Raw genomic sequence first — 57,671 nt, 5'->3', positions numbered from 1 at the left:
AGATGAACCAGCCTGGGCTTGTTGAAGCTCGGGGCATACCGTCGTGCGTCGAATTTAGGAGATTTTTATATGAGCTTATGGCTAGACATGTTGGGCACTGAGATTCGTTTTGTTTCAACTCCCAGTTTCGGTGATATTCGAATTGCAGAAGCCGGCAAGGAAAATAAAGAGGTTATTCTTTTTCAGCATGGGATAAATGGTCACCTCGAAGCATATGCAAAAAACATCATCGCTTTGTCCGAGGACTTTCATGTCATAGCTTTTGATTATGTTGGTCACGGTTTGTCTACCAAGAAAGAAATGGAATATTCGCCAATCGTTCTGGCAGATCAGCTGAAGGAACTGATGGACGCTTTGGGCATTGAGAAGGCGCATTTGTCAGGGGAGTCTTTGGGAGGCTGGACCTCAGCCCACTTCGCGGCAAAGTATCCGGATCGGGTTGATCGTTTAATGCTCAATACTGCCGCAGGTTTGCCAATTGCGACAGAAAAAGGAAGAAATGATCTTGAAAAGCTTATTGAGCTAAACAAAAGAAATACAAATAGTGTTCCAAATTATCAGTCTGTTGAAGCTCGGATGCATTGGCTGATGCATGAAAGTAACCATCATTTGATCAATGAGGAACTGGTTAATCTAAGACTCGGAATTTATCTAAAACCAGAAACAGTTAAGGTTGCACCGCTAATCACAAAAATCATTGAAAAGCATGATGATTTTTTGATTCCGCTGGACCGAATAACGTGCCAAACGCTTTTTCTCTGGACTGAAGACAACCCTATTCATGATATTGAAACCGCGCGTTCTGCCTCAGAGAAGATTCAGGGAAGCCACGTTTATTTGATGAAGTCAAAGTCTGCTCATTGGCCGCAGTATGAAGCGCCAGAAGAGTTCAATGAGGTAACAACGAATTTCTTCAAGTTTGGAAAAGTAGGGTAGGTAGAGGCGCAAATATGAATTCAAGTGCCAATAATTGTGAGCAAATTGCAAAAGAGCTGTTTTCTGCTTACCAGGGCTCCATGCCGATTGACAGTATTACAGACCGATATCCAGAGCTAACCGTCCAAGATGCTTATCAAATACAGAAACTGTTTGTTGGTAAGAGGTTAGCCCTGGGTGAACAAGTTATTGGCAAGAAAATAGGTGTTACCAGTCAGGCTGTCATGGACATGTTGGGTGTGAACCAACCCGATTTCGGTCAGCTGACGGACCGGATGGTGATCAACCAGGGCGAGTCAATTGCCATGAAATCCATGATCCAACCCAAAGCGGAGGGTGAGATTGCCTTTGTCCTGAAACAGGACCTGAGTGGCCCCGGTGTCACTGTGGCTGATGTGCTCAGGGCCACCGAAGGCGTAATGGCGTGTTTCGAGATTGTCGATTCACGAATTCGCGACTGGAAGATCCGGATTCAGGACACAGTGGCTGACAACGCCTCCTGTGGTGTCTTTGTGCTGGGTGACCGTTTGGTCGACCACCGAAACCTTGAGCTGTCCACGACTGGCATGGTGCTTGAGAAAAACGGTCAGGTAGTGGGTACCGGCGCTGGAGCAGCAACCATGGGGTCACCGGCCATCGCCGTCGCCTGGCTTGCCAATACCTTGGGTGAGCTTGGCATGTCGCTCAAAGCCGGAGAAGTGATTCTGTCCGGAGCCCTGTCCGCCATGGTGCCCGTGACTGCCGGTGACAATTTGCGGATGACGCTGGCGGGCATTGGCAGCTGCTCCGTGCGATTCGACTGATATAAGCAACAGGAAAGAGTCATGAGCAAGAAACTGAAAGCAGCCATCATCGGCTCGGGCAACATCGGCACCGACCTGATGATCAAGATCCTGCGCAACGGCCAGCACATCGAGATGGGCGCCATGGTCGGTATCGACCCGGAATCCGACGGCCTGGCCCGCGCCCAGCGCATGGGCGTGGCCACCACCCACGAGGGCGTGGACGGCCTGGTGAAGATGCCGGAATTCGCCGACATCGACATCGTCTTTGACGCCACCTCCGCCAAGGCGCACATGCACAACGAAGTGTTCCTGCGCGGTCACAAGGAAAACATCAAGATCGTCGACCTGACCCCGGCGGCCATCGGCCCCTACTGCGTGCCGGTGGTGAACCTGGAGCAGAACCTGTCTGAAGGCAACGTCAACATGGTCACCTGCGGTGGCCAGGCCACCATCCCCATGGTGGCGGCGGTCTCCCGCGTGGCCAAGGTGCACTACGCCGAGATCGTGGCGTCTATCTCTTCGAAGTCCGCCGGTCCGGGCACCCGCGCCAACATCGACGAGTTCACCGAAACCACCTCCAAGGCCATCGAAGTGGTCGGCGGTGCCCAGAAAGGCAAGGCCATCATCATCCTGAACCCGGCCGAGCCGCCCCTGCTGATGCGCGACACCGTGTACGTGCTTTCCGACGCCGCCGATCAGGCGGAAGTAGAAGCGTCCGTAGAAGAAATGGTGAAAGCCGTGTCCTCCTACGTACCGGGCTATCGCCTCAAACAGAAAGTCCAGTTCGATGTGATTCCGGAAGACCAGCCCATGAACGTCCCGGGTCTCGGCCGCTTCAGCGGCCTGAAGACCTCCATCTTCCTGGAAGTGGAGGGCGCCGCCCATTACCTGCCGGCCTACGCCGGCAACCTGGACATCATGACCTCCGCCGCGCTGGGCACCGCCGAGCGCATCGCCGAATCGCTGGTCAAGTGAGGAGACTGACTCATGACTTATAACCCCGGCAAGAAACTGTACATCTCCGACGTGACCCTGCGCGACGGCAGCCACGCCATCCGCCACCAGTACTCCATCAAGAACGTGCAGGACATCGCACGGGCGCTGGACAAGGCGAAAGTCGATTCCATCGAAGTGGCCCACGGCGACGGCCTGCAGGGCTCGAGCTTCAACTACGGCTTCGGCGCCCACACCGACCTGGAGTGGATCGAGGCGGTGGCCGAAGTGATCGAGCACGCCAAGATCGCCACCCTGCTGCTGCCCGGCATCGGTACCGTCCATGACCTGGACAACGCCTACAACGCCGGTGCCCGCATTGTTCGCGTGGCCACCCACTGCACCGAGGCGGATGTCTCCAGGCAGCACATCGAGCACGCCCGCAAGCTGGGCATGGACACCGTCGGCTTTCTGATGATGAGCCACATGCAGACCCCGCAAGGCCTGGCCGAGCAAGCCAAACTGATGGAAGACTACGGCGCCACCTGCCTCTATGTGGTCGATTCCGGCGGTGCCATGAACATGAACGACATCCGGGACCGCTTCCGGGCCCTGAAAGACGTTCTCAAACCGGAAACCGAAACCGGCATTCACGCCCACCACAACCTGGCCCTGGGTGTGGCCAACTCCATGGTCGCGGTCGAGGAAGGTTGTGACCGGGTCGATGCCTCCCTGTCCGGCATGGGCGCCGGCGCCGGCAACGCGCCGCTGGAAGTGTGCATCGCCGCCTTCGACAAGATGGGCTGGGAGCATGGCACCGATCTGTACGCCCTGATGGACGCTGCCGATGACGTGGTGCGTCCGCTGCAGGACCGCCCGGTTCGTGTCGACCGCGAGACCCTGGCCCTGGGCTATGCCGGAGTTTACTCCAGCTTCCTGCGTCACTCCGAGGTGGCGGCGCAGAAGTATGGCCTCAAGACCGTGGACATTCTGGTAGAGCTTGGCCGTCGCCGCATGGTGGGTGGCCAGGAAGACATGATCGTGGATGTGGCGCTGGATCTCCTGAAGTGAGCTGAATAGGAAAGATTTGTCATGAACAAAAACAATACGTTTCTGGAAGCAAGAAATTTTCTGATCTCACAAAGAATTAATTACGAAGATGCCGTTGATCAATTTAAATGGCCACAGCTTAGCGAATTTAACTGGGCTTTAGATTATTTCGATTATATTGCCAGCGGCAACCATAATCCGGCGCTCCACATCATAAATGATGAAGGAGATGACGACGTTTACAGCTTCGACCAGATTTCACGGCGCTCGAATCAGGTAGCCAATTTCCTTGAAGCCCAGGGAGTCTGCAAGGGCGACAGAGTCTTGCTTATGCTCGGGAACGAAGTAGCCCTGTGGGAAGTTATGTTAGCGTCCATTAAAATTGGCGCAGTAATAATTCCGACTTCAGAACTGTTGGTGGAAGAAGATCTTTTAGATCGAATTCACCGTGGAGGTGCGAAATTTCTGATTACAAACTCCAACCACCTTAATAAATTTGAGCGCTTCTTGGATGGAATGACCTCTGCGATTTGTGTCGATCTAGATTCTAATCTGGATGATTGGATTTCGTATAAATCAGCAAGTGCATTCAAAGAAGACTTTAAACCAAGAGAGAAGACTTTAGCGCACGATCCACTTTTACTCTATTTCACATCAGGGACAACCTCTAAGCCCAAGCTGGTTCTTCATTCGCATCAAAGTTACCCGGTAGGAAGTTTGACCACCATGTACTGGATTGGGCTAAAGCCTAATGACGTACATATGAACATATCGTCGCCGGGATGGGCAAAACATGCCTGGAGCTGTTTCTTTGCTCCATGGAACGCGGAAGCATGTATATTTATATATAACTCCAGTCGTTTTAATGCTAAGTCGCTTTTGAGTGTATTAACGAGCTATCCCGTTAATACTTTATGTGCACCAGCGACTGTCTGGCGGATGTTGGTCCAGGAAGATCTAAGTGCTGTTAAGTCTCGACTTGAATTGAGGGAGTTGGTTGGAGCTGGCGAGCCTTTGAATCCTGAGGTAATTCAAAAAATTCAAAAGGCATGGGGAATTATAGTAAGAGATGGGTATGGGCAGTCAGAAACCACAGCTCTCATTGGTAATACTCCGGGGCAACGCGTTAAGCCAGGGAAAATGGGGCGTCCTTTGCCTGGATATGAGGTTGTTCTTTTGGACGATCGAGGGATTCCTGCCCAGGAAGGTGAGGTCGCTCTCAAAATAGACAATAAGCCAACCGGCTTAATGTTGTGTTATGAGGACAGCGAAGAAAAAACCAATGAGGTCATGGCTGAGGGTTTTTATCGCACGGGCGATACCGCTTCTAGGGATTCGGAAGGATACATCACCTTTATTGGCAGGGCAGATGATGTTTTCAAGTCATCAGACTACAGAATAAGTCCGTTCGAGCTTGAAAGTATTTTGATGCAACATCCTGCCGTTGTAGAGGTCGCTGTCATTCCAGTTGATGATCCGGTTCGGTTGTATTTGCCAAAAGCATATTTGGTTCTGTCGGAAACTGCATCAGAAAAAGAGGAAGATGTCGTAAAAGATATTTTTAATTTCATATCCGTAAATATGGCCCCCTATAAAAGAGTGCGATTTATTCAGATTATTGATGAATTCCCTAAAACCATATCAGGAAAGATAAGGAGGGTAGACTTAAGGAAATTCGAGAATAAGGATGAAAGTTTGAGCTTGAATGTTAGTAGAGAGTATGGCGAGAAAGATTTCATCTAGGTGAATTAATATTCTTTAGATAAAAAATCCCGACAAAATTCCAAGCGGCTATGGGGTTTCTTTTAACAAGGACGTTTTACAAGAATAATTTCATATTTAATGGTGACGATTAAATGTTTCGGTCTGATTGTTAAGTCTTCGGTTTGATGGTTGGTTTTCTTTATATTTTAAAGGATATACATTTTTGCGGTTGTCTCTGCATTTTGCCCAGATTTTCTGGGATTTTTTTTGTTTTCGACGAAGTGATCGAAGAACGAACTGTTTGCAGGTGTTTCTATATTCTCTACAGACGAGGAAATCATGACTCTATTGAGTTGGTCAATTTTTCGCACAGTCCTGCGTTCTAGTCAGGTTTTTTGAATTTTTTATTTCGCTTTCCAGGTGATTTTTCACTGATAATAAGTCTTCACTTATTTGATGTGCTCAATTATATTTTGAGCTTTTAGGTGTTTGAGTTGTAGTTTTTTCACTGTAAACGTGGTGTGAGACGCTGGGGAAGTAACCCTGATCAGGAAGCCGTGCCATGAAGCGATCTTCTCACACCAAAGAGCAAATGGCCTTCACCCTGCAACAGGCCGAACTGGCTACGTCGGTCACGGAAGTCTTTCCCAAGGTGAGGGCCGGGCGCCACATTTTTCATCTATGGACTACCTCCCTATTGCATGTACCTTAAGCAATTGGAGGAGGAAAATCAGCGACTGAAGAAGCTGGTGGCCGATTTAAGCCTGAACAAGGCCATGCTTCAGTACATGGTTGCACAAGCTCTGAGATCACCTCTTCGAGGCCAGTTGGTGGCTGACCTGCAGAAACTATACGGAATAAGAGCAGGCCAGGGGTGTACGGTCTTGCAGTTTTTCAGGCGTCCTGTCGGTATCAATCGGCGACAAGGGACTCGCCGGCAGTGTCGACGAGAACCCGTGAGATCGCCGATACGAGCCTCCACTGCTTCTATCGAGGTGTTCATGTTCAAGTTTAAAGGGAAAGCTGGCGTGACAACCACAAACGGGTCTACCGACTTTAATCGTGGCCAAGTACTGTGACTTCGCCTCAAGTGTCCCAATTGCAGAAATGGGGCCAAGTACCGTCAGCCGCTTCAGTAGGCAAACCATCCCAATCACATCTGAGATATGAATTTTGTCTCAGATGCTCTATTCGATGGCCGGCGACTGCGCCTAATGACGATCATTGACCTGTTTACCGAGAATGCCTTTGTATCGTGGTCAGACAAAGTCTGAAGGGGCATGATGTTCAGTAAGTCCTGAATGCCACTGCTCGTTTTCGAGTAACCCCAAGGTCTTCAAACCGGACAAGGGTTTCGATTTTGCCGGCACGGTCCTGGACCGCCGGGCGTATGACCGGAAGGTTGAAATGGACTTCTCGCAGCCAGGCAACCCCACCGACAACGCGACGGTGGAGTTCTTCACTGGGCGACTGAGGCAGGAGTGGCTGAACGAAAACTGTTTCTCGCAATTGGCAGGCCAGGGAGAAAATCGAAGCGTGGAGGTCGTTCGATAACCATGTTCGCCCCCATTCCGCATTGCAGTAGTCCAGGCCCTCCGGCTACGCCATGAAATATGCGGTTTCTGGGTGAAAACAGCAACAACCGGAGTCGGATTTTTCCGACTCTGGCTTGCCCCTAATATGTTATTAGGGGCAAGCCCTCCGCCACGCTCCTCAAAGAAAACTCCTAGAACGCCTTAGTATAGGCGAAGGAAGCGGCGATTTGTGAATGCGCGACTTCGATGGGAGTGTCGGTTAACGGAAGGCTGTCGTTGGCGACCTTTTCCCGAAACCCGTATGCCAGTGCGAAATCGATTCTATCGTTGGCGCCAAAGGCATACGAGACGCCGCCTGTGACGTTGGTGGTTGGCGTAGAGGGTATGATTGGCAAGACCCCAGTGCTGGGAGTTGCTTGGTCCGCATAGTGGATGCCTGCGCGGAACGCCCAGTTTGTGCTGTAGCGATATTGCGCTCCAACAGAGAACACGTTGGTGTCCCGATAATTGAAAGGCAATATGAGGCTGAGGCTATCACCTGAATCTTGTTGCTTGAACCCAACGCGAATGTCTTTCATGACGTCACTCCAGTATACGCGCTTATAGTCGATCGAAACGACGAAGTCATCCGCAAACCAGTGACTTAAACCGGCTACCAGGTGAGCGGGCATTTCGAAGTTGCGCAACGTTACGCTGCCATCGAGGGGAATATTACCGGCGAGAGCGCTCACTGCTGTTAGATTGGCATCACCTGAGACATCGCCGACGTTCGTTTTGAAGTTATATGCCAGTCCAAATCGTGTTTGGGGGGACAATTGATAGGTCAGTCCGAGTCTGCCGCCTATTCCCCAAGCATCCACACCACCGCCGGCGGCACGCCCATTGTCCACAGACAGATAACCCGCAGATAGTTCTGGGACGCTCATTAGTGTCGGAACTAACGAACCTGACAGCCGCCCTTGGGCTGCTAAACTACCGATTTGTGATGTATCTAGCAGCAGGCCTAGGTTCACCGATGTCCATACGGCATCCAAAGAAGCACCGACAGCAAGTTTTTCGTTTACCTGATAGGCTGCAGAGAGTGGTACTCGCAAGACGAGCAGTCGAGAGAAGCTGTCGAGTCCCGTGTCGATGCCGTTGGTAGAGGTTCGGGAGAGAAAACTGCTATCGCCGAACTGAGTTCCGACACCGTCAGATGCAAAAGCCCCCACACCTAACGAAAATCGTTCACCACGCCAGACATAGGAAAGTTCTGGGCCGAAGTACGGCCCATTGTTTCGGCCACGGCTATGAGAGCGTGCTTTCTCGCCGGTTAGGGTATTACTGACCTCTAGATCGGCAGAAATGATATCTATACCGAGACCCAGATGGGCTCCCTTCCGAATCAGAGTAAGGGTCGCCGGGTTTAACATCATTCCCTGTGCACCAATATCATAGGCTGCGCCGCTCCCACCCATGCCGAGGGACACCGGGCCGTAACCGATGAGGTTGAAGGCATCGGTTGCATATGCACCGCTACTCCAAAGGCAGGCCTGAAGGGCTAGAAAACTACTTACGCTATAGCTGTATATTGTTTTATTCATAAGCTATTCCTTTTCATCTTGTTTTTGTAAAGAAAAAACCTACAGATCTCGGCCATCTGTGAACTTGTCATAGAAGATCTTCTCAAGAGGTATGCCCAACTCCAGGAGTCGAGTGATGGCGGCATCGATCATCGGTGGGGGCCCACATAGGTAACCTTCTGCGCTATCGCAAAATTCAGCGGGGATATGATCAGTCACCAAGCCTCGCGCGCCCGTCCAATCGCTAACTTCCGGTTCTTGGGACAACACAGGGATGAATCGGAACTCGCCCCGCCAGTTGGCAGCAATATTGGCAATCGAATCGAGCTGATACAGATCACCTTGCGTTCGTGCGCCGAAGAGCAAGGTGCAGTCACGCTGTATTCGATTTCCCCTAATGTGCTCAAGAATACTGATCAATGGCGCAAGACCACTGCCTCCGGCGATGCACACCATCGGCGCATCTCCGCCCCGCAGGTAAAATGTGCCATGGGGGGCTTCCATCTCCAGCGGTTTACCATCCAGCTCAGCGCTGAACAGAGCCCCGGTGAATTCGCCTCCCGGTACCTTGCGGATATAGAATTCAATGCTGCTTCGGCCATTGCGCTGTGGCGCGTTGGCAAACGAATAACATCGGAAGCGTTCAGAGCCTGGGATGCGAAGCTTCGCATACTGTCCGGCCAAGTAGTGGACCGGACGGTCAGCTTGAACGGTAACTTTGAGAATGTCGTGGGTGAGAGGCTCTGTCGCAACAATTCTTGCCTCGAACTGTTCAGCCGGCGGCAGGGTAGCCGACTGAACATCAAGCTCGACCACGGTGAGTTCGTCACGCGGGAATGCTTGGCAGGCCAGTATATAACCTGCATCCAGTTCGGCCTTTGACAAAGTGTAGCCAAATGGTGTTGCTTCCCGAACTCGGCCCTGCTTAAGGCGAGTTTTGCATGAGGCGCAGGTGCCAACCGTGCAGTCATGTGGATAGGGGATATCATTAGCCAGGGCAGCTTCCAATAACGTTTGTCCTGGCGCCATCGTAATTGTCACGTCTTGAGGCAGGATCCTTAGTTGTTTGGGTGCGCCTTTGCCAAAAATAGACTGAATGAAACTTCTCATTTGAGCTCCTCCTCACACTGGGCGGTAAAAGGCCGGCTTAGTCAGAATGATCACGACGAGAGTGGAAGCGACCATAATTACTGAGCTAGACATCCGATCGATAATCTATGACGATCGGTAAACGTTCTTGGGGCATTGTCTGTTGTCTGAGATGGTTAGGGTTTGACTGGGTGCGTGTATCGTCGCGATATAGTACAAGCCTGTGGCCTTGCTAGTCCGCGCATCCGTCTGCCAACACCGTCGAGTAGCTACAGTGGGGCCAACGAACAGGTTGGCACTCCAGCGTTTATATCAGTCTGAGCAACAACCCATCACCACCCAGCGAAGGGATCAAAAGAATTTGTCTATCGTTCCCAATCCCGCTCTCTGAAGGCCCCGCTCCGGGGGCCTTCTCTGGGATCATGGTTGTCTTCCGAGGCGCTCCGCCTAGCCATGAGTCAATGTGGTGTTATCAGGTCGGTGATTGTCACGGTTTCCACAATCTTCCACCCAATCTTCCCAGCCAGCTCTGCGGTTTTGCTCCATGGCCATCTTGCGTTCAGCAGCCGAGGCGAATTCCCTGTCCCAACGTTTCAAGGCTGGCTTAATGGTTCTGTGCCATAAAGGCGGAACAAAGCCTTGCAGGAAGCATGAGATGATGCTGGGGATAACGATTGCGTCTCTGTCGGGCTCCAGTTTGTAGTAAGGAATATAGGAATTGAGGTGGTGATCGGCGTGGTTGGTAATTTCAAATGCATACAGCCGAGACAACGTTCCAAAGTGGTTCCAGACGTGATGTTTCTCGATTGGCGTCCCAGATACGCGCACTTGGCCGTAATGTTGGTAATAGTTCATCGCCTCGACCCAGAAGCGGGCAATGACCATCGGAATCACGCATAAGCCGACTGCGGCCCACCCACCAATGAAGTAGATGATTCCGAGGAAAACCACGATCGCTAGCAGAGCACGCCATAGTGAATGCCGGATCGAGTAACGTCCGTAGCCTCGCCGCTCAAGGTTGTCGGCGTCCAACTTCAATTCCCAACGGAAGGACTCCAGCGCTGCTCTTGGCGTAAACGTGTAAATGCTTGTACCCCGAGGTGCGGTATCAACATCCTCCTTTGTTCCGACATCACGGTGATGCCCGACGACGTGAACTTCCATGCGCATAGTGTCGAGAAAGACTATTTGCGCGTAGCGACCTACGAATCGGGCTAGGCGTCCCCTGGAATGGTAAAGTTCGTGGGTCGCCGGAACGCCGGGAACTACCGACAGCCAGGCTAAGCCCGCCACACCAGCTACAATCTGAAGGGGGGTAAGGTCGTTATGCTGCACCGACCATGCAAATGCGAAATACATGATCGGTAGAAGGAGAGTGGAGATCCACACTGGAAGGTAGGCCCAGAAATGGCTCTCCATTTTTCGCTTTTTCAGATCTAAAGGAAGCAGCATATCGGCCAGTGCAATCGTCGGAAAGGCTGCGATTGCAATCCACATATAGTTGCCCCCCCAGTAAAACCCCAGGATAGCCAGAACCTGTACGAGTGGGGCAAAGTAGTATTTAATATATTCCCACATGATCGTTCTCCTTGAGGGATCGGATCCCTCTGATTTGTTTTTTAAGATTGTTGTTAGTCATCCAGCAGTGCACAGACGGTTTTGGTCTCGGTATAAGCAAGCAAGCCTTCCTCCGAGATCTCCCGCCCCCAGCCCGACTGTTTGAATCCGCCGAAAGGTGCCGCCGGATCAATTACCCCATGGCAGTTGATCCACACTGAGCCAGCTTGGAGGCGGTGCGCGACGCGGTGCGCTTTCTTGATATCCCGCGTCCAGATGTTGGCGGCAAGTCCATAAGAGGTATCGTTTGCCATATGGATTACCTCGGCTTCATCCTTGAAAGGGATAATGCTGATCACGGGTCCGAAAATTTCCTCCTGAGCGATACGCATTGAAGGGTCGACGTCGGCAAAGATGGTGGGCTGCATGAAGTAGCCCTTTTCACCAAGTGTCTTGCCACCGCTGACCAGTCGGGCACCTTGTTCGATCCCAGACTGAACGTAATCCATCACTCGCTCTTGTTGTCTTCGTGACACTAATGGGCCCAGCATGGTGTCTGGATCCAATCCGTTGCCGACTTTGAATTGCCCTGCGGCGGCTGAAACGGCTTCGACAACCTGGTCATATACACTGGCTTGGACGAATAGTCGGCTGGCGGCAAAGCAGACTTGTCCGGAGTTGAAGAAAACGGCGAGGGCTGCGCCCAAACCTGCCTGATCCAGGTCCGCGTCGGCAAAGACAATTCCCGGTGATTTGCCCCCCAACTCCAAAGTAACGCGCTTCATGTTGCCCAGTGCATACTCGACAATCTTCTTGCCGACTACCGTAGAACCGGTGAAGGTAATTTTGTCCACGTCAGGGTGACGCGCCAGCGCCTGGCCAGCCTCGTGCCCATATCCATTAACGATATTGAGTGCGCCTTCCGGCAGCCCGGCTTCCAAGCACAGTTCAGCAAGCCGGAGCGTACTCAGTGGGGTGAGCTCTGAAGGCTTGAGTACCACTGTGCATCCGGCAGCCAGTGCAGACGCAATTTTCCAAGAGCCCAGTGCGAGTGGATAATTCCATGGCGAGATAGCTCCCACGACACCAATTGGTTCACGGCGAGTGTAAGCATGATATTCACGGCCATCGAAAGAGATTGGGGGGGTTGTACCACCTAACTTGGAACACCACCCTCCCATATAACGAAAAACATCGACAGTAGAGGGCAGGTCGATGACCTTGGCGAATTCAATTGCCTTGCCAGCATCCAGCGACTCGAGATACGCCAATTCATCAGCATTTTCTTCCACTTTCCGGGCGATATTCTCAAGAATTCGGCCACGGTCGATCGGACGGATCTTTCGCCAAGCAGGCGACTGGAAAGTGGTACGGGCAACCCGTACCGCCTCGTCAATATCCTCCTGAACCCCCTGCGGTACATGGGTTATGATGCCTTCTGTTGCGGGGTTTTCGACGGCGATGGTCTTGCCAGAGACAGCGTCCTTCCATTGGCCACCGATAAGGTTTTGATTGCGGAACGTCGCATGGTTCGCATCGAAATTCGAGCTAGCGCTCATAAGCTGACTCCCTGATTGCAGCTAGTGAAGGGTTTTGCGGCGAGAGGTGATTAGAGGCTCATGTAAATGCCGCCATCCACAATAATGTTCTGCCCGTTCACATAAGAGGCTTCATCACTGGCTAGCCAGAGTGCCACACCCGCGATATCGGCAGGGACTTGCGATCGGTCGATAGCCCGCATTGAGGCGGAAACACCTTCGAACTGCTCATGCTGTTGAGCATTGGCGATAGCATTTTCTGAATGGGTGTAGCCGGGAGAGATGGAGTTGACTAAGATCCCGGACTTGGTCGCCGCGAACTCACGAGCCATAGCGCGTGTCATCGCTGCAACTGCGCCCTTGCTGGAAACATAATGCAGCATGAAGGGGGCCCCGATGTGGGCAATTACCGAGGCGATATTAATGATCTTCCCACCGCCGCCTTCGCGCATGGCGTCTGACACTGAGCTGGTACACAGCCATGGACCCTTAACGTTGACGCTATAGAGGCTGTCCCAGTCCTCAACAGAGATTGACTCCATCGGGGCATGATTGAGACCCGTGAAGATCCCAGCATTATTGACCAATAAATCAATCTTTCCAAAGCGCTCCAGCGCAGTCCTGGCCATCTGTCGAGTGCTTTCGGGATCTGACACGTCGGTGCAAACACCCACCGCTACTTCATCGCCCAGTTCTGACGCAGCCGCTTCGGCCCCTTTTACATCAGCAATGACAACTTTCGCGCCTTCTGCAAGGTAAGAGCGCGCAATAGCATTACCGATACCGGTTGCCGCGCCAGTGATGATCGCGACCTTGTTTTTTAGTCTCATTTTCGTCTCCTGTGATTGTTTTTGTGCCTGCTGCGGAGATAAATACAGACAGGTTGGTTTGTTTGTTGGGTGGATTAATGATCAGCGAAAGTAATGCTCGTGTCAATAGTTTTTGCAACGGGCCGCCAAGTCACTGAACAGGCAAAATACCCCCGTTGCTGCGCAAGTGGCAGGCCAGGGATACAGGCAAATAAGCGAAACGCGGCACCCTGCGATTACAGCGCACACTCTTCGATTGAAATCACTGTTCAGTTTGTCTTTGCAGGACGGGGTAGTTCTCAGCTGGAATAAATCTCAAACCTATATCACCTCTGTGAACCGAGGCACGGACAGTGCCTTCCCTCCCAATTCACAGAGGTAATTTCCGATGTCTGAACAATGCCCCAACTGCCTGTCCCGCCGGATTGGCAAGAACAACTACGGCAAGAAAACCGCTGGTGTAGTCGGTGCGTCTGCCGGCACCTATGGCGGCTATGCCGCTGCCACGGCCGGTGCTCAAGCGGGCGCTGCTCTGGGAATCGTTGCCGGCCCTGTCGGTGCGACCGTGGGCGGTATCGGCGGTGCCGTCATTGGTGCGCTACTGGGCGGTGCCACTGGCGCTTCCGCTGGCGTGATTCTCGGCGATGTCCTGGATGACCGTGTGCTGGATAACCTTCGCTGCCTTGATTGCGGCTATTCCTTCAGTACCGATCCCGACTCAAGCAACGATATCCGCTAATCCCCCTCTCAAATTCCATAGGAGAACGACCATGGCTCACCTTATCGAGCAAATGGCCTACGTTGGTCAAACCCCTTGGCATGGCTTGGGGAACGAACTGACTTCCAATCAGCCGCTGGAGGTCTGGGCAAAACAAGCGGGCTTGGACTGGCAGATTCAAGAAAGCCCTGTCCGCTATGTCACTAATTCTAGTGGCAGTCTGGGTGAAATCCTCTCGTACCCGGATTCCAAAGTGCTTTACCGCTCGGATACCAAGGCTCCGCTGTCGGTCGTCGGTAATCGCTTCAAGGTGGTTCAGCCCGAGGAGATTCTTGAGTTCTATCGGGATCTGACCGAGGTGTCCGGTTTTGAGCTGGAAACAGCTGGAGTCCTGAAAGGCGGTCGCAAGATGTGGGCCCTGGCCCGCACCGGCCAATCCGGCATGCTCAAGGGAAACGATCAGACCAATGCCTACGTGCTGCTGGCAACCGCCTGTGACGGCACCATGGCCACTACTGCTCAGTTCACTAGCATTCGTGTGGTTTGTAATAACACCCTCGCAGTGGCGCTGAAAGGCTCGACCGCAAATGCTGTGAAGGTGAAGCACAACACCGCCTTTGATGCAGACCTGGTGAAGAAACAGCTCGGTATTTCGGTCAGTGCATGGGATAACTTCATGTATCGATTGAAGACCCTGAGTGAGCGAAAGGTGAAGAACACCGAAGTCAGGAACTACTTCCTGAAGGTATTCACTGATGATTCCGAAAGTAGTGTTGGCAAAACGAACGAGCGATCCATGGCCAAAGCGCTATCTCTGTATGAAGGGGAGGGTACGGGTGCCACGTTGGCCTCATCGGATGGCACAGCCTACGGGCTCCTCAATGCCGTCACGGAATTCGTTGATCACCAACGCCGGGCCAAAAGCGTAGATCACCGGCTGGATTCAGCCTAGTTCGGAACCGGTGCGGCCTTGAAGAACCGTGCATTAGAACAGGCTCTGTCACTTGTGGCCTGAGCCGATCCTATAAATCGAATAAAACGCCATAAAACCCACCAGAGCCTGATGCTCTGGTGGGTTTTTTTATGTCTGGAGGAAAACACCATGGGCATGAGTGCAAACACAATTCAGATGTGCGTCGGTAACGGCGAAACCTGTAAAAGACTGACGCAGTCAGGAGTGCAGTCTTTGCCATGTCCTGGGCCGACGTTGTGTGAGTTCGGTAAAGGTGGTCTGTGCAAGCCGTATGGTCGTCTGAACGTGAAGGTAGGTAAAGACGATGATCTCGGCACGTTTATCTTTCGGACGACCGGCTACAACAGTATCCGGACTCTCGCGGCCAGACTGAGCTACTACCAGGCAGTCTCTGGTGGTCTATTGACGTACATGCCCTTGGAACTGAAGCTGAGAGGCAAAAGTACGACGCAGAGCCATCGGACGCCGATCTACTACGTGGATCTGGTCATTAGGAGGGGGTACCACTTCACGAGGCGGTGGCCGAGGCAAGAGAAGCCTTCAGGCTGGTGAAGGAGGAGGGCGTTGATCAGGCTGCATTGGATGCTGCCGCCGCAAAGGGGTTCGGCGACGCCCTGTTTGAGTATGATGAGGATGAGGTGAGTCAGGTGATTGAGGAGTTTTATCCACCGACGAAAGATGCAGCCAAGAGCCCGGCGGACAGCTCCTCTGTCGTATCAAAGCTAAAAAGTGACCTGAAACCTGCCCAGTCGGCTTCCAGATCAAATTTATCGAGTGGCCCTACATGGGCCACTCTGGCAAGCCCCCGATACAGTAGACGCTTGATAGCGCAACACTAAACGCAAATCTACAGGTGTTGGTAATGAGCGGAAAGCGCTACTCCGAAAAATTCACAATCGAAGCGGTCAAACAAGTTACTGAGCGGGGCTACAAAGTGACTGATGTGTGCCGGAGACTGGGGATTACCTCGGCCAGCCTGCACAAATGGATCAAGCTATACGGTGATACTGGCAGCCAACACCAACAAATTAGCGAGCAGCAGGAAGAGCTGCGCAAGCTCAGAGCGGAACTGCGCCGGGTCAGCGAGGAACGCGACATACTAAAAAAGGCCGCAGCGTTCTTTGCCAAGGAGTCCAAGTAAAGTATCGCTTCATCAGGACTCACCAGAGTGAATTTCGAGTCCGTGTCATGTGTCGGGTTCTGGGCGTCCATTTCAGTGGCTTCTATGCCTGGCTACATAAGCCGGAAAGCTCTCGCACCAAGGCCAACCGTCGCTTGGTGGGGCTGATCAAACAGGCCTGGCTCGAAAGTGGTGGCGTGTACGGCTATCGGAACATCACCCTGGATCTCAAAGATCTCGGCGAGAGGTGCAGCAAGAATCGGGTGTACCGATTAATGAAGGCCGAAGGTATCCGTGCTCAGCGCGGCTACAAGCGCCACAAAGGTTAATATGGCGGGGAACCTGCTCATGTCGCACCCAATCATCTGGATCGCGATTTTGAGGCTCAGAAGCCGAACGAGCGATGGGTGACTGATATTACCTACATTCGAACTCACGAGGGCTTCTTGTATCTCGCCACCGTTCTGGACCTGTTCTCTCGGCAAATTGTGGGCTGGTCCATGAAGTCGCGCATGTCGACGGACCTGGTTATGGACGCCTTACTGATGGCTTCCTGGAGGCGCAGACCAAAACAGGAGGTTCTGATTCACTCAGACAAGGCTCCAAGTACACCAGCCGTGAATGGAGAGACTTCCTGAAGGAGCACCGACTGAAACCCAGCATGAGCCGTCACGGCAATAACGGTGGGCTGTCACCGGTGGACTTCGAAAAACAGTATTTCACAAAGCTGTCGGGTGTCTAGGATATCGGGGGCTTGCCAAACAGCTTTTTGGGTTTTCCGAACTTTTCATAGTTGGCGGATTTAACCAGACGGTCTGTGAGTTTGTCGGTCGCCATAGTTGCAGTTCTGTACTTTTGTTGGGGGTATAAAGAGCACTAAAGCGAGCGAGATTCCATTTTGTACCCACAGTTGTACCCCCAGAAAACGTGGATATCGGTGGACTTCGGTAGACCGCTATGAACTAATGGTGGGCTTTAAGGCTTTTAAAAACAGGGCGTTATGTATAGTGGTGGACTTCAGTGGACAGCCGGATGGTACCCCCGGCAGGACTCGAACCTGCTACCTTCCCCTTAGGAGGGGGACGCTCTATCCAGATGAGCTACGGGGGCAAATCTGCGAGAAGGCCGGTATGATAGCGGGCGAAAGCTTGTGGCTCAAGGTGTTGGCGTGCTGAGTGGTCTTCCGGGAGTTTTATTTTGTCCGAGCCGTTCTCGTTAAGTGTGATCGTTCCGGTGTGGCAAGAGGCCGGAGCCATCGTCGAAACCCTGCAGCCGCTTCAGCCGCTGCGCGGGGCTGGCCATGAGGTGATCGTGGTGGACGCCGGGAGCCCGGACGGGACAGCTGAACTTGCCCGCCCGCGGTGTGACCGGGTGGTGGTATCCGGCAAGGGCAGGGCGGTGCAGATGAATGCTGGCGCGGCTGTGGCGCGGGGCGACGTGTTGCTGTTCCTCCATGCTGACACCCGTTTGCCCGAATCAGCCCTCGCCGAACTTGAGCAGTTCTCCCGGAGCCGGTGTGGCTGGGGCCGCTTCGATGTGGCTCTGAGCGGCCGCCGCCCGATCTTCCAGGTTATCGCCTGGTTCATGAACCGCCGGTCCCGTCTGACCGGAATCTGTACCGGCGATCAGGCCATGTTTGTGCGTCGGACTGTGTTCGAGGCCCTGGGCGGGTTCCGCGAGATCCCTCTGATGGAAGATGTGGAGTTTTCCCGGCGGTTGCGCCTGGTGTCCCGCCCCTGGTGCATCGCCGATCCGGTGCTTACCGACAGCCGGCGCTGGGAACAGAACGGCCCCTGGCGTACTATTCTGCTGATGTGGCGATTGCGTTGGCGTTACTGGCGTGGCGAGTCGCCGGAATCCCTGGCGCAGGCCTATCGATCGGATGTCCGAAATGCCTCAGAGTAATCCTCCCTCCGCTGTCTTTCTCCAGTTTGCCAAGTGGCCCGAAGCGGGCAAGGTCAAGACCCGGCTGATGCCGGAGTTGGGCCCGGTCGGCGCCCTCGAGGCCCACATCCGTCTGACCCTGAAGGTGCTCGATAACCTGTGCGCCACCGGTTACCCGGTGGAGTTCTGGTGGGATCGGGAGGTGGACGAACCAACCGGCGAGGCCTTGCCCATTCTCGAAGAGGTGGAAGGTGCTGGCCTGATTCAGATGGTGCAGCAGGGCAGCAGTCTCGGTGAACGAATGGAAGCGGCGCTGGGCCAATCCTTACAAGAGTATGACCGGGCCCTGATTGTTGGCAGTGATTGTCCGTCGGTGGATCCTGATTATGCTCGGCATGCAGTGGCGTGCCTGTCGGATCATGACGTGGTACTCGGTCCCTCTGACGATGGCGGATACGTGCTGATTGGTGCCTCCCGGGTTGTCGAAGGCATGCTGGATGATATCGAGTGGGGCACCCCACAAGTGTTGCATCAGACTTGCGAGCGGCTCGAAAAAGCAGGGCTCAGCTATTTCCTGCTGGAGCCCCGCTGGGATGTCGACGAGCCCGAGGACTGGGCCCGTTTTCTGGGTAGTCGCTGAGTCGGTCAGCTCGCCGGCACCGGCGGCAATTCGGTAAGTGTGCCCAGAGCCCGATCGGCCTCCAGGCCATTGCCACCGGTGACCACCCGCAGTGCTTGGTCTCTTTCCAGCACGGACTTGCGGAAGGTATCCAGCAGGTCCTGCCTGGTGACGTTCTTCACCGCCTCGGCAAGCTGCTCCCTCGAGTTGAAGGTTTCCATGCCACGGTCGATTTCCCGCCAGTAGCGGCCGGAGATGTCCCCCAACTGCCGATCCTGTTCCAGCAACTTGCTGATCACGGCCTGTTTCTCCTGACTCAGCCGTTCTTCGGTCAGGCCGGTCAGTACACTCTCAAAGCCTTCCGAGAACTCCTGTACCGCCCGATCAATCTCGCTTTGCGAGGCTGAGGGCGACTGCACCACGAAGCCCAGGGCCGGGGTTTCCAGCATTTCGAACGGGGTAGCGTACACGATGTACCCCAGCTGGCGGTTGGTGCGGATTTCCTCGTAGAACGGGCTGCTGATGATCTGGCCCAGCAGTCGATAGCGGGCCCGCTCCTCGAAGGTGGTGTTATCCCCCTGCATGTAGAGGGTGTAACCGGTGTCCGGGTGGTCCACTGCCAGAGACACTTCGGTTTCTTCTTCGGGCAGCTGGCGCACCTGGCTACGGGGAACTTCGGCAAGCCGGCTGTCGTCCAGCACGATGGCTTCCACCTGCCTTGCCAGGTTCAGGGCGTAGGCTTCGGTGACATTACCGTGGGCGAGCATGACCGGATCAACCTCGGTCAGCAGGTTGCGGGCATAGGAGCGCAGCTCGTCCAGGGTAATCTCCCGGGCAGCGGCCAGTTTCTCATCGGTGCTCCAGGCGCCTTCGATCAGGGCGGTCTGGACAAACTCGGAGGTCTGTTCCACCGGGCGGTCCTTGGCCTGGTTCAGCAGGTTGTCGATCAGGTTCTGACGGGCAATCCGGAATCGCTGTTCGGTCAGCAGCGGATCACCCACCTGGAGCAGAATCCGGTTCAGCAGGTTATGGAGTTTGTCGTTGTAGCCGCCCACGCGGATGGTGATGCCACGCAGGTGGGAGTAGACGCTGTAATCCAGGCCCGCAAGGCTGGCGGCATAGGAGGAAGCGTTCAGGTTGCTGTTGACCGCATCCACCAGTACCTGGGTTAGCACGGCACTACGCGCACTGGCCCGGGCGGCAGGCGTGCGCAGGCTGACGAAAACGTTGGCCTTGGGCGTGCCGAACCGGGTATCCCGGGCAAACCAGCTTTCTATTCCGTCCTGGCTGCCCAACTGAACCGGGTAGGCCATGGTATCGCCAGGAACCAGTCCAAGGTTCTCCGGAACAAAGGGATTGGGCTGAGGCAGTGCCAGCTGGGCTGCCAGCTGTTCCGGCGCGCCGGTAGTGATCTCCGAAGGCGACAGCTCGGTCATCTGCCAGGCGGCGTCGTACCACTGGGTGGTGTTGGGCTCTTCCAGTTCAGGCTCTGGTTCCAGCACGAAGACCATCAGATTCTCGGGAGTCAGCCGGTCCAGAATGTCGCGGTACTGCTCAGGCGCATACCGTTCCATCAGCCAGGGGGCGCTCAGGATATCTTCCGCCGGATAGTGCTGGAGCTGGCCGGCCAGGCGCATGGCTTCGTGCAGGGGCTGACCCTGTTCCCGGAAGCGGAAATCGATGGTGGCCAGCTGCTGCATTTCCTGGAACCGGTTCTCGCCGATGCCGGACTCGCGGATCCTTTCGATGTAATCGAACACCAGCGGCAGGATCTCGTCCTGGCGCTCCAGGCCCTCCGGAGTCAGAGCCATGCTGATTTCCAGTGTTGCGTTGTCGCCGGTGTCCATGCCCAGCCCGGCGGAAAGGCTGTCGGCCAGTCCGGCACGCTTGAGTACATCGAACAGGCTGCCCGGGCCTTCATGGCCCAGCAGGTTGGCGATGTAGCTCGCCGGCTTGGTTCGATAGTTTTTCTGCTGGGAGGGGATCGGGAAGCTCAGGGTCAGGCTGCGGACATCCTTGATGGCGTCCGCGGTGACCCTGGCTGGCAGGTCCTCGGCCCGGAACATTGGTTCCGGGTGCTTTTTCTGTTCGAGGTTGCGGTTTTCGATGGCGCTGAATCGCTCCCGCACCATGGTTTCAAGCTCGTCCAGTGACTGGGGACCATAGACCGAAAGTGTCATCAGGTTTGCGGAGTAATGGTTCTCCCAGAACTCGATCAGATCCGGGCGCAGGGGATTATCTTCGGTATTCTCCAGTGTACTCAGGTTGCCCACGGCAAACTGGCTGAAGGCGTGGTTCGGATTGCTCACCGCTTTCTTCACGGAATAGAAACGCCGGCCGTCCTCTTTCTGTTTGGCACTGAATTCCGAGTGCACGGCGTTGCGCTCCCGATCCACCAGTTCCGGAGTGAAAAGCGGAGCAGAGAACTGCTGGGCGAAGCGGTCGAGGGCGGGCTCCAGATGTTGCGCCTGCACGTCGAAGAAATAGTTGGTGTCCTGGAAGGCCGTGAAGGCGTTGTGGCGGCCGCCATGGCTCTTGATGAACTGCTGGTATTCGCCGGGCTCCGGGTATTTCTCGGTGCCCAGGAACAGCATGTGCTCCAGGAAGTGGGAGAGGCCTTCGCGCCCTTTGGGATCATCTCCGCTACCCACGGCGACGTTCATCGATGCCGCCGCCTTGTCCGCTTCGGAGTCGGAGACCAGGATCGCCCTGAGGCCGTTGTCCAGCTCCAGGTACCGGTACTGATTATCATCGTTCGGACTCTTGCGGATGTCTCCCGCGGCCAGTACCAGGCTGCTGAACAGGAGTAGCGCCAGGGAGGACAACACTCGAAGGTATTGGCGGATCGGCTTTCCGTGGGTCATAGGGCCTCTGCGGTCTGTGGATTCGGTTGATTCAGTGCATCAGGGCGTTGCGGGTCGCCTCTGGCTGCTGGTCCAGGGTTTTACGTGCCAGATCGGCCGCTTTCTCACTGTCCAGCTGGCCCGATGCAATCCGCTCAAGCACGGTGGCCATGATGGCGACGGACTGGCGGTACTCGGAAAATTCAGCCTGGAAGGCCTGATCGATGGCCTCGTACACCGCCTGGATTTTTTCTTCCCGGGAGCCGGAGTTGGCGGCAGTATCGTTGATGGCCTTCAGGCATGCCCGGGCGATGGCGATGTAGCGTTCAGTGTTCGGGTTGTCTTTTTGCATAGATGTGGTTTTCAGGGAACCTTGTTGACTGTGACATGAGATGACGCCGGAAAGCGCAATAAGTTCCTGATTATGGCATTGCCGGCCAAGTGTTTCATGGCTTTCTGTGACGGGATTTTCAAGGCCGGCAATTCGGGCGCCCTGTGCTAGTCTCAGAAACAATGTGTCGGAAAAATCGCCAGGCCCAGCGCAGGGCCTATCCAGGAATTAGAGTAATGGCTCTATACAAAACAATAGCTTAAAGAGTAAATGCTCTAAAAAAGTTCGATACATGAACGTTGCAATTAAGTACAATGCCGGCGTTTTCGGGTGGCTACGACTTTAGTCGAATGGCGCCCGGCATGGATAGACAAAAACAGAGCAACAGGCAGGGTGGAATTTAATGAACTACTTCCTTACTGGTGGTACCGGATTTATTGGTCGTTTTCTCGTTGAGAAGCTTCTGGCGCGGGGCGGCACTGTTCACGTACTGGTGCGCGAACAAAGCCAGGACAAGCTCCAGAAACTCCGGGAGCGCTGGGGTGCGGATGAAACTCAGGTCAAGGCGGTGATCGGTGACCTGACCAGCCCGAATCTGGGTATCGACGCCGATGCCATGGCTGCCCTCAAGGGCAAGATCGATCATTTTTTCCACCTTGCCGCCGTCTACGACATGGGCGCGGATGAGGAGAGCCAGCAGGCGACCAATATCGAAGGTACCCGTGCCGCGGTCCAGGCCGCCGAGGCCATGGGTGCTAAGCACTTCCACCATGTTTCCTCCATTGCAGCGGCGGGTCTGTTCAAGGGCACCTTCCGCGAGGACATGTTCGAGGAGGCGGAAAAACTCGATCATCCCTATCTGCTCACCAAGCACGAGTCCGAAAAGGTGGTGCGGGAAGAGTGCAAGGTTCCGTTCCGCATCTACCGCCCGGGCATGGTCATCGGCCACTCCAAGACCGGTGAAATGGACAAGGTGGATGGCCCCTATTACTTCTTCAAGATGATCCAGAAGATCCGCCAGGCGCTGCCCCAGTGGGTGCCGACCATCGGCATCGAGGGTGGTCGCCTGAACATCGTGCCGGTGGATTTCGTGGCCGATGCGCTGGATCACATCGCCCACCTCGAGGGCGAGGACGGTAACTGCTTCCACCTGGTGGATTCCGATCCCTACAAGGTTGGTGAGATCCTCAATATTTTCAGCGAGGCCGGCCACGCTCCCAAGATGGGCATGCGTATCGATTCCCGGATGTTCGGTTTCATCCCGCCGTTTATCCGCCAGAGTGTCAAGAACCTGCCGCCGGTGAAGCGCATCACCAGCGCGGTGCTGGATGACATGGGCATCCCGCCGTCGGTGATGTCGTTCATCAACTATCCCACCCGCTTTGACGCCCGTGAGACCGAGCGGGTGCTCAAGGGCACCGGCATCGAGGTACCGCGCCTGCCGGACTACGCGCCGGTGATCTGGGATTACTGGGAGCGGAACCTGGATCCGGACCTGTTCAAGGATCGCACCCTCAAGGGCACGGTCGAGGGCCGGGTATGCGTGGTCACCGGTGCAACGTCCGGGATCGGTCTGGCGACCGCCCAGAAGCTGGCGGATGCCGGTGCCATCCTGGTCATCGGTGCCCGCAAGCCGGAGCGGCTGAAGGAAGTGGCGGCCGAGCTGGAGTCCCGCGGTGCCAGCGTGCACCCCTACCAATGCGACTTCTCGGACATGGACGCCTGTGACGAGTTCATCAAGACCGTGCTGGACAACCACGGCCACGTGGACGTACTGGTGAACAACGCCGGCCGCTCCATCCGCCGGTCCCTGGATCTGTCCTTCGACCGTTTCCACGATTTCGAGCGCACCATGCAGCTCAACTACTTCGGCTCCGTGCGCCTGATCATGGGCTTTGCGCCGAGCATGCTGGAGCGCCGTCGCGGCCATGTGGTGAACATTTCTTCCATCGGGGTGCTCACCAACGCACCGCGGTTCTCGGCCTATGTGGCGTCCAAGTCGGCCCTGGATGCGTTCAGTCGCTGTGCGGCGGCGGAGTGGTCTGATCGGAACGTGACCTTCACCACCATCAACATGCCGCTGGTGAAAACGCCGATGATTGCGCCAACCAAGATCTACGATCAGGTGCCAACCCTGACCCCGGACGAGGCGGCGGACATGGTGGCCGAGGCGATCGTCTACCGGCCCAAGCGCATTGCCACCCGCCTGGGTATCTTCGCCCAGGTGCTGCATGCCCTGGCGCCGAAGATGGGCGAGATCATCATGAACACCGGTTACCGGATGTTCCCGGACTCACCGGCAGCCGCCGGAAGCAAGTCCGGCGAGAAGCCGAAAGTGTCCACTGAGCAAGTGGCCTTTGCGGCGATTATGCGGGGTATCTACTGGTAACAGTGGTCACGCAGGCATTAAAAAACCCGCTTCGGCGGGTTTTTTAATGGGCGTTGATTATTGCTCGGGGATCTCCACCGGAGGTGGGGGAAATCCGCCCAGTTCCTTCCAGCGATTGACGATACCACAGAACAAGTCGGCGGTTTTCTCGGCATCGTAGGCCGCCGAATGGGCTTCCTTGTTGCTGAACGGGATACCAGCCAGCTTGCAGGCCTGGGCCAGCACGGTGTGGCCATAGGCCAGGCCCGCCAGGGTCGCGGTATCGAACGTGGAGAACGGGTGGAACGGGTTGCGTTTGATGTCGGCGCGCATGGCGGCGGCGAACACGAAGTTATGGTCGAAGGTGGCGTTGTGGCCCACCAGCACGGCCCGCTTGCAGTCGTGGGCCTTCACCGCCTTGCGGATCGGGCTGAAGATCTCGCTCAGGCCCTCGAGCTCGGGCACTGCTTCCCGCTCCGGATTCCAGGGATCGATGCCGGTAAAGTCCAGGGCAGACTGTTCCAGGTTGGCGCCTTCGAACGGGTCGATCTGCTGCACGTGGGTCTCGCTCCGGCGCAGCCAGCCGTCGTCGTCCATGGTCAGCAGCACTGCTGCCACTTCCAGCAAGGCATCCCGCTCGGGGTTGAAGCCGGCGGTCTCCACATCGACCACCACGGGCAGGAAGCCCCGGAAGCGTTTGGACATGGGATGCGGTTCTTTGTTTTCGTCTGTCACTCGAACTCCGGTTGTCGACAGTGTGTGTACTCGGCGTAACAGATTACGCCATTTGCCAGTTAACGGTTTCACCGGCTTTCAGGGGCACAATGGAGCCATCTGCCAGGGGCAGTTGCTCGGGCATGGTCCAGGGCTTGCGCACCAGGGTGATGGTGTCCTGGTTGCGGGGCAGACCGTAGAAGTCGGCGCCGTTATGGCTGGCGAAGGCCTCGAACTTGTCCAGGATGCCCAGCTCCTCGAAGATTTCCGCGTACAGGCCAATGGCACCGAAGGCGGAGTAGCAGCCGGCACAGCCGCAGGCGGTCTCTTTCTTGTCTTTGGCGTGGGGGGCGGAATCGGTGCCGAGGAAGAAGCGCTTGTCGCCGCTGGCCACCGCGTCCCGCAGTGCCTGCTGGTGCAGGTTTCGCTTCAGGATCGGCAGGCAGTACAGGTGGGGGCGGATGCCGCCAACCAACATGTGGTTGCGGTTGTACATCAGGTGTTGGGGCGTCAGTGTCGCGCCGAGGTTGCCGCCCTTGTAGTCACGGACAAAATTTGCGGAATCGGCGGTAGTGATGTGTTCGAGTACCACCTTCAGGCCCGGGAACGCCTCGAGTGTCGGTGCCAGCACCCGCTTCAGGAACACTTTTTCCCGGTCGAAGATATCGATGTCCGCATCAGTGACCTCGCCATGCACCAGTAAGAGCATGCCGCAATCCGCCATGGCTTCGAGCACGGGGTAGATATTGCGGATGTCCTTCACCCCGGAAGCGGAATTGGTGGTTGCTCCGGCCGGATAGAGTTTGGCGGCGATGACGCCGGCGGCCTTGGCTTCCCGGATCATCTCGGGCGTGGTGGTTTCGGTCAGGTACAGGGTCATCAGAGGTTCGAAACCGGTACCGCTGGCGGCTGCCAGAATGCGTTCGCGGTAGGCGGCTGCGTCGGCTGCGGTGACCACGGGCGGCACCAGGTTGGGCATGATGATGGCACGGCCGAAACAGGCGGCGGTGGCCGGGACCACGTCCTTGAGGATATCCCCGTCGCGGACGTGCAGATGCCAGTCGTCCGGGCGGGTGATGGTCAGCTGTTCTGTCATGGGTGTTTTCCGGGAGGCCTGAAAAATTTGCCGAATTATATCAGAAGGTGAACAGGGTTGTTGCTCACCCTCCCGGAGAACCGTTCGATCAGTAGATGGAGTCCAGTACTTCCAGGTGTGCGGCCACGCTCTCGGCCAGGGCCTTGAGGTGGTAACCGCCCTCCAGGGTAGAGATGATGCGGTCGTTGGAATAGTCGTTGGCGACGCTGGTGATCATTTCGGTGAGCCAGCGGAAGTCTTCGGTCTCCAGGTTCAGCTCAGCCATCGGGTCCAGCTTGTGGGCGTCGAAACCGGCGGAGATCAGGATGACCTGGGGCTTGAAGTCCTGCAGTTTCTTCAGCCACGCGGCCTCTACCGTTTTCCGGTACTCCGCTGATGAACAGCCTGCCTCGATCGGTGCGTTGACGATGTTCGGCGCCTGGCGGTGCACATGGGAGTGGGGATAGAACGGGTGCTGGAAACTGGAGCACATGAGTATGCGCTCGTCACCACCGACGATGTCCGCGGTGCCGTTGCCCTGGTGCACATCGAAATCCACGATCGCCACCCGGTCCAGGTGGTGGAAGTTCAGTGCCCGCATCGCGGCCAGTGCGATGTTGTTGTAGAAGCAGAACCCCATGGATTTGGCGCGCTCGGCATGGTGGCCGGGTGGGCGGGCGCAGACAAAGGCGTTGGTGACCTGGCTGCTCATCACCATGTCCACCGCCTGGACATTGGCACCGGCGGCCAGGCGGGCGGCCCGCAGGGTGTCGGGCATCATCGCGGTGTCCGGGTCGGTAAAGACGCGGCCCCGGGTCGGCTCCATCAGTTCCAGCTGCTGCAGGTACTTTTCCGGGTGCACGGCCAGCAGTTGATCGCGGGTAATCTCTTCGGGACGGACCCAGTCCAGATCCTGCTCCAGATGGGTGTCTGCAAGATAGGCCAGGATCGTGGAGATTCGCTCAGGGCATTCCGGATGGTCCGGCCCCATGTTGTGTTTCATGCAGTCGTCGTGGGAAAAGAATGCCGTGGTCATACGTCTCTCAGTGTCCCGAATATGCTTGTATTTTCATCAATGTTATCAGGGAAAACCGCAGTCCGTCGTATTTCTTTGGTCTTATAGGGCTGATAGCCGTTTTACATCAATACCGGAAGGCCTAAGATAAGGCGTACACAGATAAGTAACCTGTTTTATTGACGTTATCACCTGAACCGGCCCGGCGGGGGCTGGTCTGAGGAGACCGCCTTGAGCACCCGTTACCTGGAAAGCCTTTTCAACCCCAGCTCCATTGTCGTGATTGGCGCCTCCGAGCGCGCGGACAACCTGGGTGGTATGGTCCTGCGGAACCTTCTCGGTGGCGGCTATCCCACGGAAAAACTGCTGGTGATCAACCAGAGTGGCTACGACAACGTCCACGGCGTGCCTTGCGTGCCCAAGGTGGCGAAGATGGACTTCTCGCCGGACCTGGCCATTATCTGTACCCCGCCCGATACCGTCGCGAAAACCATCAAACGCCTGGGCGAGGCCGGGGTTCGAACCGCCATCGTGATGACCGGTGGTATGTCCCGGACCCACAGCAAGACCGGGCAGCCGCTGATGTACTCCGTGCGCGAGGCTGCCAAGGAGACCGGTATCCGCGTGCTGGGGCCGAACACCATCGGCCTGATGGTACCGGCCCGGAGCCTGAACGCCACCTACGCCCACATGGGCGCCATTCCCGGGCGGGTGGCCTTTGTGGGGCAGAGTGGCACCATTGCCAGTTCGGTGCTGGACTGGGCGTTTGCCCGGGGCGTGGGGTTCTCCTACTTCCTGACCCTGGGTGATGGCATGGACATCGATCACGACGACCTGATCGATTACCTGGCCCAGGACACCCAGACCCGCGCCATCCTGCTGCACATCGAGAACGCGCCCAATCCCCGGCGTTTCATGTCGGCGGTGCGGGTCGCGTCGCGTACCAAGCCGGTGATTGCGGTGAAGTCCGGCCGGGTACCCGAGTCCGAATGGTTCCACCACGAATTGCCTGCCGGCCTGAAACGCAGTGACCCGATCTACGACGCCATGCTGCAGCGGGCCGGTGTGTTGCGGGTGGATGGCCTGGGGCAGATGTTCGACGCCCTGGAAACCCTGACCCGCATGCGCCCGTTGCGCCGGGAGTCCCTGGCGATCATGGCCAACGGGGTCGGGCCAGGGGTGCTGGCGGTGGACCGGCTGGCAGATCTGGGCGGCGAGCTGGCGGAGCTGTCGGAGCAGAGTATTGAATCCCTTGCCGAACTGTTGCCCCCGTACTGGACCCGCAAGAACCCCATCGACCTGAACTACGACGCCTCTCCGGAGCTCTACGCCCAGGCCATCAAGATCCTGGCCAAGGATCCGGAGGTGGCCAACGTGCTGGTCATGTACGCGCCCAGTCTGACCGAGGACAGCCTGCAAATTGCCGATGCCGTGGTGCAGGCCTCGAAGGGCACACGCCTGAACGTGTTCACTTGCTGGCTGGGCCAGAGCACGGTGATGGAATCCCGGGAGGAATTCTACCGGGCTGGCTTACCGTCTTTCTTCAATCCGGAGAAGGCGGTGATGGCGTTCATGCAGCATGTCCGGCATCAGCGCGTGCAGCGCCTGCTGACCGAGACCCCGGAGTCCTTCACCGACCATTTCGCCGACCGGACCCGGCCCCGCCGCCTGGTGGCCAATGCCCTGCGTTCAGGGCGAATGCATCTCTCCAACCGGGAAGCCCGGGACGTAATCCGGGATTACGGTATCAATACCATCGACACCATTTACTGCGACGACATCGAGGAGGTGCTGGAAGCCTTCGCGGTGGAGCGCCGGCCGGTGGACATTACCATTGTGCATGAGCAGGCCTGCCACCCGTTCCTGGACCTGAGCCCGACCCAGCGCCGTTACAAGGGCACGGTGAAGAAGCTCAACAGCGAGGCGGCGATCATGGATTCCTGCCGCTTCCTGATGGAGGAATACCAGGAGCATTTCCCGAACAGTGGATTCCTGGGTTTTGCGGTCCAGCGCTCCTACCAGCATGTGGGCGGGGTGGAATTCAGCGTGGGTATTACCCGGGATTCCGAATTCGGGCCGCTGGTGGTATGCGGGGCCTCGGGCGCCCAGATCAACGTGATGACTGACCGGCAGATTGCGCTGCCGCCGCTGAACATGGTGCTGGCTCGCGAGCTGCTGCGCCGCACCTACATGTACAAGCTCCTGAAGGAGCACAGCCTCAAGCCAGAGGAGGACATCCGGGCGGTGTCCGAAACCCTGGTGACTCTGTCCCAGATCGTGATCGATATTCCCGAGATCAAGGGGCTGGAGATCTCGCCGCTGCTGTTCAACGAGAGTGGGGCGGTGGCGGTCAACATCGCCATCAATCTCGATGACACGCCGACCAGGCCGATTATCCAGCCCTATCCCCGGGAACTGGAGGAGTGGATTGTGCTGCCCAAGTCCGGCCGCCGGGTGATCATCCGGCCGGTGCTGGCGGAAGACGAGCCGGCTCACCGGGAGTTCCACGAGCACCAGTCACCGGAATCCATCCGCTACCGGTTCTTCCAGTACCGCAAGCACTTCTCCCGGGAAGACGTGGCCCAGATGGTGCAGATCGACTACGACCGGGAAATGGTGTTCATCGCCAATGCGCCCCGGGAGGATGGCGAAGGCGAGGAAACCCTGGGCACCGTGCGCACCTGGACCGACGCCGACAACCTGCGCTGCGAGTTTGCGGTGATGGTGGATGACAAGATGAAAGGCGAAGGCCTGGGCGTGGCCCTGATGCAGAAGATGATCGATTACTGCCGGGCCCGCGGCACCGTGGAAATGATCGGCAACGTGCTGCCGGATAACCGGCCGATGTTGCAGCTGGCGGAGCATCTGGGTTTCGAGATCAAGTACAACACCGAGGAAGAGGTGATGGATCTGAGGCTGGTGCTGAATGAGCCGGAGAAGGATTGGCAGAAGGAGCGGCTGAAGAAGCGCGGGGCGCATCTTTAAGACGGGGTCAGATGAAGGCTTTCATCTGACCCCAACTTCATGCCCGATTCTAGCCGCGGAGTGGGGCCGCCAGGACGGGGTCAGAAGAACGAGTTCTTCAGACCCCTGAGCTGCTGACCCCAACTTCAGGTTTACGCCTGCCTCGGAGGTTTCGTCCAAGACGGGGTCAGATGAAGGCTTTCATCTGACCCCAACTTCATGCCCGATTCCAGCCCCGGAGTTCCGGGCCAAAGGCGGGGTCAGAAGAACGAGTTCTTCAGACCCCTGTGCTAAAGTCTGCGCCTGAGACGGGGTCAGATGAAAGCCTTCATCTGACCCCATTTTCACACTTCACTCCTCGACAATCGCCGAGCGATCCTCGCCCCCGAGGGCTTCCAGCAACCCCGGAATCATCCGCGACAGCTCCAGCGTCATCAGGCTGAACGCAGCATCAAGCTTCGCCACGGCATCATCAGCGTCAACGTCATCCAGCTGCTCCTGCAGCGTCTCGCCAAACTTCAGGCGGCGGATGCCCAGCTCTTCGTCGAGCACGAAGGAGACGTTCTCATCCCAGGTCACGGCAAGTTTGGTGACCTGCATGCCGGCTTCCAGGTGATTGCGGATTTCGTCGGCTTTCAGGTCCAGGCCCTTGCAGCGCACAACGCCGCCGTCCTCGGAGGGATCTTTCAGCTCACACTCGCTGCCCAGGGCAATGCTGGCGGGCAGGTCGATGGTTTCGTTCAGCCAGCCGGTGAAGGTGAACGCGGGGGACTGCTCCACCGCAGGCGGGCGTACCGGCAGGGAGCCCAGGCTCTTGCGCAGTGTCGAGGCCAAGTCTTCGGCCTGCTTGGCGGAGCCGGCATCCACCACCAGTACACCGTCCTGGGGCGCCAGGTAGGCATAGCAGCGGCGGTTCCTGGAGAATGCCTGGGGCAGCATTTCCAGCATGACCTGTTCCTTGATTTCGTCCTTTTCCTTGCGACGGACCTTGCGGCCCTGGTCGATCTCGATGGCCTCGGCCCGCTCTTCCACGGCTTCCTTCACCACCGGGCCCGGCAGGATCTTTTCTTCCTTGCGCAGGGAAATCAGGTGGTAGCCGTTGGCACTATGCACCAGTTGCTCGCCATGCTTGCCCAGCGGCGGCACCCAACCCTGCCGGCTGGTTTCCTGGGGGCCGCAGGGTTTGAAGGCATCGGCCTGCAGCTTCTCTTCCAGTTCTTCGGGAGAGATGTCGAACGGCTTGGTAAAACGGAATACGCGGGCGTTACGAAACCACATCAGGTTCGGTCCTTGCTTTTGATTTGAATCGGTGATGGTTCGAAAAGGGGGAAAGGATGATACGGCCACCGTATGGTGGCCGTAAAGTGACGTATCCGGCGCTACAAGATCTGGAGGATTTCAACCAGCACCGTCTTGATGATAAAGCCGACGACGCCGGCGCCGAGCACGGTAAACAGGGCAATTGTGCCGAACCGGCCAGCCTTGGACTTCTTGGCCAGGTCCCACACGATAAAACCCATCCAGACAATCAGGCCGGTGAGAAACACCAGCATGGCAATCTGGGAAAAGACTGCTTCGTTCATTGATGACTCCGATAACAACTGAAATTAATTACTGCTCGTCGCGCAGGAAAACCCAGTTGTTCTTATCGGACTGGTCTTCGCTGAAATAGTAGCCTTCGAGGTTGAAACCCTTCAGGTCGTCGGCCTGGGTGATGCGATTCTGGATCGCATAGCGGCACATCAGGCCCCGGGCCTTCTTGGCGTAGAAGCTGATCATCTTGTACTGGCCGTTCTTCCAGTCCTTGAACTGGGGCGTAACCAGCCGGCCATCGAGATCTTTCTTCTTCACACTCTTGAAGTATTCGTTGGAGGCCAGGTTCACCAGTACGCCGTCATCCTCGGCCAGCAGACGATTGATCTCCTCGGTGATCTTGTTGCCCCAGAAGGCATAGAGATCCTTGCCACGATTGTTTTCGAATTTCGTACCCATCTCCAGCCGGTAGGGCTGCATCAGGTCCAGCGGCCGGAGGATGCCATACAGGCCGGAGAGCATGCGCAGGTGTTCCTGGGCGAAGGTGAAATCCTCTTCGCTGAAGCTTTCCGCGTCCAGGCCGGTATAGACGTCACCCTTGAACGCCAGCACCGCCTGGCGGGCATTCTCCGGTGTGAACGGGGTGTGCCAGGTGCGGAACCGCTCGGCGTTGAGCTGGCCCAGCTTGTCACTGATGCTCATCAGGTTGCTGACCTGGTGTGGCTCCAGTTCCTTGAGCTGGTCAATCAGTTCGCAGGCATCGTCCAGGAAGTCCGGCTGGGTATAGCTTTCCGTTGCCAGCGGGCTCTCGTAGTCCAGCGTCTTGGCAGGGGAGATAACCATCAACATGTCAGGAAATCCTCATTGCAGAAAGGTCAGTAACTGGTCCCTGGTAAACGGCCAGTCCAGCTCCGCACCGGTGTCGTTACGGCGCAGCACCGGAATGCGGGTGCCGTAACGCTCTACCAGCTCTTCAGACTGGGCAATGTCCACCACGTCCACCGGAATCGGTTCCGGCATCGGCGTGTTCACCAGCAGGGCTTCCGCCAGTTCGCACAGGTGGCACTCGGAGGTGGTGTAAAAGTACAGTTCCATTATTTCTTGGGCTGCGCGTCCAGTTGTTGGCCGTTGACGCCCTGACTGTCTTTGCCCATCAGGTACAGGTAAATGGGCATCAGGTCTTCCGGCGCCGGATTTTGCTGCGGGTTTTCCGCCGGGTAGGCTTTGGCACGCATATTGGTCCGGGTGGCACCCGGGTTCAGGCTGTTGACGCGGATGTTGTGCCGCTCGTCGTCCAGCTCATCGGCCAGCAGCTGGCTCAGGCCCTCAATGGCGAACTTGGAGACGGCGTAGGCGCCCCAGTAAGCCTTGGCTTTGCGGCCCACGCCTGAGGAGGTGAAAACCACCGAGGCGTCATCGGATTTGCGGAGCAGGGGAATCATGGCACGGCTGAGCAGGAACGGCGCCGTGGCGTTCACATGCATCACCTTGTTCCACATTTCCGGGTCGTACAGCTCCACCGGGCTGCGGTTACCGAGGATGGCTGCGTTGTGCAGCAGGCCATCGAGCCGGCCGAAGTTGTCCTCGATGGTCATCGCCAGCTCTTCGTATTCCTTCACCGCCGCACCCTCGAAATTCATCGGCACGATGGCCGGTTTGGGATGGCCGGCGGCCTCGATCTCGTCGTAGACCTCTTCAAGCTTCGACACGGTGCGGCCCAACAGGATCACGGTAGCGCCATGGGCGGCGTAGGCCTTGGCGGCGGCACGTCCGATTCCGCTGCCGGCACCCGTCACCATCACGATGCGGTCCTGCAGAAGATCGGCGGGTGCTTGGTAATCTTGCATAACCTGTCTCCGTTTCAGGTTGTTGCCGGTCTGTATGCCGGGTACGGATTCATTTGAGGCGCTATTGTAACAGCTTTGCCAGATCGCTGACGGTATTGGCTATGAGGTCGGCTTGCCATAAATCAACCGTTTCCGGCTCCTCGATGTAACCGTAACGTACGGCAATGGTTCGCATACCGGCGTTACGACCAGCCTCGATATCCCGCTCATGGTCGCCCACGTAGATGGCGGTCTCCGGCGGTGCCCCGATTTGCGTACAGGCCAGGAACAGGGCTTCCGGATGCGGTTTGCGCTGGGCTACATGGTCCGGGCACACCACCGCGGCGCAGCGCTGGGCCAGGCCCAGGGCCTCCACCAGAGGGGCGGCAAAGCGCACCGGCTTGTTGGTGACAATGCCCCAGGGAATGTCCCGTTCTTCGAGGCTCCGCAGGAGTTCATCCATGCCCTCGAACAGGGTGGTCTCGACGGCGACGCCGGCTTCGTAGAGGTCCAGGAAGGCGGTGTGCTTTTCCGTGTAATCCGGATGGTCCGGTTCAAGGCCGAAGCCCACCCGTATCATGGCCCGGGCGCCGTTGGAGACGGAGCGTCGTATCTGCTCCGGCGGCAGTGGCGCGAGGCCGTGTTGTTCCCGCAACTGGTTCAGGCAGCGGATGAAATCCGGCGCGGTATCGATCAGGGTGCCGTCCAGATCGAACAACACCACGGAAGGTTTCGGATCAGTCGTCACGGGAATCCCTGGCGTGCATGAGGTAGTTCACGTCCACGTCCCGGCCGAGTTTGTAGACCTTGGTGATCGGGTTGTAGGTCATGCCGGTCAGCTCCTGTACTTCCAGGCCGGCGTGGCGCAGGTGATCGGACATTTCCGACGGGCGGATGAACTTCTTCCACTCGTGGGTGCCCTTGGGCAGCATGTTCAGCACATACTCGGCGCCGACGATGGCAAACAGGAAAGACTTCGGATTCCGGTTGATGGTGGACACGAACAGGTGCCCGCCTGGCTTGAGCATGGCAGCGCAGGCCCTGATCACCGAGGCGGGGTCCGGCACGTGTTCGAGCATCTCCAGGCAGGTGACCACGTCGTACTGTCCGGCCTGGCCCGCGTCGCGGGCCAGGTCTTCGACCGTGGTTTGCCGGTAGTCCACCTTGATGCCGCTTTCCAGGCCGTGGAGCTTGGCCACGGACAGCGGCGCTTCGCCCATGTCGATGCCGGTCACGTGGGCCCCGCGCTGGGCCATGCCTTCGGACAGCAGGCCGCCGCCGCAACCTACGTCGAGCACCTTCTTGCCGGCCAGGGATACCCGCTCGTCGATGTAGTTCAGCCGCAGGGGGTTGATGTCGTGCAGCGGCTTGAACTCGCTGGAGGGATCCCACCAGCGGCTGGCCAGGGCCTCGAATTTGGCAATTTCATTCCGGTCTACGTTCTGATTGGTCATGTTGGTCTCTGCCTGGAAAACGTATGAATTCGGTTATTGGGCCTGATATTGCCGGATACGGTCACGCCAGTCATTGACCCTTAGCATGAGGTCGGCCACATCGATCCGGGTCAGCTTGCCTTCCTGTAACTGAGGTACGCCATGAATCCAGCTATGGCTTACTGCCCGGGCGTGGTTGCTGTACACCAGATGGGAGGCCGGATCGTAGACTGGCTGCAGGAACGGGTCACTCAGGTCGATGGCAATGATGTCAGCCAGTTTGCCGGGCACCAGGGAGCCCAGGTCGTGTTCGCGGCCCAGGGCCCGGGCGCCATTGATGGTGGCCATGGCCAGCGCCTGGTGCGCGGACAGGGCGGCGGCATCGCCGGCGACGGCCTTGGCGACCATGGCGGCGCTGCGGAGTTCGCCGAACAGGTCCAGATCGTTGTTGCTGGCCGCGCCGTCGGTACCGATGGCGACATTGATGCCGTGGTCCATGAGTTTCTGCACCGGGCAGAAACCGCTGGCGAGCTTCAGGTTGGATTCGGGACAATGAATGACATGGGCGCCGCTGGTGGTCAGCCGTTCGATGTCGGAATCATCGATCTGGGTCATGTGCACGCACTGGGTGCGGGGGCCCAGCAGGCCTTTCTCTTCGATGCGCGCTGTTGGTCGCTGGCCGAACTTTTCGACAGCATCTGTTACTTCGAACGCGGTCTCGTGCAGGTGAATCTGAATCCTTGCACCGGTTGCTTCCGAGAGGGCGAGGGCATCGCCCAGTGGCCCATCGGAAACAGTGTAGGGCGCATGGGGGCCGATGGCGGGCGTAATGTATTCGTCATCCTTCCAAACCTCGATCAGGTCGGCCCCTTTTCTCAGGTATTCCTCGGGTCCCGAGCCCCAGGCGGTGGGGAAGTCGATCAGCGGGAAACACACCTGTGCCCGCATGCCCACATCGTGGGCGGCCTGAGCCACGATCTCCGGGAAGAAGTACATGTCGGAGAAGGTGGTGGTGCCGGTCCGCAGCATCTCGGCCATGGCCAGTTGAGTGCCATCGGCGATGAATTGCTCGCCAATGAACTGGTGCTCCGCCGGCCAGATGTGATCGTTCAGCCAGGTCATCAGGGGCAGGTCGTCGGCCATGCCCCGGAACAGGGACATGGCCGCGTGGCCGTGCATGTTGATCAGACCGGGCATGACCACGTGATCGGGCAGATCAATGGTTTCCCTGGTCCGGTAATCACGGTCCGCCTCGTCCTGAGGGAGCAGGGCCAGGATTCGGGAGCCCTGAAGGATGAGGGCGTGGTTCTCCAGGATGACGCTGGCGGGTTCGATGGGAATCACCCATCTGGCATTGATTCGGATATCGGCCGCGGTGGTGATGGTTTCTGCCGTCATTGACCTGCCTTACAGCGTTGGGCGCAACCTGTGCGCTCCGGAATGAAATGTAGCCCGAAAGTATAACCAGTGGCTGCGGCAAGGACTACCCGGGGGCTTGTTTAATGCGATGGTTGGTACCAACTTGAATAGAGGGGCAAGAATTTCGGAGTGCTTCCCCGGCTATCACCGCTATACTGCGGGCTTTTGAAGGACTGACAAGGAGCACGTTTATGGCGAATGAATCCCGTCCGGCTGAACGCAACATCGGCACTGTGGCCATGCGCTGGCACGGGCACTCCCTGGAGTTGCTGGATCAGCGGTTGCTGCCAACGGAGGAGCACTGGATTACCTCGGAAGGTGCTTCCGGCGTTGCCCAGTGTATCCGGGACATGGTGGTCCGGGGTGCTCCGGCGATCGGTATCAGCGCCGCCTACGGCGTTGCCCTGGCAGCCCGTCACGCCGGTGGCGGCGACTGGAAGGCGGAGATCCGGCAGGCCATCCGCGAGCTGGCGGAATCCCGGCCGACAGCGGTAAACCTGTTCTGGGCATTGCAGCGGATGGAGAGGGTGTTCCACGAGTGCCATTCCCTGGATGAGGCCATCAAACGCCTGGCCGCAGAGGCCCAGAGCATCCACGAGGAAGACCTCGAAGCCAATTTTGCCATGGCCGACCATGCCCTGGAATTCATGAACCCGGACAAGCCGATATCGGTGCTGACCCATTGCAATACCGGGGCCCTGGCCACCGGTGGCTATGGCACTGCCCTGGGCGTCATCCGCCGGCTGCACGAGGAAAAGCTGCTCCGGAGTGTCTATGCCGATGAAACCCGCCCCTGGTTGCAGGGTAGCCGGCTGACGGCATGGGAGCTGTCCCGGGACGGTATTCCGGTCACTCTCAATGCCGACGGTGCAGCTGCTGCCATCCTGGCCAGCGGCAAGGTGAAATGGATCGTGGTGGGCGCAGACCGGATTACCGCCAACGGTGACGTCGCCAACAAGATTGGCACCTACAGCCTCGCGGTATTGGCCCGCCACCACAAGGTCGGATTCATGGTGGTGGCGCCTTCCAGCACCGTGGATATGTCCCTGGCCTCCGGCCGCGACATTCCTATCGAGGAGCGGGATGGCACCGAAGTGCGAGAGATACGGGGTATTCCGCTGGCGCCGCCGGGTGTGCAGGTCTTCAATCCGGTGTTTGATGTGACGCCGGCCAGTCTGATCGATGCCATCGTCACCGAGAAAGGCGTCATCCACAATCCCAATATCACCGGGATGCGTGCCTTATTTGGTTGAGGTGTCGTCCTTGCCCTCGTAGTGGGCTTTCAGTCTACGGACTTCCTGCTCCTGTTCCTCCACGAAGTGCAGGGACATCTCGAAGCTCTGGCGGGTGAATTCCAGTACCCGCTGGAAGCCTTCATCGGACAGGTTCCGGGCGTCATCGTGGCGCCGGAAGATATTGATGAATTCCCGCTCCCGTTCAAACTGCAGCGGCAGTCTGCCCACACCCCAATCGTTCAGTATTTTCCAAACTTCCGGGTTGTAGTTCCGGGTGGTGCGCATGATGAAGGGGATAGGATCGTTGCGGGCGATCAGTGCCGCCAGTCGCAGGATCAGTTCGAAGGAGAGGGTGGACGTGCCGTTCTCGATGGCCTCGAGCACCGATTTGTCCTTGAGGTTGAGCGCCTCGCTCATCTCCGTCAGCGTAAGCCCGGCCACCTCCCGGATATCTTTCAGGGACTGGCCGGCCAGTAGCATCGCCCGAAGCTGGTCCTGGGAGTTGATCAGGGCCCGGCCTAACCGCAGCGAGGTATCGGTGGCCCGGGCACCGAAGCGAAGGGCAGAGCCGGTAAGCTGGTAGATCCGGTCCACCAGACCCTCCGGGGCTTTTTCCGGTGCTCCGGAGGTCTCGATGGCCTCCACTTTCTCCATGGATTTCATGGCGTGGAGTGCGTCCAGCAGCATGTCGCGAACTTCCCTCGCATTCTGCTGGCTGATTTTCGACTCTTCCTTCCTGGAGGTCATAAAAACAGGCCGTTGGTTTACTGGGCCGGTGCCTGGACCGCAAAGTGCCGGCGTTGCAGGATGGAAGCCATCTGCTGGTCCAGCTCCAGCATATCCGCCATGATGTGGCCGCCTTCACGGATCACGAAGTCCAGTTCCTCATCGGTGGTGTCCAGATCGGCAGCTTGGGCATCCTGCCAGTCCTCCAGGGCCTCCAGGGAGTCGAAAGGTTCTTCACCGCGCAGCTCCCGGCGAGCGTTGGCAATGGTCAGGCGGGTACGCTCAATCTGTTCGTGCTGGGCCTTGCGCTCGTCGAAGTTCAGGCTGACGGTTTCCAGTTGCCGCTGCTTTTCAAGGAATTCGATTTCTCTTTGAAGCAGCTTGAACTCGGGGTTGGTGTCAAACCGGGACTCGTGGCGTTTACGCAGTTCACCGATGATGCCGCTGAAATCAAAATAGCGGGTGTGGGGTACCGCCTCGATCTGATCCCAGGGCAGGGCATGGTCCAGGGCGTCTTCGCCGATCCGGGTCTTGTCGACCCGGGAAGGGATCTCGATATCGGGGATCACACCCTTGTGCTGGGTCGAGCCACCGGATACCCGATAGAACTTGGACTGGGTGATTTTCAGCTGACCGTGATTCAGTGGGCGAACCGCCTGTACGGTACCTTTACCGAAGGTCTGCGAGCCCACCACGAGCCCGCGGCCATAGTCCTGGATGGCGCCGGCGAAAATCTCCGATGCCGAGGCGCTCATGCGGTTGACCAGTACGACCAGCGGGCCGTCATAGGCAACCGAGGGATCCTCGTCGTTCAGAACCTGGACATCGTTGTTGGCGTTGCGGATCTGCACGGTGGGGCCTTTATCGATAAACAGGCCAACCAGGTCGTTTGCTTCATGCAACGCGCCACCGCCGTTGTTACGCAGGTCAACCACCAGGCCGTCGACACCGTCTTCCTGCAGTTCTCCGATGAGCTTGCGTACATCCCGGGTGGTGCTCTTGTAGTTCGGATCGCCGGCCTGCATGGCCTGGAAATCAGCGTAGAAGGTGGGGATGGTGATCACGCCCACCTTGTAGTCCTCGCCGCCGCGCTCAAGTTCGATCACGTCCTTGCTGGCGCTCTGTTCCTCGAGTTTTACCTCGTCGCGCTTGATGGCGATGGTCTTGGTGACCGTCTCGTCGGAGGCATTGGCGGGAATTACCTCGAGGGTCACAGTGGAATCACGGGGGCCCCGAATCAGGTCCACTACTTCATCGAGGCGCCAGCCAATGACATTTACCGGCTTTTTGCCTTCCTGCCCGACGCCGACAATGCGATCGGCTGGCTGCAGCTGGCCCTGCTTGGACGCGGGCCCGCCGGGCACCAGGCGAACCACCTTGGTGAACTCGTTATCCGATTGCAGCACCGCGCCGATACCTTCGAGGGAGAGACTCATGTTGATGTTGAAGTTCTCGGAGGTACGGGGAGAGAAATAGGAGGTGTGCGGGTCCCACATGCCGGTAAAGGCATTCATGTAGGCCTGGAAAGCATCCTCGCTGCGGGCCTGGTAGGCACGCTTGAGCTGGCCCTCGTAGCGCTGGCGCAGGCTCTCCTCGATCTGGTCATCCTCGGTGCCGTTCAGCCGCTGTGCCAGCACCGCATTCTTGATACGTCTGATCCAGAGGTTGTCCAGAGCGGCCTGGTCGGGCTCCCAGTCCGCCTCGGAACGATCCAGCAGGATGGTTTCATTGGCGGAGAAATCCAGGTTCTCCAGACCCTGATCGAGCGTTTTCAGGGCGAACTGGAGGCGTTCGATAATGCGTTGCTGAACCAGGTTGTAGATATCAAAGCCCGGCTGCAGCTGGCCGGTTTTCAGGGCGGAGCCAAGCTGGGATTTCACCCGGTCAAACCGCTGGATGTCCTGCTGGGTCAGGTAGATCCTCTGGCCATCGAGATATTCCAGGTAAGCACTGAAAACGTCCCCGGAAAGCTCGTCACTGATGCCCAGGTCACGGAAGTGGGTGAATTGCAGCTGGCGGGCAATCAGGATATTGGCCCGGGCCTGATCAATGGTCGGGGCAACCGGCTCGTAGACCTTACTGTCGTCCGGTTTTGCCTGCAGCCCGAGTGGCGTGGAGACCAACAGTGCGACGGCAAGGGCACGGCAAAGACCTTTTCCTCGACCAGTGAATGGACGGCTACGGGACATCATGTTTTCCGCGATGGTCATAAATTCTTACCTGACGGTGCTGGGCAATCGACGGCCAAATGTTGGCGGCGCCGAACCCGTGAGCGATAAATTTATTGTAGGCAAGCGCTATCCCCGTTGCCATAGGCAGGGAGTATCGGTTCGTGACAATCTGTCCATGAAATGGTCAGGTTGGTAACGGGAGAGACAAAGTTAAAGATAAAGTGGCCGGCGGGCAGAATGCCCGCCGGCGGAGCGGGATCAGGCGAACTTTGTGTTGGTTTCGGCCTTCTCCAGGAGCAGGCGCGGAGGCGCAAAACGCTCTCCGAATTGCGATTCCAGCTCTTTGGCACGCTCGGTGAAGGCACGCACGCCGTACTGGTTGATGAACTGGATGGCGCCGCCGGTCCAGGGGGCATAGCCGATACCGAAGATGCTGCCGATGTTGGCATCCTCCACGGTTCTGAGCACACCTTCTTCCAGGCAGCGGACCGTCTCGATGGCCTGGATGAACAGGATTCGGTCCTTGAGGTCCTGCAGGGAGGTGGCGCGGGCTTTGTCCTGGTCCACGAACAGGTTCTCAAGCTCCGGCCAGAGGTACTTTTTGCCCTTGTCCGGGTATTCATAGAAGCCAGCGCCGGCCGCCTTACCCTTCCGGGCGTGCTCGTTGACCATCGCATCGATGATCGCCTCGGCGGGATGGGCGTTCCAGGTGCCGCCGGTGGCCTCGGTATCCCGGCGGCTCTGATCCCGGATGTGCTGCATGAGGGTCATGCTGACTTCGTCGGAAATGGCCAGCGGACCCACCGGCATGCCCGCGAGCACGCCCGCATTTTCAATGCTGGACGGATGGATGCCTTCGCCAAGCATGGCAATGCCTTCGTTGACGAAAGTACCGAATACCCGGGAAGTGAAGAAACCGCGGCTGTCGTTCACCACGATCGGGATCTTGCCGATCTGCTGGACGTAGTCGAAGGCGCGGGCCAGAGTATCATCGGAGGTTTTCTCACCCACGATGATCTCCACCAACTGCATCTTGTCCACCGGCGAGAAGAAATGCAGGCCGATGAAGTTATCGGGCTTGCCGGACGCTTCGGCAAGCTGGGTGATGGGAATGGTGGAGGTGTTGGAAGCGAAGATACCGTTGGCTACCATCTTCGGCTCCGCTTCCCGGGTTACCTTGCCTTTCAGGTCGCTGTCCTCGAAGACCGCCTCGATAATCAGGTCGCAACCCTCAAGATCATCGGCAGAAGCCGTTGGCTTGATCCGGTCCAGGATGGCAGTCTTCTGCTCATCGGTCATTCGGCCACGACTGACTTTCTTGTCCAGCAGTTGCTCTGAATAGCGCTTGCCTTTCTCCGCGTTTTCCACGGACACATCCTTGAGCACAACGTTGACGCCACGAACAGCGGTGGCATAGGCAATGCCTGCGCCCATCATGCCCGCGCCCAGCACGCCCACCTTGCTGAAGGTTGCCCGGTCAACGCCGTCCGGGCGGCTGCCGCCTGCCTTGATGGCGTTGAGCTGGAACCAGAAGGTGCCAGTCATGTTCTTGGCGACCTGTCCCACCACCAGCTCGGTGAAGTAACGGGTCTCGATCAGGCTGCCGTTGTCGAAATCCACCTGTGCGCCTTCCACGGCGGCCGACAGGATGCGTTCAGGCGCCGGGTAACAGCCCCTGGTTTTCTGCTTGAGCATGGCCGGGGCAATGGAGAGTTTCTGGGCCATGGCAGGGTGGTGCGGCGCACCGCCGGGGAACTTGAAGCCTTTCTGGTCCCAGGGTTGCTGCTTTTCCGGATGGGCCTCGATGAAGGCCCGGGCAGTGCTCAGCAATTCCTCCGGGGCGCTGACCAGCTCATCCACGATGCCGGCGTTGAGGGCGGCTTTCGGGTTAACCTTCTTGCCTTCCATGAGGAAGGGGAAGGCCGCTTCCAGACCGATCATCCGCGGCAGTCGCTGGGTGCCACCGCCACCGGGCAGCAGGCCAAGGTTGACTTCCGGCAGGCCCAGCTGGATGCTTTCGTCATCCAGGGCAATGCGGTGATGGCAGGCCAGGGCGATTTCCAGGCCGCCGCCGAGCGCCGTACCGTTGATCGCCGCCACTACGGGTTTGCCGGTGGTTTCCAGGAAGCGCAGGTCGGCCTTCAGGCCATTGACCATGTCTTCGAATTCCTGGGCCTGGTCCCGGGTGACACTGTGCAGTTCCTTGAGATCGCCGCCGGCGAAGAAGGTTTTCTTGGCCGAGGTGATGATAATGCCGCGGATGTTCTCAAGGTCTTCCTTAACCCGGTTGACGGTTTCGGACAGGCCGCTACGGAACTCCCCATTCATGGTGTTGGCGGACTGGTTCGGCATGTCGATGGTGAGGGTCAGGATCTGGTCTGAACCCAGGTCGTACTTGATGGCACTCATGTTCGGTTCTCCTGTAATGGAACGTGGGTTCAAACGCGCTCGATGATGGTGGCAATGCCCATGCCGCCACCGACACAGAGGGTGGCGAGGCCATAGCGCAGTTCGCGGCGTTCCAGCTCATCCAGCAGGGTGCCGAGGATGATGGCGCCGGTTGCACCCAAAGGGTGGCCCATGGCGATGGCGCCCCCGTTCACGTTCACTTTCTCGTCCGGAACCGAGAGTTCTCTCTGGAAGCGCATCACCACGGAGGCGAAGGCTTCGTTCACTTCAAACAGGTCAATCTGGTCTGCGGTCATGCCGGCTTTTTCCAGTGCCTTGCGGGCCGCCGGGGCAGGGCCGGTCAGCATGATGGTCGGGTCGGTGCTGGTGACCGCGGTGGCGACGATGCGGGCCCGCGGCGTCAGCCCCAGAGCCTTGCCCTTGGCTTCGCTGCCGATGAGCATGGCGGTTGCACCGTCCACGATGCCAGAGGAGTTGCCGGCGTGGTGGACGTGGTTGATCTTCTCCACGTAGTGGTATTTTTCACGGGCAACACCGTCAAAGCCCATTTCGCCCATCATCTGGAAGGAAGGCCTGAGGCCGGCCAGGGATTCCAGAGTGGTGTTGCCGCGCACATGCTCATCCCGGTCCAGGATGACTACGCCGTTCTGGTCGGTGACGGGAATGATGGATTTGCTGAAATAACCCTTTTCCCAGGCGTTGGCCGCTTTTTGCTGGGACCGGACGGCAAATCCGTCGACATCTTCCCGGCTGAAGCCTTCAATGGTGGCGATCAGGTCGGCACCGATGCCCTGGGGCATGAAGCCGGTATGCAGGTTGGTTTCCGGGTCAGTGGCCCAGGCGCCGCCGTCGGAACCCATGGGCACGCGGGACATGGCTTCCACACCACCGGCGACCACCAGGTCCTCCCAGCCGGAGCGCACTTTCATGGCGGCCAGGTTCACGGCTTCCAGGCCCGAGGCACAGAAGCGGTTGAGGGTAACGCCTGCTACTTTTTCGTCCCAGTCCGCCGCCAGTGCGGCGGTCTTGGCGATGTCGGCGCCCTGGTCGCCGATGGCGGTGACGCAACCCATGACAATGTCATCCACCTGGGTGGTGTCGAGGCTGTTGCGCTCCTGCAGGGACCGGAGCATTGAGGTCAGCAGGGTGATGGGTTTGACGCTGTGCAGCGAACCGTCTTTCTTGCCGCGGCCCCGGGGGGTGCGGACTGCGTCAAAGATATACGCCTCGGTGGTCATTACCTTTCCTCTGATGGTTTTGTCGGATTATCGTTATCAGTCGACTAACCATAGCCCCTGCAGGGCAGGGTGGGTAATGACGCGGGCTGCCAATCCCATTGGCGAAATTGCTCAGGGCGTCCTGGGTCAGCAGCACCGCGGGGTTCGTTTATTGGTCGGTAATACCGGAAAGGGCGCTGTTCAGCCGTTCCGAGAGAGCGGTCTCCGGGGTTTCGTCAGACGGTTGCAGACACCACTGGGCAACCAGTTTCTCCAGCTCTGAGAGGCGGTCACCGGCCTGTTCGGTGTTGCCCATGCCCTCTGACAGGCGCTGGACCTGGATTTCCATCCGGCGTTGCTGGTCTTCGGCCGGAGACTCCATGCCTGAAAGAATTTCGGCACGAATCACCAGTTCCCGGTCTGAGAGACCGGCCTGGGTTGACGCCAGCGCTTGCCAATGGTCCGGAAGATCGGACGAAGCCACACCGCCGTTACCACGGGCGCTGGCCAGCTCCTGCCATTGACTGACCTTCTGCTGCAGAAGCTTGCTGTCCAGAGCCCGTTGGAACTCACCTTTGGCTGCCTGGACCCGCTCCTTCACATCCTGGGAGAGGGCATTGCCCTTCACGTCCCGGAGCTTCATCAGCGCATCCCGAAGGGCCTCGGCGGAGCTTTCCGGGGTGACAGCTGCCAGCTGAGTGAGAAGCTCGGTGGCTTCCCGGTCTGCGGTTTCGCTGGCCTGCTGGCGGGCATCGCGTTGGGCGTCCCTGCGGGCAAAGATCTGGTCACAGGCTTTGCGGAAGGCTTGCCAGAGTTTACGGTCCTCGCGGTGGCGGGTGATACCGATGGCCTTCCATTCGGACTGCAGCGCCTTGGCCTCGTTCATCGCCTCCTGCAGCGGTTCATGCTCGATCAGCGCCTCGGCTCTTTCAACGATGGCCTGTTTCAGGCCTTCATTCTTCCGGCGCTCCTCGTCGAGCGGTGATTCCAGACGCTTCAGCAGATCATCGAACCGTTTCTGCACCGGACGGTTGTCGCGGAATTCTACCGGCCAGGCGGCTTTCCACTCCTGCCGGGCGGTCTGGTGAATGCGCTCGGCGCCTTTCCAGTCGATCGTCGTCCAGTCGGCGTTCTCGAGGAAGGTTTCCAGCTCGGCACAAATGGCCTGGCGCTTCTCCAGGTTCGCCTGCTTGAGCCCGGATTTCGCCTCGAAATAGGCTTTGCAGGGTTCGAAGGCGCGATCAGAGGCACTCTTGAATCGGGTCCAGAGGGCCCGGTCGGAGGAACCGCCCAGTTCCCGCCATTCGCTCTGCAGTTCCTTGATGCGTTCGGCCTTCGCCTCCGGCTCCATGGGTTGCTCGGCGAGGTACTCCATCTGCTCGCACAGGGCAATCTGTTTGGGCTCGGTGGCAAAACCCTGCCAGTCGCTGAGTTCCCGGAACTGGCCGGTGAGCAACTGCATCCTGGCCTGGAAAGGCTTGGAGTGGCGCCGGTCCAGGTCCCGGAACTGATTCTGTGCGGTCTTCAGGAGTTGCCGGGATTCCCTGAACTGCTTGGCTTCCAGAGCAGACTCCAGCTTGTCGAGGGTGATTTTCAGGTTATCGACACGAGCCTTCTGGTCGCCCTGGTCCTCTTTCTCGGCAGGCTTTTCCGCACGCTTGCCGGCCAGTTTGCGTACCGGCTCAAGCAGTGCTGGCTTCGGGAATCCCTCGGGCCAGTCGATCTCGCGGATCAGGGTCTTGGCTTGTTGCTGCTGTTCTGTGGTGAATGCCTCATCTGAATCCAGTGCTGCGGAGAGTTCGCCGATGTGTTCACGCGCCTGGGTCAGCCGGCGCAGGGCCGACAGGTAGTTCCTCAGGGCCAGCATCGCCGACTCGTAAGTCTTTTGTTCCTGCCGGGACACGTCGGTATCCCGGGTGGCTTCCAGCCAACGGTTCTCCTGAGTTCTCTGGAGTGCGTCCAGGGAGGAGAGCGAGGGCAGGGAATCACCGGTCTGGGATTTGAGGTCTTCAAGCGTACTTGTGAGCAGTTCCAGGGTTTCCTCGCGCTGACGCAGTTGCTCCCCGTGACGCTTTTCTTCCTCGCGAGCTGCTTCCATCTCTTGCAGGCGCTCGCGGCAACGATGGGTAGCCTCGAGGAATTGCTGAACCTGCTCCGCCGTTGCCTGGCTTTCCAGTTCTTTCCACTGGTTGGTCAGCGCTTCCAGCCGTGCCTGGTAGAGCTTGGTGTCCTCGCTGCGGGCCTGCTCCTGTGCGTTATTGATCAGGGTCGTGATGGTGCGGGCAACGTTTTCCTGGCGTTCCACGTCCTGGCGGTGAGCTTGCAGCGCCTGCTTGACGGTCTGGTAGACACCCTTGTCCCGTCCTTTGGCCTGCTTCTGCACCTTTTGCAGTTGCTCGGCGTCGGTCAGACCCTTGGCGGCCGACAGGCGGATATCCGCGGTCACACCCTCCAGGGCGAGTTTTGCCAGCTGCTCCTGTGATGGCGAACCTTTCAGTAATCCGAGCTGGCTCTCCCTCTGGTCGGCGCGCAAATCTTCCTGGGGAACCTGGGACTGTTCGGGCACTTCCTTGCGGGGTTTTCCGGTCGTCTCTGATGACTTGCGGGATTTGAACAGTTTCTGGATGAATGCGGCCATGAAGGTGTCCTTTGGGATTGAAACCAGTCCTCGGTGTCCGGCAAAGTGTGCCGTCACCGGCCATCGGCCCTGTCGAGCCGGGTACACGCATAACGCGAAGCCTGTTCAGGTTTTCACGGGCTCCGGGCTATGCTTTGAAAATCGGTGGCTAGTCTAGCGTTTTGGGTGCGCTCGCGGAAAGGGTCTGAATGGCAAAACAGGAAAATCAGGACGATCAGGAATACAAAGCACGGGCGGCCGCACTGAGATTGCTGGCTCGCCGTGAACACAGCCGTCTGGAGTTGTCCCTGAAACTCAGGCAGCGCCGCTTCGAGAATGGTCTGATCGAGGAGGTGCTGGACGAATACGAGGAACAGGGGTGGCTTGATGACCACCGGTTTGCCGATGTCTATGCCCGCCAGAGAATGGATCTCGGTTACGGCCCGCTCAGGATTCTTGGCGAGCTGCAGCAAAGGGGCGTTCACCATACTCCGGAGTGCCTCGATGCCATGACCGATGAGGACTGGTGTGCGGTTGCCATCAGGCTGCGGGAGCGGCGGTTCGGCTTGTCAGACCTGGAGGACGACTGGGATACCAAGGTGAGACAGGCCAGATTCCTGAATCGCCGCGGGTTCTCGGCTTCCCAGGTTGAACGGGCCCTGGAGGCCCGGGAACTCCCGGAGGGCTGACTCCCCGCAAGTCTCAGAGAGTCGGTGGGATCAGTCCCAGCTCTTTGGGCAGGCTGGCTCTGAGTGCGGAGGTTGCCGGCTCTTCCGGCGTCGTGCTGCGGGAATCCGCGGGACCTGCCTCAGGCTCGATTCCCACGATCTGCGGTTCTTCCGGTTTCGCAGGAGGCGCCGGCGTTATCACCCGTGCCAGCACGTCGTAGTAGCGGCGGATATTCTGCACGTAGATCACCGGTTCCTGGCCGCGGGCAAAGCCGTATCGGGTCTTGGTGTAATACTCCTTCTGGGCCAGCAGCGGCAGGAATTCCTTGACGTCCATCCAGCGGTCCGGGTCCTTGCCGGCGCTCTCGGTCAGCCGTCGGGCATCCTCCAGGTGGCCAAAACCGACGTTGTACGAGGCCAGTGCAAACCAGGTCCGGTCAGGTTCGGGGATTCTTTCCGGTATCTTGTCGTGGACCATCTGGAAGTACTTGGCTCCGCCCTGGATACTTTCCTCCGCGTCCAGCCGGTTGTTGATGCCGACGTAGCTTGCCGTATTACGGGTCAGCATCATCAGGCCGCGGACACCGGTAGGCGAGACTGCATTCGGCCGCCAGTGGGATTCCTGGTAACCGATGGCCGCGAGCAGGCGCCAGTCCATGTTGAATTCCCGGGCATAGTCCCGGAACAGCTTCTCGTATTTCGGGAGGCGGTTTTCCAAGTGGTGCATGAAAGTCCGGGCACCCACGTAATTCAGCCGGTCCAGGTGCCCGTAAAAGCGCTCGGACAGCTGCGCCAGCACACCGTTGTCCTGCAGGCGCTGAAGGAATTCACCGGCAGCCTGAGCCAGGGTCCCGTCCTGCTTCTTCGGAAACAGCCACACCAATTCCCGCGGTTCGCCGAGACCGAAGGCCTCGTTCACGTGGGGGTAGAAAACGTGGTTAAGTTCGAGCTCGTTGGAGGACACCACAGCATACGGAAATTCGCCACTCTCAACCCGCGCCAGAACGCCGGGCGCATCGAGTCCCGGATGAACCTCCCAGGAAATGTCCCCGGCTGCGGCCGAGGCTTTCAACAGGTGCTCGTGATCGCTGTCGGCGACCAGGTGGAGGGTTTGCCCGGCGAGGGCTTCCAGGGATTCCGGATGCTCCATGTCCCGGTGATAAACCACCACGGACTGGGCCTTGATCCCGGTGGGAATGGCCTCGTAATTGTCCGCGAAGTCCGGCTGCAGAGACACACCGGCCATGCCGATGTGGGCAAAGTTACGCTCCAGTACCGACAGGATTTCCGTGTTGTCGTCGGCAACGCGGACTTTCAGTTCGACACCGATCTCGTCAGCGAACCGTTTCGCAAGCTCGTAGTCATAGCCGGTTGCCCCTTCGCGGCCTTCGAAGTACATGGAGGGCGCTACCCGGGTAATGACGTGGAGAACACCTTCGTTCTGGATTTCCTGGACGGTACTCGGGCGCGAGCAACCCGTTAGAGCCAGGGTGGCTCCTAACAGAAACACAAAATGCGCCGGGACGGCGCCGAGGTGATTGAAAAATCTGGACAAATCCCTAGTCTCCGTTGCAGCTGTATCAGCCAGATACGCTCATAAAACCCGAGCGTATTCCTTTGTCATGCTGTGCGTAGCGTCCGTTGCCACGCTAACTATGATCCCCGCCTCACCCCTGATGGTCAATAAAATTGCTCAATTAATGTGCAAAATAATGTCAATTTTACAGTCCGGAATAACCGCAGCGGCGCTGTAACCTCGATGCGCTTTCAAGTATCATTGCGGCCTTTCAAATAGCACCGGACTTCCTCTTTTCGCGCGATACAGGTTGATATCATGCTTGAACTTCGCGGCGCACCCGCGCTTTCGCCTTTCCGCTCCCGCAAACTGCATTCCCGAATTCAGGAGATTGTTCCTGAAGTCAGACATGTCTATGCAGAGTTCATGCACTTTGTGGACCTGGAGTTTGAGCTCTCCGATTCCGAGCAGGCCATCCTCGACCGCCTCCTGGTCTACGGCCCCAGCGTTCCGGTAGAGGAGCCGGATGGTGTTCTGTTCCTGGTGGTGCCGAGACCAGGCACCCTGTCTCCCTGGTCGAGCAAGGCCACCGACATCGCCCGCAACTGCGGACTGCGTCAGATTCATCGCATCGAACGGGGCGTCGCCTATTACATCCGGGCCACCAAGAAGCTTGGCCTGGATCAGCGTGAAAAGATCGCAGCGTTGCTGCATGACCGGATGACCCAGAAGGTTTTCCACGAGATGGGTGGTGCCGAACTGCTGTTCAGCCACGAAGAGCCCCGTACCCTGGGCCGCGTGCCGGTGCTGGCTGGTGGCCGCGACGCCCTGGTCAAAGCCAACCGCGATCTGGGCCTGGCGCTGGCGGACGACGAGATCGATTACCTGGTGAAATCCTTTACCGATCTCCAGCGTGATCCGACCGATGTCGAGCTGATGATGTTCGCCCAGGCGAACTCCGAGCATTGCCGCCACAAGATCTTCAATGCGTCCTGGGATATCGATGGCGAAGGTCAGGAAAAGTCGCTGTTTGCGATGATCCGGAATACCTATGAGATGAACAGCGAGGGCGTTCTGTCTGCCTACAAGGACAACGCCTCCGTCATCCGTGGCAGCCGTGGCGGTCGTTTCTTCCCGGATCCCGAGACCGGTGTTTACGGTTACAACGAAGAAGACATCCACATCCTGATGAAGGTGGAGACCCACAACCACCCGACGGCCATCGCGCCGGCGGCGGGTTCTGCCACCGGTTCCGGTGGCGAGATCCGGGATGAGGGCGCCACTGGTCGCGGTTCCAAGCCGAAGGCGGGGCTGACCGGATTCACCGTGTCCAACCTGAACCTGCCCGGCGATTCCCAACCGTGGGAGATCGGCTACGGCAAGCCTGACCGGATCGCTTCCGCGCTGGATATCATGATCGAGGGCCCGATTGGCGGCGCTTCGTTCAACAACGAATTCGGCCGCCCGAATCTTGCGGGCTATTTCCGTACCTTCGAAGAGAAGGTGCCGGGCCCGGCCGGCGAGGAAGTGCGCGGCTACCACAAGCCGATCATGATCGCTGGCGGTCTCGGCAACATTCGCGAACAGCATGTGGAGAAGGGCAACATTCCGGTTGGCGCCAAGCTGATCGTGCTCGGTGGCCCGTCAATGCTGATCGGTCTGGGCGGTGGTGCTGCCTCGTCCATGGATTCCGGCTCCAGTAACGAGAACCTGGATTTTGCTTCGGTACAGCGGGACAACCCGGAAATGGAGCGCCGCTGCCAGGAGGTGATTGATCGCTGCTGGCAGATGGGCGAGAAGAACCCGATCTGCTTCATCCACGATGTCGGCGCCGGCGGGCTCTCCAATGCCATGCCTGAGTTGGTCAAGGACGGTGGCCGTGGCGGCAAATTCGAACTTCGTGACATCCCCAGTGATGAGCCGGGCATGTCGCCGCTGGAGATCTGGTGCAACGAGTCCCAGGAACGTTACGTGATGGCGGTTGCGCCGGAAAACCTGGATCTGTTTGACGCCCTGTGCCGGCGCGAGCGTTGCCCTTACGCCGTCATTGGCGAAGCCACCGAAGAGCATCACCTTGAGCTTGGCGATTCGTATTTCGACGACAAGCCGGTGGACCTGCCGATGGAAGTCCTTTTCGGCAAGCCGCCCCGCATGCACCGGAGCATCAGCCGTTCGTCGTTCACCAAACCGATTTTCGATTCCACCAAGATCGATGTGAACGATGCGATCCGCCGGGTACTGCGGTTGCCGTCTGTAGGTTCCAAGAGTTTCCTGATCACTATCGGTGACCGGACCATTACCGGTCTGGTGGCCCGCGACCAGATGGTCGGTCCCTGGCAGGTGCCGGTGAGCGACGTGGCAGTCACTGCGAGCTCCTTCGACGTGCGCACCGGTGAAGCCATGGCCATGGGTGAGCGCACTCCGGTTGCGGTCATCGATGCACCGGCATCCGGCCGTATGGCAGTGGGCGAGGTGATCACCAACCTGGCCGCGGCGCCGATTGCCAACCTGTCCGATATTCGCCTGTCCGCGAACTGGATGGCCGCAGCCGGCCACCCGGGTGAGGACGAAAACCTGTATGAAACCGTACGTGCGGTAGGCATGGAACTCTGCCCGGCGCTGGGTATCACCATCCCGGTTGGCAAGGACTCCATGTCCATGAAAACCACCTGGGAAGAGGAGAGCGGTGAGCAGAAGAGTGTGACTGCGCCCCTTTCCCTGATCATCAGCGGTTTTGCGCCGGTGACCGACGTCGCCCGTACCCTGACGCCCGAACTGGCTACCGATGCCGGCGAAACCGACCTGATCCTGGTGGATCTGGCGGCCGGCCAGAATCGCCTGGGCGGCTCAGCCCTGGCACAGGTCTTTCGCCATGTGGGTGCGGTGGCACCGGATCTGGATGACCCGGAAGACATCAAGGCGTTCTTCGCAGTCATTCAGGGCCTGAACGCGGATGGCAAACTGCTTGCCTACCACGACCGCTCTGATGGTGGCCTGTTTGTCACCCTGGCGGAAATGTGTTTTGCCGGTCGTACCGGTGTCGATATCAAGCTCGATGGCCTGGCTGAGGATGCCTCCCAGTTCGCCCGTGAATTGTTCAACGAGGAACTCGGGGCGGTCATCCAGGTTCGCCGCGAGGACACCGGGTTTGTACTCCAGCAGTTCTCCGGTGCCGGCCTGGGCGATCACACCAGTGTGATCGGTACCCTGAACGAGGACGATCGCCTGCGCCTGAGCTTCGAGGGCGAGAAGGTGGTGGACGAACCTCGCACTGAACTTCAGCGTCTGTGGGCAGAGACCAGCTACCGGATCCAGTCCCTCAGGGATAACGCCGACTGTGCCCAGGAAGAGTTCGATAACCTGCTGGATGCAGAAGATCCGGGTCTGCACGTTGATCTGAGCTTTGACATCAACGAGGACGTTGCTGCCCCTTACATCAACACCGGCGCCCGCCCGAAAGTGGCGGTCATGCGTGAGCAGGGCGTGAACGGCCAGGTGGAGATGGCGGCGGCATTCGACCGCGCCGGTTTCGAAGCGGTTGATGTGCACATGAGTGACCTGTTGGCCGGGCGCGTTACGCTGGACGGTTTCAACAGCCTGGTAGCCTGCGGTGGCTTCTCCTACGGCGATGTTCTGGGAGCCGGCGAAGGCTGGGCAAAGTCCATCCTGTTCAGCGATCGGGTTCGGGATCAATTTGCCCACTTCTTCAACCGTCAGGATACGCTTGCGCTGGGCGTCTGTAACGGCTGTCAGATGCTGTCCAATCTCCACGAGCTGATTCCGGGCAGTGAGGGCTGGCCGCGCTTCGTGCGTAACCAGTCCGAACAGTTCGAGGCCCGGCTGGTGATGGTAGAGGTTGCCTCCTCGCCGTCGGCGTTCCTGGACGGTATGGCCGGTTCCCGGATGCCCATCGCGGTCGCCCATGGCGAAGGCCGGGTCGAATTTGCTTCCGGTACGTCTGCCGGGGCGCTGTCCGAGAACGAACTGGTGGCCCTGCGCTATGTTGATAACCGGGGCCAGGTAACCACTCGTTACCCGTACAATCCGAACGGTTCCGAGGAAGGTATCACGGGTGTTACCACCCGGGATGGGCGGGTTACCATCATGATGCCGCATCCGGAGCGGGTGTTCCGTGCCGTTCAGCATTCCTGGCGCCCGGAGGGCTGGCAGGAAGATGGTCCATGGCTGCGGATGTTCCGTAATGCAAGGCGCTGGTTCGCTTAAGCGATACTGAACCGGAAGCCGGTGTCGGAGATACTCCCTGGGAGTACTTTCCGGCACCGGCTTTTTTGTTTTGGCCTATGCTCCTTTTCAGGGCGGTTTTCAAGGAAAAAATGTCCCGAATTCTGCAAAAATCCCCTTGACTCAATAATTTTATGCACACTCTCAGCGCCACGTTGTGTGATCTGTGCACAAAACCCGGGAAATTGGTTCAATAATTGGCCGTATATTATAACCTATTGAAATATAAGGGATTTAATAGTTGGGCCATTTTGTCGCCAATTTGAGTGGAGTCCAGTAATCATGGGGGTTCGGGGCATGTTCCCAAAAACTTTCCCCAGAGTTATCCACAGATTCTGTGGGTAAGTTTCTAAGCTATTAATCTGTACAAAAAATATCCGATTTCGCAGGAGGTTTCATGTACAAGATGTGTTATTTCGTTCCGGAATCTCACCTTGAGCAAACCAAGCAGGCATTATTCACTGCCGGGGCCGGAAGAATCGGCGATTACGACAGCTGTGCATGGCAGTGTAAGGGGCAGGGTCAGTTCCGTCCGCTGGAGGGCAGTGACCCCTATCTTGGGTCCCAGGGCGAAGTGGAGGTAGTGGATGAGTTCAAAGTGGAACTGGTTTGTGAGGACAGTCTGATTCATGACGCTCTGAAAGCGCTTAAGCAGACCCATCCCTATGAGGAGCCTGCCTATGAAATCTTCCGGATCGAGGATTTCTGATCAAGCCTTGCCTTTGGCCGACATGGGGCGCCGGATGTCCTTGAGGTGCACCTGGTAGTTTTCAGTCTTCATGTCTTCGAGGAACAGCTCGAGGGTCTTGCGGACGGTCGGAAACGAGATTTCATCCCAGGGGATTTCTTCTACCGCAAACAATTTCGACTCCAGGGATTCTTCCCCGGCGCCAAACCGGCCCTCGATAAGGGTGGCCCGGTAAAACATGTGCACCTGGTTGATGTGTGGCACATCAATGATTGAGAACAGGCCATGGATATCCACTTCGGCCAGCGCCTCTTCACGGGTTTCCCGAGCTGCGGCCTCAATGGTGGTCTCGGCATTCTCCATGAACCCGGCAGGAAGGGTCCAGTAGCCGTACCTGGGTTCGATGGCGCGTTTGCACAGCAGAATTTTGCCTTCCCACACCGGAACCGTGCCGGCGATAATCCGCGGGTTCTGGTAATGTATGGTTTCGCAGCTGACACAGACATAGCGGTGCCGGTTATCGCCTTCGGGGATGCGTTGTTCCACCGGATGGCCGCATGTGCTGCAGTACTTCATGATTTTCCCCGTATACTGAATTGGTTTTGGTAGTCAGTTTAACGATACCGACTGCTGCTGTCTCACCTAACAGAAAGAAGTTCCCGGGAGACCAGATTTGCGAGATTTTCTCACTGAGCGACTGGCTGGCTATGCTCCACAGCAGCTCGCCCTTGATTATCCCGAAGCCGGGATCCTGGTGCCGGTTACCGATGATCCCCGCAATCCGGAAATGGTATTTACGCTCCGTTCCGCCAACCTGAGCACCCATCGGGGGCAGGTGGCCTATCCGGGAGGCAAGCGGGATCCCGGAGATCCTTCCCTTGCGGCGACCGCGCTGCGGGAAACCCACGAGGAGATCGGCCTGCCGCCGGACCAGGTGGAGGTGATCGCCCCGCTGAGCCAGGTCATGTCCCGCTACGGCATTCTGGTGACTCCCTACGTTGGGGTGGTGCCCGCTGATCACTCTCTCGAACCCAACCCGGCGGAAATAGAATGTGTATTCCGGGTTCCCCTGTCGTTTTTCCTGGAAGACCGCCGGGAACGCACCGATGCCCTGAGTTTTCTCAACAATACTTTCTATGTTCCCTGCTATCGCTGGGAGCGTTTCCAGATTTGGGGCCTTTCCGCTGTGGTTCTGGTTGACTTCCTGAACGCGGTGTACGATGCCCGGATTGATTTGCTGGAACCCCCCAAAGGAGGCTGACATGTTTTACGAGCTTGGAGATCGCAGGCCAAAGCTGGAAGGCGATAACCAGTTTGTTGCCCACAATGCCACCGTGATTGGCAACGTGAAACTGATGGAAAAAAGCAGTGTCTGGTACAACGTGGTTATCCGCGGTGACAACGAACTGATCACCATTGGCCCGGAAACCAATGTTCAGGATGGCTCTGTGCTGCATACCGACCCCGGGATTCCCCTGACTCTTGGGCGAGGGGTGACCGTTGGCCATAAGGTCATGCTTCACGGATGTGAGATCGGCGACTATTCTCTGATCGGAATCAATGCCGTTGTGCTGAATGGCGCAAAAATCGGCAAGCACTGCCTGATCGGTGCCAATACCCTGATCCCGGAGGGTATGGAGATTCCGGACGGATCCATGGTGGTCGGCTCTCCCGGCAAGATCAAACGTGAGCTGAACGACAACCAGAAGAAAATGCTGGAGATGAGCGCTGCCCATTACGTCGAGAATGGTGCCCGCTACATTCAACAACTGACAGCCTGCGACCCCGATAAATGAATGTGTCCGATAAAGTCCGCTCACCCTGCGTGAGCGTGTGTGCCCTGGACGAGAACGATGTCTGTATCGGATGTCATCGTACCGGAGACGAAATCCTGCGCTGGACCCAGATGAGTAATGACGAACGAAGGGAAGTCCTGCGCGAGGTGGCAAAGAGAGAACAAAAGGTGGCCCTCTGACATGACAGATAACAACACCGTACGTATCGGTACTCCTTTAAAGAGCAATGCCTTCAAGGTGCTGTTCTGCGGCTCCGGTGAGCTTGGCAAGGAAGTGGTCATCGAATTGCAGCGCTACGGCGTGGAGGTGATTGCGGTTGATCGCTACGCCAACGCGCCGGCGATGCAGGTTGCCCATCGCTCCCATGTGGTCGATATGCTCGATCCCGCGGCCCTGCGTTCCGTGATCGAGCAGGAGAAGCCGAATCTGATTGTTCCGGAAATCGAGGCAATCGCTACCCCGGAACTGGTGAAGCTCGAGGAAGAGGGTTACCGGGTTATCCCGACTGCCCGGGCGGTGAACCTGACCATGAACCGGGAAGGGATTCGTCGGCTGGCCGCGGAAGAGCTTGGTCTCCCCACGTCTCCCTACCGTTTTGCCGGTAATAAAGAAGAGTACCTGGCTGCTGTAGCCGAGGTTGGCTTGCCCCTGGTGGTCAAGCCGGTGATGAGTTCCTCCGGTAAAGGGCAGAGCACGGTCAAGACCGAGAGTGATATCGAGGCTGCCTGGGAGTATGCGCAAAGCGGGGGGCGCGCCGGCAAGGGGCGGGTCATCGTTGAGGGCTTTGTGGACTTTGACTATGAAATCACTCTGTTAACCGTGCGGCATCGCGATGGAGTGTCCTTCTGCGAGCCGATTGGTCATCGCCAGGAAGACGGAGACTACCGGGAGTCGTGGCAGCCCCAGCCGATGTCGGCAAGGGCCCTGGAACGTTCCCGTGAGATTGCCTCTGCCGTGGTTGAAGATCTGGGCGGTTACGGCATCTATGGTGTCGAGCTGTTTGTTAAGGGCGACGAAGTCTGGTTTTCCGAAGTGTCCCCGCGCCCCCATGATACCGGGCTGGTGACACTGGTCTCCCAGGATCTTTCCGAGTTCGCGCTTCACGCCAGAGCGATTCTTGGTCTGCCGATTCCGGCGATCCGTCAGAATGGCCCGAGCGCGTCGGCAGTCATTCTCCCGGAAGGTGAATCCGGGGAGGTGGCATATACCGACCTGCAGTCTGCTTTGACTGAGCCGGATACCCAGTTGCGCCTGTTCGGTAAGCCCGAGCTTAAAGGAAGGCGTCGGATGGGGGTGGCGTTGGCCCGGGGGGAGTCTATAGAAGAGGCAAGGGCGAAAGCTCGTAATGCTGCCGCTGCTGTAAAGGTAGAGATCTGATTTTCTGCCCGGGTGAATTGTGAGCTTCCGGGTATTGGCAGTGTGGTGCGTATTCAGTATAGTTTTTGAACGAACTGATCGGGTTTTGACCGGTCGAATAGGTGGAAGCCGAAGTCCGGGAAAATAAACCGAAATTGGTCGTTGACAGTTTCCCTGAGGGCTGTAGAATGCGCACCACTTCTGAGGGACAAGCCACTGACGCAGCGGCGGCCCGAGGGAGTAACTGCTTGAAAGCTTTGAAGAAAATGGTTTTCAGATTTCTTCAGAAAGCGGTTGACAAGGTAGCGGTTCAGTGTAGAATGCGCGCCTCGTTTGAAGCAGTAAGCCGAACGGTTTTTGGCGGATTTGAGAGTTTTGAAAACGCTGAAAATTAACGGTTGACAGGGTCGGGATTCGATGTAGAATACGCGGCCTTGATTGAGCAGACGCTCAACGCTCTTTAAAAAGTTAACCAAGTAATTCGTGTGGGCGCTGGCCGAGGTATTTCGGACACGAAATATCAGGACAGTGACTCGTCGAAATTGAGTTTTGTCTTGAGCAAGAATAGAGAATCTTCGGATTCTTGTATGATTTAAACTGAAGAGTTTGATCATGGCTCAGATTGAACGCTGGCGGCAGGCTTAACACATGCAAGTCGAGCGGTAACAGGGGGAGCTTGCTCCCTGCTGACGAGCGG

General features: G+C 57.8%; 44 protein-coding genes, 1 tRNA gene, 1 rRNA gene and 3 pseudogenes. 23 read left to right on the top strand and 26 right to left on the bottom strand.

The window, feature by feature from the left end; translation table 11 throughout:
* Positions 1 to 69: 69 nt before the first annotated feature.
* The 6 genes from BM254_RS12620 to BM254_RS18030 all read left to right on the top strand — a co-directional run bounded on the left by BM254_RS12620 (position 70) and on the right by BM254_RS18030 (position 6,962).
* A complete protein-coding gene (locus BM254_RS12620; protein ID WP_092004126.1) occupies positions 70 to 936 on the top strand; it encodes an alpha/beta fold hydrolase in 867 nt (288 codons plus the stop codon).
* A 14-nt stretch (positions 937 to 950) separates the two neighbouring features.
* Positions 951 to 1,739 (top strand): 2-oxopent-4-enoate hydratase, encoded by a 789-nt coding sequence (gene dmpE / locus BM254_RS12615; protein ID WP_092004123.1) that lies wholly within the window; start codon positions 951 to 953, stop codon positions 1,737 to 1,739.
* A 21-nt stretch (positions 1,740 to 1,760) separates the two neighbouring features.
* Complete coding sequence (locus BM254_RS12610) at positions 1,761 to 2,696, top strand: acetaldehyde dehydrogenase (acetylating) (RefSeq protein ID WP_092004120.1); 936 nt, start codon at positions 1,761 to 1,763, stop codon at positions 2,694 to 2,696.
* A 12-nt stretch (positions 2,697 to 2,708) separates the two neighbouring features.
* Positions 2,709 to 3,725, top strand: a complete 1,017-nt coding sequence (gene dmpG / locus BM254_RS12605; RefSeq protein ID WP_092004117.1) for a 4-hydroxy-2-oxovalerate aldolase — start codon at positions 2,709 to 2,711, stop codon at positions 3,723 to 3,725.
* A gap of 21 nt (positions 3,726 to 3,746) precedes the next feature.
* Entirely contained in the window at positions 3,747 to 5,447 is a 1,701-nt protein-coding gene (locus BM254_RS12600; RefSeq protein ID WP_092004114.1) for an AMP-binding protein, read from the top strand.
* A 1,368-nt stretch (positions 5,448 to 6,815) separates the two neighbouring features.
* Positions 6,816 to 6,962: an integrase core domain-containing protein gene (locus tag BM254_RS18030; protein ID WP_092004107.1), complete on the top strand. Its 147-nt coding sequence runs from the start codon at positions 6,816 to 6,818 to the stop codon at positions 6,960 to 6,962.
* A gap of 172 nt (positions 6,963 to 7,134) precedes the next feature.
* Here the strand turns inward: BM254_RS18030 and BM254_RS12585 are convergent, their stop codons facing one another.
* From BM254_RS12585 to BM254_RS12565, 5 genes are all read right to left on the bottom strand, one after another.
* A complete protein-coding gene (locus BM254_RS12585; RefSeq protein WP_092004104.1) occupies positions 7,135 to 8,526 on the bottom strand; it encodes an OmpP1/FadL family transporter in 1,392 nt (463 codons plus the stop codon).
* Between the two features lie 39 nt (positions 8,527 to 8,565).
* The gene (locus BM254_RS12580; protein WP_092004101.1) at positions 8,566 to 9,615 is read right to left on the bottom strand and encodes a 2Fe-2S iron-sulfur cluster-binding protein; all 1,050 of its coding nucleotides are present in this window, start codon (positions 9,613 to 9,615) and stop codon (positions 8,566 to 8,568) included.
* 426 nt (positions 9,616 to 10,041) lie between these two features.
* Complete coding sequence (locus BM254_RS12575) at positions 10,042 to 11,172, bottom strand: alkane 1-monooxygenase (RefSeq protein ID WP_092004098.1); 1,131 nt, start codon at positions 11,170 to 11,172, stop codon at positions 10,042 to 10,044.
* Between the two features lie 53 nt (positions 11,173 to 11,225).
* Positions 11,226 to 12,710 carry an aldehyde dehydrogenase family protein gene (locus BM254_RS12570; protein ID WP_092004094.1) on the bottom strand — a complete coding sequence of 495 codons (1,485 nt, stop codon included), beginning with the start codon at positions 12,708 to 12,710 and terminating at the stop codon, positions 11,226 to 11,228.
* Between the two features lie 50 nt (positions 12,711 to 12,760).
* On the bottom strand, positions 12,761 to 13,519 hold the full coding sequence (locus BM254_RS12565; protein ID WP_092004091.1) for an SDR family NAD(P)-dependent oxidoreductase: 759 nt from the start codon (positions 13,517 to 13,519) through the stop codon (positions 12,761 to 12,763).
* 367 nt (positions 13,520 to 13,886) lie between these two features.
* On the opposite strand from BM254_RS12565, the gene BM254_RS12560 reads away from it, so the two are divergent.
* From BM254_RS12560 to BM254_RS12545, 4 genes and pseudogenes are all read left to right on the top strand, one after another.
* Positions 13,887 to 14,237: a hypothetical protein gene (locus tag BM254_RS12560; protein WP_092004088.1), complete on the top strand. Its 351-nt coding sequence runs from the start codon at positions 13,887 to 13,889 to the stop codon at positions 14,235 to 14,237.
* A gap of 31 nt (positions 14,238 to 14,268) precedes the next feature.
* Positions 14,269 to 15,231, top strand: a pseudogene (locus BM254_RS12555) (DUF932 domain-containing protein).
* A 114-nt stretch (positions 15,232 to 15,345) separates the two neighbouring features.
* Positions 15,346 to 16,028: pseudogene (locus BM254_RS18050) on the top strand (recombination directionality factor); the annotation flags it as partial.
* Between the two features lie 23 nt (positions 16,029 to 16,051).
* Positions 16,052 to 17,051, top strand: a pseudogene (locus BM254_RS12545) (IS3 family transposase).
* A gap of 291 nt (positions 17,052 to 17,342) precedes the next feature.
* On the opposite strand, the gene BM254_RS12540 reads toward BM254_RS12545, so the two are convergent.
* A tRNA-Arg gene (locus tag BM254_RS12540) sits at positions 17,343 to 17,419 on the bottom strand.
* An 87-nt stretch (positions 17,420 to 17,506) separates the two neighbouring features.
* On the opposite strand from BM254_RS12540, the gene BM254_RS12535 reads away from it, so the two are divergent.
* Positions 17,507 to 18,214, top strand: a complete 708-nt coding sequence (locus tag BM254_RS12535; RefSeq protein ID WP_092004085.1) for a TIGR04283 family arsenosugar biosynthesis glycosyltransferase — start codon at positions 17,507 to 17,509, stop codon at positions 18,212 to 18,214.
* Positions 18,201 to 18,833 carry a TIGR04282 family arsenosugar biosynthesis glycosyltransferase gene (locus BM254_RS12530; protein ID WP_092004684.1) on the top strand — a complete coding sequence of 211 codons (633 nt, stop codon included), beginning with the start codon at positions 18,201 to 18,203 and terminating at the stop codon, positions 18,831 to 18,833. The genes BM254_RS12535 and BM254_RS12530 overlap by 14 nt, the downstream gene beginning before the upstream one ends.
* Before the next feature lie 5 nt (positions 18,834 to 18,838).
* Here the strand turns inward: BM254_RS12530 and BM254_RS12525 are convergent, their stop codons facing one another.
* Both BM254_RS12525 and BM254_RS12520 read right to left on the bottom strand, forming a co-directional pair.
* Complete coding sequence (locus BM254_RS12525) at positions 18,839 to 21,676, bottom strand: insulinase family protein (RefSeq protein WP_092004082.1); 2,838 nt, start codon at positions 21,674 to 21,676, stop codon at positions 18,839 to 18,841.
* A gap of 31 nt (positions 21,677 to 21,707) precedes the next feature.
* Complete coding sequence (locus BM254_RS12520; protein ID WP_092004079.1) at positions 21,708 to 22,007, bottom strand: hypothetical protein; 300 nt, start codon at positions 22,005 to 22,007, stop codon at positions 21,708 to 21,710.
* Between the two features lie 382 nt (positions 22,008 to 22,389).
* On the opposite strand from BM254_RS12520, the gene BM254_RS12515 reads away from it, so the two are divergent.
* Complete coding sequence (locus BM254_RS12515; RefSeq protein WP_092004076.1) at positions 22,390 to 24,375, top strand: SDR family oxidoreductase; 1,986 nt, start codon at positions 22,390 to 22,392, stop codon at positions 24,373 to 24,375.
* 57 nt (positions 24,376 to 24,432) lie between these two features.
* On the opposite strand, the gene rnt is transcribed toward BM254_RS12515, so the two are convergent.
* The 3 genes from rnt to BM254_RS12500 all read right to left on the bottom strand — a co-directional run bounded on the left by rnt (position 24,433) and on the right by BM254_RS12500 (position 27,179).
* Entirely contained in the window at positions 24,433 to 25,089 is a 657-nt protein-coding gene (gene rnt / locus BM254_RS12510) for a ribonuclease T (RefSeq protein WP_092004073.1), read from the bottom strand.
* A 43-nt stretch (positions 25,090 to 25,132) separates the two neighbouring features.
* The gene (gene pyrC / locus BM254_RS12505; protein ID WP_092004070.1) at positions 25,133 to 26,164 is read right to left on the bottom strand and encodes a dihydroorotase; all 1,032 of its coding nucleotides are present in this window, start codon (positions 26,162 to 26,164) and stop codon (positions 25,133 to 25,135) included.
* 88 nt (positions 26,165 to 26,252) lie between these two features.
* Positions 26,253 to 27,179, bottom strand: a complete 927-nt coding sequence (locus tag BM254_RS12500; protein WP_092004067.1) for a histone deacetylase family protein — start codon at positions 27,177 to 27,179, stop codon at positions 26,253 to 26,255.
* A 210-nt stretch (positions 27,180 to 27,389) separates the two neighbouring features.
* Between BM254_RS12500 and BM254_RS12495 the strand changes: the two genes are divergently transcribed.
* Positions 27,390 to 30,143: a bifunctional acetate--CoA ligase family protein/GNAT family N-acetyltransferase gene (locus tag BM254_RS12495; protein WP_092004063.1), complete on the top strand. Its 2,754-nt coding sequence runs from the start codon at positions 27,390 to 27,392 to the stop codon at positions 30,141 to 30,143.
* Between the two features lie 330 nt (positions 30,144 to 30,473).
* Here the strand turns inward: BM254_RS12495 and rdgC are convergent, their stop codons facing one another.
* The 8 genes from rdgC to BM254_RS12455 form a co-directional block, all read right to left on the bottom strand.
* Positions 30,474 to 31,400 carry a recombination-associated protein RdgC gene (gene rdgC, locus BM254_RS12490; RefSeq protein WP_092004060.1) on the bottom strand — a complete coding sequence of 309 codons (927 nt, stop codon included), beginning with the start codon at positions 31,398 to 31,400 and terminating at the stop codon, positions 30,474 to 30,476.
* A gap of 101 nt (positions 31,401 to 31,501) precedes the next feature.
* Positions 31,502 to 31,705: a DUF2788 domain-containing protein gene (locus BM254_RS12485; protein WP_092004057.1), complete on the bottom strand. Its 204-nt coding sequence runs from the start codon at positions 31,703 to 31,705 to the stop codon at positions 31,502 to 31,504.
* A gap of 28 nt (positions 31,706 to 31,733) precedes the next feature.
* On the bottom strand, positions 31,734 to 32,504 hold the full coding sequence (gene yaaA, locus BM254_RS12480; RefSeq protein WP_092004054.1) for a peroxide stress protein YaaA: 771 nt from the start codon (positions 32,502 to 32,504) through the stop codon (positions 31,734 to 31,736).
* Positions 32,505 to 32,516: 12 nt separating this feature from the next.
* Complete coding sequence (locus tag BM254_RS12475; protein ID WP_092004050.1) at positions 32,517 to 32,750, bottom strand: glutaredoxin family protein; 234 nt, start codon at positions 32,748 to 32,750, stop codon at positions 32,517 to 32,519.
* Complete coding sequence (locus tag BM254_RS12470; RefSeq protein ID WP_092004047.1) at positions 32,750 to 33,502, bottom strand: YciK family oxidoreductase; 753 nt, start codon at positions 33,500 to 33,502, stop codon at positions 32,750 to 32,752. The genes BM254_RS12475 and BM254_RS12470 overlap by 1 nt, the downstream gene beginning before the upstream one ends.
* A 61-nt stretch (positions 33,503 to 33,563) precedes the next feature.
* Positions 33,564 to 34,229, bottom strand: coding sequence for an HAD family hydrolase (locus BM254_RS12465; RefSeq protein ID WP_092004044.1), 666 nt, complete (start codon positions 34,227 to 34,229; stop codon positions 33,564 to 33,566).
* Positions 34,219 to 34,935 (bottom strand): bifunctional 2-polyprenyl-6-hydroxyphenol methylase/3-demethylubiquinol 3-O-methyltransferase UbiG, encoded by a 717-nt coding sequence (gene ubiG / locus BM254_RS12460; protein ID WP_092004041.1) that lies wholly within the window; start codon positions 34,933 to 34,935, stop codon positions 34,219 to 34,221. Before ubiG ends, BM254_RS12465 begins: the two co-directional genes overlap by 11 nt.
* A gap of 33 nt (positions 34,936 to 34,968) precedes the next feature.
* Positions 34,969 to 36,312 (bottom strand): TRZ/ATZ family hydrolase, encoded by a 1,344-nt coding sequence (locus tag BM254_RS12455; RefSeq protein ID WP_092004036.1) that lies wholly within the window; start codon positions 36,310 to 36,312, stop codon positions 34,969 to 34,971.
* 212 nt (positions 36,313 to 36,524) lie between these two features.
* Between BM254_RS12455 and mtnA the strand changes: the two genes are divergently transcribed.
* Positions 36,525 to 37,586, top strand: a complete 1,062-nt coding sequence (gene mtnA, locus BM254_RS12450) for an S-methyl-5-thioribose-1-phosphate isomerase (protein WP_092004033.1) — start codon at positions 36,525 to 36,527, stop codon at positions 37,584 to 37,586.
* On the opposite strand, the gene BM254_RS12445 is transcribed toward mtnA, so the two are convergent.
* The 5 genes from BM254_RS12445 to BM254_RS12425 form a co-directional block, all read right to left on the bottom strand.
* The gene (locus tag BM254_RS12445) at positions 37,575 to 38,315 is read right to left on the bottom strand and encodes a helix-turn-helix domain-containing protein (protein ID WP_092004030.1); all 741 of its coding nucleotides are present in this window, start codon (positions 38,313 to 38,315) and stop codon (positions 37,575 to 37,577) included. The two genes, mtnA and BM254_RS12445, sit on opposite strands and share 12 nt — an antisense overlap.
* A 17-nt stretch (positions 38,316 to 38,332) precedes the next feature.
* Positions 38,333 to 40,504: a carboxy terminal-processing peptidase gene (locus BM254_RS12440; protein ID WP_092004027.1), complete on the bottom strand. Its 2,172-nt coding sequence runs from the start codon at positions 40,502 to 40,504 to the stop codon at positions 38,333 to 38,335.
* A gap of 219 nt (positions 40,505 to 40,723) precedes the next feature.
* A complete protein-coding gene (locus BM254_RS12435) occupies positions 40,724 to 42,874 on the bottom strand; it encodes a 3-hydroxyacyl-CoA dehydrogenase NAD-binding domain-containing protein (protein ID WP_092004024.1) in 2,151 nt (716 codons plus the stop codon).
* 29 nt (positions 42,875 to 42,903) lie between these two features.
* Positions 42,904 to 44,112, bottom strand: coding sequence for an acetyl-CoA C-acetyltransferase (locus BM254_RS12430; protein ID WP_092004021.1), 1,209 nt, complete (start codon positions 44,110 to 44,112; stop codon positions 42,904 to 42,906).
* Positions 44,113 to 44,260: 148 nt separating this feature from the next.
* The gene (locus BM254_RS12425) at positions 44,261 to 46,729 is read right to left on the bottom strand and encodes a DUF349 domain-containing protein (protein WP_092004018.1); all 2,469 of its coding nucleotides are present in this window, start codon (positions 46,727 to 46,729) and stop codon (positions 44,261 to 44,263) included.
* Positions 46,730 to 46,917: 188 nt separating this feature from the next.
* Here BM254_RS12425 and BM254_RS12420 point away from each other — a divergent pair, with 188 nt between their 5' ends.
* Positions 46,918 to 47,397, top strand: a complete 480-nt coding sequence (locus BM254_RS12420) for a regulatory protein RecX (protein ID WP_092004015.1) — start codon at positions 46,918 to 46,920, stop codon at positions 47,395 to 47,397.
* A gap of 13 nt (positions 47,398 to 47,410) precedes the next feature.
* Here BM254_RS12420 and mltF read toward each other — a convergent pair whose 3' ends face one another.
* Complete coding sequence (mltF, locus tag BM254_RS12415) at positions 47,411 to 48,880, bottom strand: membrane-bound lytic murein transglycosylase MltF (protein ID WP_425434494.1); 1,470 nt, start codon at positions 48,878 to 48,880, stop codon at positions 47,411 to 47,413.
* A gap of 330 nt (positions 48,881 to 49,210) precedes the next feature.
* Here mltF and purL point away from each other — a divergent pair, with 330 nt between their 5' ends.
* Together purL and BM254_RS12405 are read left to right on the top strand one after the other, a co-directional pair.
* The gene (gene purL / locus BM254_RS12410) at positions 49,211 to 53,116 is read left to right on the top strand and encodes a phosphoribosylformylglycinamidine synthase (protein WP_092004011.1); all 3,906 of its coding nucleotides are present in this window, start codon (positions 49,211 to 49,213) and stop codon (positions 53,114 to 53,116) included.
* A 415-nt stretch (positions 53,117 to 53,531) separates the two neighbouring features.
* Positions 53,532 to 53,843: a YqfO family protein gene (locus tag BM254_RS12405; protein WP_092004008.1), complete on the top strand. Its 312-nt coding sequence runs from the start codon at positions 53,532 to 53,534 to the stop codon at positions 53,841 to 53,843.
* On the opposite strand, the gene BM254_RS12400 is transcribed toward BM254_RS12405, so the two are convergent.
* Positions 53,844 to 54,398, bottom strand: coding sequence for an NUDIX hydrolase (locus BM254_RS12400; RefSeq protein WP_092004006.1), 555 nt, complete (start codon positions 54,396 to 54,398; stop codon positions 53,844 to 53,846).
* Positions 54,399 to 54,495: 97 nt separating this feature from the next.
* Here BM254_RS12400 and BM254_RS12395 point away from each other — a divergent pair, with 97 nt between their 5' ends.
* From BM254_RS12395 to BM254_RS12370, 5 genes are all read left to right on the top strand, one after another.
* Positions 54,496 to 55,083, top strand: a complete 588-nt coding sequence (locus BM254_RS12395) for an NUDIX hydrolase (RefSeq protein ID WP_092004003.1) — start codon at positions 54,496 to 54,498, stop codon at positions 55,081 to 55,083.
* A gap of 1 nt (position 55,084) precedes the next feature.
* Positions 55,085 to 55,618 (top strand): gamma carbonic anhydrase family protein, encoded by a 534-nt coding sequence (locus BM254_RS12390; protein ID WP_092003999.1) that lies wholly within the window; start codon positions 55,085 to 55,087, stop codon positions 55,616 to 55,618.
* Positions 55,615 to 55,797 carry a DUF1289 domain-containing protein gene (locus tag BM254_RS12385; RefSeq protein WP_092003996.1) on the top strand — a complete coding sequence of 61 codons (183 nt, stop codon included), beginning with the start codon at positions 55,615 to 55,617 and terminating at the stop codon, positions 55,795 to 55,797. Before BM254_RS12390 ends, BM254_RS12385 begins: the two co-directional genes overlap by 4 nt.
* Position 55,798: 1 nt before the next feature.
* Complete coding sequence (gene purT / locus BM254_RS12380; protein ID WP_092003993.1) at positions 55,799 to 56,995, top strand: formate-dependent phosphoribosylglycinamide formyltransferase; 1,197 nt, start codon at positions 55,799 to 55,801, stop codon at positions 56,993 to 56,995.
* Positions 56,996 to 57,568: 573 nt separating this feature from the next.
* A 16S ribosomal RNA gene (locus BM254_RS12370) occupies positions 57,569 to 57,671 on the top strand; the annotation flags it as partial.

This window comes from Marinobacter pelagius (assembly GCF_900114925.1).
Lineage (GTDB): Bacteria > Pseudomonadota > Gammaproteobacteria > Pseudomonadales > Oleiphilaceae > Marinobacter > Marinobacter pelagius.
This window is presented reverse-complemented; position numbering and strand designations above follow the sequence as displayed.

Coding starts and splice junctions, on each gene's coding strand:
- BM254_RS12470 (WP_092004047.1), bottom strand. CDS start 33,502: ATGCAAGATTACCAAGCACCCGCCGATCTTCTGCAGGACCGCATCGTG.
- BM254_RS12440 (WP_092004027.1), bottom strand. CDS start 40,504: ATGACCATCGCGGAAAACATGATGTCCCGTAGCCGTCCATTCACTGGT.
- BM254_RS12500 (WP_092004067.1), bottom strand. CDS start 27,179: ATGACCACGGCATTCTTTTCCCACGACGACTGCATGAAACACAACATG.
- BM254_RS12610 (WP_092004120.1), top strand. CDS start 1,761: ATGAGCAAGAAACTGAAAGCAGCCATCATCGGCTCGGGCAACATCGGC.
- rdgC (WP_092004060.1), bottom strand. CDS start 31,400: ATGTGGTTTCGTAACGCCCGCGTATTCCGTTTTACCAAGCCGTTCGAC.
- BM254_RS12485 (WP_092004057.1), bottom strand. CDS start 31,705: ATGAACGAAGCAGTCTTTTCCCAGATTGCCATGCTGGTGTTTCTCACC.
- purL (WP_092004011.1), top strand. CDS start 49,211: ATGCTTGAACTTCGCGGCGCACCCGCGCTTTCGCCTTTCCGCTCCCGC.
- BM254_RS12475 (WP_092004050.1), bottom strand. CDS start 32,750: ATGGAACTGTACTTTTACACCACCTCCGAGTGCCACCTGTGCGAACTG.
- BM254_RS12530 (WP_092004684.1), top strand. CDS start 18,201: ATGCCTCAGAGTAATCCTCCCTCCGCTGTCTTTCTCCAGTTTGCCAAG.
- BM254_RS12570 (WP_092004094.1), bottom strand. CDS start 12,710: ATGAGCGCTAGCTCGAATTTCGATGCGAACCATGCGACGTTCCGCAAT.
- BM254_RS12385 (WP_092003996.1), top strand. CDS start 55,615: ATGAATGTGTCCGATAAAGTCCGCTCACCCTGCGTGAGCGTGTGTGCC.
- ubiG (WP_092004041.1), bottom strand. CDS start 34,935: ATGACCAATCAGAACGTAGACCGGAATGAAATTGCCAAATTCGAGGCC.
- BM254_RS12525 (WP_092004082.1), bottom strand. CDS start 21,676: ATGACCCACGGAAAGCCGATCCGCCAATACCTTCGAGTGTTGTCCTCC.
- dmpG (WP_092004117.1), top strand. CDS start 2,709: ATGACTTATAACCCCGGCAAGAAACTGTACATCTCCGACGTGACCCTG.
- BM254_RS12455 (WP_092004036.1), bottom strand. CDS start 36,312: ATGACGGCAGAAACCATCACCACCGCGGCCGATATCCGAATCAATGCC.
- BM254_RS12405 (WP_092004008.1), top strand. CDS start 53,532: ATGTACAAGATGTGTTATTTCGTTCCGGAATCTCACCTTGAGCAAACC.
- dmpE (WP_092004123.1), top strand. CDS start 951: ATGAATTCAAGTGCCAATAATTGTGAGCAAATTGCAAAAGAGCTGTTT.
- BM254_RS12435 (WP_092004024.1), bottom strand. CDS start 42,874: ATGAGTGCCATCAAGTACGACCTGGGTTCAGACCAGATCCTGACCCTC.
- BM254_RS12520 (WP_092004079.1), bottom strand. CDS start 22,007: ATGCAAAAAGACAACCCGAACACTGAACGCTACATCGCCATCGCCCGG.
- BM254_RS12575 (WP_092004098.1), bottom strand. CDS start 11,172: ATGTGGGAATATATTAAATACTACTTTGCCCCACTCGTACAGGTTCTG.
- BM254_RS12620 (WP_092004126.1), top strand. CDS start 70: ATGAGCTTATGGCTAGACATGTTGGGCACTGAGATTCGTTTTGTTTCA.
- BM254_RS18030 (WP_092004107.1), top strand. CDS start 6,816: ATGGACTTCTCGCAGCCAGGCAACCCCACCGACAACGCGACGGTGGAG.
- pyrC (WP_092004070.1), bottom strand. CDS start 26,164: ATGACAGAACAGCTGACCATCACCCGCCCGGACGACTGGCATCTGCAC.
- BM254_RS12580 (WP_092004101.1), bottom strand. CDS start 9,615: ATGAGAAGTTTCATTCAGTCTATTTTTGGCAAAGGCGCACCCAAACAA.
- BM254_RS12430 (WP_092004021.1), bottom strand. CDS start 44,112: ATGACCACCGAGGCGTATATCTTTGACGCAGTCCGCACCCCCCGGGGC.
- yaaA (WP_092004054.1), bottom strand. CDS start 32,504: ATGTTGATGGTTATCTCCCCTGCCAAGACGCTGGACTACGAGAGCCCG.
- BM254_RS12390 (WP_092003999.1), top strand. CDS start 55,085: ATGTTTTACGAGCTTGGAGATCGCAGGCCAAAGCTGGAAGGCGATAAC.
- BM254_RS12445 (WP_092004030.1), bottom strand. CDS start 38,315: ATGACCTCCAGGAAGGAAGAGTCGAAAATCAGCCAGCAGAATGCGAGG.
- BM254_RS12515 (WP_092004076.1), top strand. CDS start 22,390: ATGAACTACTTCCTTACTGGTGGTACCGGATTTATTGGTCGTTTTCTC.
- BM254_RS12425 (WP_092004018.1), bottom strand. CDS start 46,729: ATGGCCGCATTCATCCAGAAACTGTTCAAATCCCGCAAGTCATCAGAG.
- BM254_RS12585 (WP_092004104.1), bottom strand. CDS start 8,526: ATGAATAAAACAATATACAGCTATAGCGTAAGTAGTTTTCTAGCCCTT.
- purT (WP_092003993.1), top strand. CDS start 55,799: ATGACAGATAACAACACCGTACGTATCGGTACTCCTTTAAAGAGCAAT.
- BM254_RS12420 (WP_092004015.1), top strand. CDS start 46,918: ATGGCAAAACAGGAAAATCAGGACGATCAGGAATACAAAGCACGGGCG.
- BM254_RS12560 (WP_092004088.1), top strand. CDS start 13,887: ATGTCTGAACAATGCCCCAACTGCCTGTCCCGCCGGATTGGCAAGAAC.
- mtnA (WP_092004033.1), top strand. CDS start 36,525: ATGGCGAATGAATCCCGTCCGGCTGAACGCAACATCGGCACTGTGGCC.
- BM254_RS12565 (WP_092004091.1), bottom strand. CDS start 13,519: ATGAGACTAAAAAACAAGGTCGCGATCATCACTGGCGCGGCAACCGGT.
- BM254_RS12600 (WP_092004114.1), top strand. CDS start 3,747: ATGAACAAAAACAATACGTTTCTGGAAGCAAGAAATTTTCTGATCTCA.
- BM254_RS12400 (WP_092004006.1), bottom strand. CDS start 54,398: ATGAAGTACTGCAGCACATGCGGCCATCCGGTGGAACAACGCATCCCC.